Source organism: Aureimonas sp. AU12 (assembly GCF_001463705.1).
Lineage (GTDB): Bacteria > Pseudomonadota > Alphaproteobacteria > Rhizobiales > Rhizobiaceae > Aureimonas.
In genome coordinates, this window is record NZ_BBWH01000048.1 from 55,790 (window position 1) to 112,335 (window position 56,546).

The window sequence follows — 56,546 nt, forward strand, 5'->3', positions numbered from 1 at the left end:
GGCGAAGATCGCACGTCCGCCTTCCATGCGCACCGTGCCGTCGAGAACGAGGCGCAGCGCGTGCGGGTAGAGCCGATGCTCGGCGCGCAGCAGGCGGTCGGACAGGCGGTCCGGCGTGTCGCCGCGCTCCACGGCGATCGCGGCCTGCGCGATGATCGGCCCCTCGTCCATATCCTGGGTGACGAAATGCACCGTGCAGCCATGGATCCGCATGCCGGCGGCCAGCGCCCGTTCATGGGTGTGCAGGCCGGGAAAGAGCGGCAGCAGCGAAGGATGGATGTTGATCATCCGTCCCTTGTAGTGCTCGACGAAACGCGGCGTCAGCAGCCGCATGTAGCCGGCGAGGCACACGACGTCGGGGCGGAACTCGTCGAGGACGCGGATCAGCGCCGCTTCGTGCTCGTCGCGCGAGGCATGATCGCGATGGGGCACGGCCTTGGCCGCGATCCCGTAGCGGGCGGCGGTGGCGAGCCCGCCGGCATCGGCCTTGTTGGCGAGGACCGCGACGATCTCGCCGGGAAACGAGGGGTCCATCGCCGCGCCGATGAGCGCCGACATGTTGGAGCCGCGGCCCGAAATGAGCACCGCGACGCGCTTGCGGGGCGAGGTGGTCACAGCGCCAGCGTTCCGTTGAAGGTGACGGCGGCCTCGCCCTCGCGCGGCAGGATGCGGCCGAGCGGCACGACGCCTTCGCCCTCGCTCGTCAGCATCGCCGCGACGGAGGCGGCCTCCGCCTCCGAGACGACGACGACCATGCCGATGCCGCAGTTGAAGGTGCGCAGCATTTCCGATTCCACCACGCCGCCGGTCTTGGCCAGCCACTGGAACACAGGCGGCACGTGGATGGCGAAGAGGTCGATGTCGGCGCGCAGATGGTCGGGCAGCACCCGCGGGATGTTCTCGGGGAAGCCGCCGCCGGTGATGTGCGCCAGCGCCTTGATGCCGTCGTCCTGGCGCAGCGCCGAGAGCAGCGAGCGCACGTAGATCCGCGTCGGCGCGATCAGCGCCTCGGCCAGCGTCTTCGAGGCGTCGAACGGGGCGGGCGCGTCGTAGGCCGCGCCGCTCATCTCGACGATGCGGCGCACCAGCGAGTAGCCGTTGGAATGGACGCCGGACGAGGCGAGGCCGAGGATCACGTCGCCCGAATGGAGGTCGCCGGAGGGCAGGAGACGACCGCGCTCGGCGGCGCCCACCGCGAAGCCCGCGAGATCGTAGTCTTTCTCGGCGTAGAGGCCGGGCATCTCGGCGGTCTCACCGCCGATGAGCGCGCAGCCCGCTTGCCGGCAGCCCTCGGCGATCCCTGCGACGATCGCCTCGCCCTGCGCCGGGTCGAGCTTGCCGGTGGCGAAATAGTCGAGGAAGAAGAGCGGTTCGGCGCCCTGCACCACGAGGTCGTTGACGCACATGGCCACGAGATCGATGCCGATCGTGTCGTGGAGGCCGGTGTCGATGGCGACCTTCAGCTTGGTACCGACGCCGTCGTTGGCGGCCACGAGCACGGGATCGATGAAGCCGGCGGCCTTCAGGTCGAACAGGCCGCCGAACCCGCCGATCTCCCCGTCGGCGCCCGGGCGGCGCGTCGAGCGCACGAGCGGCTTGATGCGGCGGACGAACTCGTTGCCCGCGTCGATGTCGACGCCGGCGGCGGCGTAGGTCAAACCGTTGTGTGTCTCGGCGGTCATGATCGCGTCCTCGTTTCAGGCGAGTTGCCATGATCGAAACCGGCGGGCAAGCCCTTCGCGCGGTGTTTCGGGCGGGAAACCAACCCCCGGCGATCCGGCGCGCAGTCCGCACCCTTGACCCGGTTCGGGGCCGCTGCCTATCTGAACCCTTGCGCGCCCGCGGGATCCGACGTCGGACGCCGGGTCGCACGGGGTGTTGCATGATCCACGACCGAAGCCGGCTCCTCCAGCGTCAGATCCTGTTCTGGGGCCTCACCGCGCTCGTCGTCGTCCTCCTGCTCTGGATCTTCCGGGGCATCCTCCTGCCGTTCGTGCTCGGCATGGTGATGGCTTACTTCCTCGATCCGATCGCCGACTGGCTGGTGCGCCGGGGCCTGTCGCGGCTGGCGGCCAGCGTCCTCATCCTGGTGATGTTCCTGATCATCATCACGCTCGTGCTGCTCGTTCTCGTGCCGATCATCGGTGGGCAGGTGGCGGGCTTCGTCGAGCGCCTGCCGCAATATCTCGGACGGCTCCAGGCACTAGCGCAGGAGTTGCGCGCCGGGCCGCTTTCTCGCTTCGTCGAGGGCAACGACCAGACCCTGCAGCAGGATTTTCAGGCGATCGTGCGCCAGCTGTCGGGCTTCGTCACCTCGCTCGTCGCCTCGCTCTGGACCTCCAGCCTCGCGGTGGTCAACTTCCTGTCGCTCTTCGTGGTGACGCCGGTCGTGGCCTTCTATCTTCTCCTCGACTGGGACCGGATGATCGCCAAGATCGACGCCCTGGTGCCACGCCAGCATGTCGGCACGGTGCGCCGGCTGGCGCGCGAGATCGACCGGTCGGTGGCGGGCTTCGTGCGCGGGCAGGGCAGCGTCTGTCTGATCCTCGGCACCTACTATGCGGTCGGGCTGACGGCGGTGGGGCTGAACTTCGGCCTCCTCATCGGCTTCTTCGCCGGCATCATTTCCTTCGTGCCCTATGTCGGCTCGGCGATCGGCCTGGTGATCGCGATGGGCGTGGCGCTCGTTCAGTTCTCGCCCGACTGGGTCTGGGTCGCCGCCACGGCCGGCGTCTTCTTCACGGGCCAGTTCGTCGAGGGCAACATCCTGCAGCCCAAGCTCGTGGGCGCCTCGGTCGGGCTGCATCCGGTCTGGCTGATGTTCGCGCTCTTCGCCTTCGGTGCCATCTTCGGCTTCGTGGGCCTGCTGATGGCGGTGCCGGCCGCCGCCGTCGTCGGCGTGCTCGTGCGCTTCGTCACGCAGCTCTACCTCACGAGCGAGGTCTATTTCGGCCGCACGATCGACGCAGGCCCTGCCCAGATGGAAATCGAGAGCGGCGGCCTGACCCATGCTCTCCAGAACCAGTTCGATCCGCGCGCCGGGCAGCAGGGATCGGGCGCCGGATCGGGCGATTGACCATGCGTCGGACGGCGCAGATCCCCTTCGACCTGCCGGCGACGGCGTCGCTGGCGCGCGACGACCTCGTCTCGGGCGAGGCCAACGCGCTGGCGCTCGGCGCGATCGACGCCTGGCCGGACTGGCCGCATCCCGTCGTGATGGTGGTCGGCCCCCCCGGCGCCGGCAAGACGCACATCGCCGCCGCCTGGGCCGAGCGCGCCGGCGCCGCGATGTTCGATCCGGCCTCGGCGAACGCGGCGGGCGAGCGATCCGATGGCGGTTTCGCCGTGGTGGTCGAGGATATCGATCGCACTGGGTACGACGAGGGCGAGCTGTTCTCGCTCTTCAACGCCGCGCGGCTCGGCGGTGGCAGCGTCCTCGCCACCTCGCGCCTGATGCCCGCCGCGCTGCCGATCCGGTTGCCCGACCTCTTGTCGCGGCTGCGCGCGGCGACGATCGTCGAGTTGGCGGCGCCCGACGAGACGCTGCTCTTCGGCGTCTTGATGAAGCTCGCCGCCGACCGGCAGGTCGAGCTCGATCCGCGGCTCGCGACCTTCGCGCTGTCGCGCATGGAGCGCTCGTTCGAAGCGGCCGCCGACCTCATCGGCCGGCTGGACCGCGAGGCCCTCGCGCGCAAGGGCCCGATCACCCGAAGCTTGCTGCAGTCGGTTTTGCGTCAAATGGAGGTGGAATGCGACACCGCGTCATGAAACAGTCGCGGAAACGAAATAAGGGCTGAGGATCTATGGCGGCAGGCAGGGCAGGACGGCGATGAGCGAGACGATCTCCAAGGACAAGCCGCGATCGGACCGCCCCACGCCGCGCCGCCGCGCCCCTCGCCGGGCCACGACGAACGACGCTGGCGAGGCCGTGTCGGTCGACGAGATGGAGGCGGCCGAACTCGAGGCCATCGACGAGGAGCTCGAAGACAGCGAGCCGATGCCCGACCAGACGCTGATGGAGGCGGCGGGCATCGTGCGCCCGACGGTCCAGGCGCCGGTCGTGGTCGCTGAGACGCAGGAACTTCCGGCCGATCGCTTCATCAACCGCGAGATCTCCTGGCTCCAGTTCAACCGCCGCGTCCTCGAAGAATCCCAGAACCCCGCACATCCCCTGCTCGAGCGGGTCCGCTTCCTGTCGATCTCGGCCGGCAATCTCGACGAGTTCTTCATGGTCCGCGTCGCCGGCCTCGCCGGTCAGGTGCGTGAGAAGCTGACGGTGCGCAGCGACGACGGGCTCCTGCCGCAGGAGCAGCTCGATCGCGTGCTCGCCGAGATCGTCATCCTGCAGGAAGAGCAGCAGGCCTCGCTGGCGGTTCTGGTCAAGGAACTGAAGGCCGCCAACGTCCTGATCGTCGGCGCCGGCGACCTGAAGAAGGACGACCGGGCCTGGCTGGAAAGCCATTTCGCCGAGGCGATCTTCCCGGTGCTGACGCCGCTGTCGATCGATCCGGCGCACCCCTTCCCGTTCATTCCCAATCTCGGCTTCTCGATGGCGCTGTCGCTCGTGCGCGAGCGCGATTCGCAGCCGATGAACGCACTCCTGCGTCTGCCGGTGGCGCTGCAGCGCTTCATCGAGATGCCGCTGACCGAGAGCGGGCAGGCACGCTTCGTGCCGCTGGAAAGCGTCGTCGCCGCCTTCATCGTGCGCCTGTTCCCGGGCTACCGGGTGCGCGGCTCCGGCACGTTCCGCATCATCCGCGACAGCGACATCGAGGTCGAGGAGGAGGCCGAGGATCTCGTGCGCCTGTTCGAGACGGCGCTGAAGCGTCGCCGGCGCGGATCGGTGATCCGCATCGAGTTCGACAGCGCGATGCCCGAACCCCTGCGCAACTTCGTCGCCAGCGAGCTCGGCGTCGCCGAGAACCGCATCTCGGTGATGGACGGGTTGCTGGCGCTCGAATCGGTGTCGCAGATCGTCAAGCTGCCGCGCGACGACCTGAAGTTCGCGACCTACATCCCGCGCTTTCCCGAGCGCATCCGCGATCACAACGGCGACTGCTTCGCCGCGATCCGCGAGAAGGACATCGTCGTCCACCACCCCTACGAGAGCTTCGACGTGGTGGTGCAGTTCCTGCGCCAGGCGGCGCTGGATCCCAACGTCCTCGCCATCAAGCAGACGCTCTACCGCACCTCGAACGACTCGCCGATCGTGCGCGCGCTCATCGATGCGGCGGAGGCCGGCAAGTCGGTGACGGCGCTGGTGGAGCTGAAGGCGCGCTTCGACGAGGAGGCCAACATCCGCTGGGCGCGCGATCTGGAGCGCGCCGGCGTGCAGGTCGTGTTCGGCTTCATCGAGAAGAAGACGCATTCCAAGCTGTCGCTCGTGGTGCGCCGCGAGGAGGGCAAGATCACCTCCTTCGTCCATGTGGGGACGGGCAACTACCATCCGATCACCGCGAAGGTCTACACGGACCTCTCGTACTTCACGGCCGATGCCGACATCGCCCACGACGTGGCGCTGATCTTCAACTACATCACCGGCTATGCCGAGCCGACCGAACTGCGCAAGCTGGCGATCTCGCCGCTGACGCTGCGCAAGCGCATCCTCCAGCATATCGAGGAGGAGATCGGGCACCAGAAGGCGGGTCGTTCCGGCCAGATCTGGATGAAGATGAACTCGCTCGTCGACGCGCAGACGATCGACGCGCTCTACCGGGCGAGCCAGGCCGGCGTCGAGATCGACCTCATCGTGCGCGGCATCTGCTGCCTGCGGCCGCGCGTCCCCGGCCTCTCCGACAACATCCGCGTGAAGTCGATCGTCGGGCGCTTCCTCGAGCACAGCCGCATCTTCTGCTTCGGCAACGGGCACGGGCTTCCGTCGGAAAAGGCGATCGTCTACATGGGCTCGGCCGATCTGATGCCCAGAAACCTGGATCGCCGGGTCGAGGCGCTGATTCCGATCAAGACGCCCACCGTCCACAGCCAGGTTCTTTCGCAGATCATGCTCGCCAACATCCTGGACAATCAGCAGAGCTGGTCGGTGCTGTCGGACGGCACGTCGCGCCGGATCGAGCCGTCGACCGGCGAGCAGCCGTTCAACGCGCAACGCTACTTCATGACCAACCCGAGCCTCTCGGGACGCGGGAAAGCCCTGAAATCGAATGCTCCGAAGCTTATCGCCAGACAACGTGCCGAGCACTCCCGTTTCGACTGACCCCACCCCGCACGGACGCATACCCGGCCGCACGCCCGTGGCCGTGGTGGATATCGGCTCCAATTCGGTGCGCCTCGTCATCTACGAGGGCAACACGCGCGCCCCGACCGTGCTGTTCAACGAGAAGGTGCTGAGCGGTCTCGGGCGCGGCCTCGCGCAGACCAACCGGCTGGACGACAAGGCCGTGGCGAGCGCGCTCTCGGCGCTGTCGCGGTTTCGCGCCCTGTGCGACCAGTCGGGCGTCACGGAGATCCATCCGATCGCGACGGCGGCGGCCCGCGAGGCCACCAACGGGCCGGACTTCGTACGCGCCGCGGAAGCCGCGATCGGCTGCCCGATCACCATCCTGTCGGGCGCCGACGAGGCGCATTTCGCGGCCGAGGGCGTCGTCTCCGGGTTCCATGCGCCCGATGGCATCGCCGGCGATCTCGGCGGCGGCTCGCTGGAGATCGTCGACATCGCGCGAGGTCAGATCGGGAAGGGCGTCACCATGCCGCTCGGCGGCCTGCGCCTGCAGGACCTCTCGGGCAACGACGTGGGCAAGGCCCGCGCGATCGCGGAAAGCCATGTGATCGCCACGGGTTTCGCGGGGGTAGCGACGGGGCGGCCTTTCTTCGCCGTTGGCGGGACCTGGCGCAACCTCTTCAAGCTGCACATGGAGCAGACCGGCTATCCGCTACACGTGATGCATGGCTACTGCGTCAAGCCCGCGGGCATTGCCGACTTTCTCGCTTCGGTGATCAAGGCCGACCCGGACAAGCTGCCCGGCATCGCCGCGATCTCGCGCAGCCGTCGCGCGCTGCTGGCCTTCGGCGCCGTGACGCTGCAGGCCGTCATCACCCACCTGAAGCCGTCGGAGATCGTGCTCTCGGCCTACGGGGTGCGCGAGGGCTATCTCCACGGTCGGCTCGACGAGACCGAGAAGGCCAAGGATCCGCTGATGGAAGCGGCGCACGAACTTTCGTTCCTGCGCTCGCGCTCGCCGCTCCACAACGAGGAACTCGTGGAGTGGACCTCGCGCACCTTCGCCTCGCTCGGCATCGCCGAGACGCCGGGCGAGGAGCGGCTGCGCAAGGCCGCCTGCCTGCTGACGGACATTTCCTGGCGCGCCCATCCCGACTACCGGGGGCGCCAGAGCATGTCGATCATCGTCAACGCCAACTTTCCGGCGGTCGACCATGCCGGCCGGGCCTATCTCGGCCTCGCCAATTATTACCGCTACGAGGGCACGTTCGATCCCGACTCGATCGCCAACATGGGCCACGTCGTCGAAGCCCGCACGCTGACGCTGGCGCGCATTCTCGCCTCGCTCTTCCGCGTCACATACCTGCTGACGGCCGCAATGCCCGGTGTGCTCGAGCGCCTGCGCTGGGCGCAGGATCCGCGCGGCGGCTTCACCCTCGTCATCCCAAAGGATCTTTCCGGCCTCATGGGCGAGCGCCCCGAGGCCCGGCTTCAGTCCTTCGCCAAGATCATCGAGCGGACGCTGCGGATGGAAGTTCGCTGATACCGGCCGCGAATTCTAAAGTGAGGGCAGGGCGGCGCGGGGCCGCCCTGCTGATTTTCAGACGAAGGCGAAGTCGTCGGCCGTAAGGTTGGCGAGACGCTGGTTGGCCAGCGTCAACGTATCATCCTCGCCGAGAGCGATCACCACGTCGAGGCCGACCTGCCGGGCGTCCGCCATCACGGCGGCGTAGTCGGTGAAGATCTCGGACGAGAACTCGATCCGGTCGGACGTGGCGCCGGTGGCCGAGAAGTCCTTGATCACGTCGTCGCCCGACCCCGCCGCGAAGACGAACACATCGCGCCCCGCACCGCCGGCCAGGAGATCATTGCCGGCGCCGCCGACCAGCCGGTCGTTGCCGGTGCTGCCCGAGAGGACGTCGTCGCCGTCGCCGCCTTCGAGGCGATCGTCGCCGGCCGCGCCGTCGAGCGAGTCGGCCCCGCCGCCGCCGATCAGCGTGTCGTTGCCGGCGTCGCCGCGCAGGATGTCGTCGTCCGCGCCGCCATCGACGAGATCGTTGCCAACGCCGCCTTCCAGCTTGTCGCGCCCGGCGCCGCCTTCGATGCGATCGTCGTCGGCCCCGCCGAGGAGCACGTCGGCCCCCGCACCGCCGATGAGCGTGTCATTGCCGCTAAGGCCCGCCAGGATGTCGTCGCCCATGCCGCCGTCGAAGGCTTCGGCCGCCGCGGTCCCCGTGATCCGGTCGCGCCCGCTGCCGAAGACGAAGCCTTCGATGCCGCTGAAGGTCTGCAGCCCGATGCCGGTGCCGGACGCCATGCCGGCCGTGAGATCGAGCGTGATTGCGTCGGTCGCGGCCGACAGGTCCAGCGTGTCGAAGCCACCGCGCCCGAAGATCGTGTCCGCTCCGAGACCGGCATGGATCACGTCGTCGCCGAGCCCGGCGTCGAGACGGTCGCCGCCCGTGCTGCCGGTCAGGCTGTCGTTGCCGGCAAAGCCGTAGACGGAGTAGCCGACGATGCCGGCCTCAACTGCGCCGGCGATGAGAACCGAACCGGTGGTTTGGTCGTTGGAGCCGTCCACGAGCACGGCATGTCCATCGCCGGGCACGGGAATGAGCACGGCGGCGCTGGCGCGATCGGCGTCGGCCTGCAGGAAGCCGAGGCGGCCGTCGGCGGTCGCGCCGACGCCGTAGGTGTTGCCGGCGGCATCGACCATCAGTGCGTGATTGGGGCCGCTGACGATGTCGACGATGTCGATCCCGTCGAGCCCTTCGATGCGGCGGGGCGTGACGACCGTGTCCTCGAGCGTCGAGTCCAGCCAGCCCTGGTCACCCCAAGTCCAGACCTCGCCGTCCGCGGTCAGCGCGATCACCCAGCGCGAGCCGACATGGATCTCGACGATGCCGGCCGGCAGCCCTTCGATGAGGGTCGGCGTCGCCGAGTTCCCGCCGCTATAGTTCGTCAGCGTCCCATCGGCCTGCGCGGTGCCCTTGAGCAGCTGGCCGAAATCCGACTGGCCCCAACCATAGACGGCGCCGGTCGCGGTGATGGCGAAGGCGGTGTTGGTGCCGGCTTCGACCGAAACGACTTCGCCGGGAATGTCGACGAGAACCGGCGTATCGGCGCGCCGCAATCCGGCGGCGTTCGGGCCGATCTGCTGCTGGACGTTGCTGCCCATGGCGTAGACCTCGCCGCTATCGGTCAGCACCAGCGTGAAGGAGGTGCCGGTCGAGACGGACGCGACCTTGGCGCCGCCGAAGGCACTCGACGAAACGGCGATGGGCGCGCCCTGGTTGACGAGATTGCCGATGCCGAGCTGGCCGTTGGTGTTCTGACCCCAGCCGTAAAGGATGCCGTCGGCCGACACCGCGTAGCTCGCGCCGTTGCCCATCAGGATCGACGCGATGTCGATGCCGTCCAGCCCCGCGACCTTCGTCGGCACGAGGCTCTCGGTGTTGGCGGTGCTGCCATGGCCGAGCTTGCCGAGATTGTTGTCGCCCCAGGTGTAGACCTCGCCCTCCGCCGTGAGGAAGGCGCCGTGCAACTGCCCGGCCGAGAGGCCGACGATCGTTCCGGTAAACCCGTCCGGCAGGTTGATCGCCTCGAGCGTCGTCAACTCGGCCTCGGTGCCGTTTCCGCGAGCGAGCTGGCTGTTGGTGTTCTCGCCGACCGAGAAGATCGTTCCATTTTGAAGAAAGATGGAATAATGATTGCCCGTACCGATAGTCTCGACCATGTGATCCCTCTGAAAAGACGGCATCCACAGTCGTGCAGGCGCAGTTCTTCGACCCAACGACTGGAGATAGTCTGGAATAGTTCTAAGGCTTGCTTGCGCTGTGGTGCAAACGTGCTTTACGAAAGATGACTGATCGAGTCAACTTTAGATCCGAGCGCTGACGGGCTCGCGGTTCGCCGGGCGGGGCGCAACCGTGCGATCGGCACGCGGATCGGTTCGAAGAGTCGGGTTGGGAGATGCGGAGCGCGTGCCGGCAGAGGGGCGAACGCAACGACCGTTCGGTCCGGACGGATTGGCACGCCGGGCCGAAAGGGGAGGCGGCGTCAGTCGAGCGCGACGACCTCGACGCGGCGGTTGCGATAAACGAGGGCCGACTTGCCTTCGAGAAGTTCGAGCGCGCGCGTGCCGAACAGGTCGCGGCGCCAGCCCTTGAGGACCGCCACGTCGGCGCCTTCGCCATCGACCGCCAGCTTCTCCAGATCGTCGCCCGAGGCGATGAGGCGCCCGGCGACGCCGCGCTCCTCCACCACGATCTTGAGGAGAACGCGCAGGAACTCGACTGCCGACGCCGTGCCTTCCGGCAGGTTCGGGGCTTTTGGAACCGGCGGCAGCTCGTCCTTCGGGATGGCCGCGGCGCGGGCGACGGCGGCGAGGATCTCGCGGCCGGCGCTGGAGCGCTCGAACCCCTTCGACACCGTCCGCAGGCGGGCCAGTGCCGCTTCGTCGCGCGGCTGCTGCTGCGCGATCTCGTAGACCGCGTCGTCTTTCAGCACGCGCGAGCGCGGCTGGTCGCGCTGACGCGCCTCGCGCTCGCGCCAGGCCGCGACCTCCTTCAGCACCGCAAGCTCGATGGGCTTGCGGATGCGCAGCTTCAGCCGCCGCCAGGCGTCGTCGGGATGAATGTCGTAGGTCTTCGGGTCGGACAGCACGGCCATCTCGTCTTCGAGCCAGTCCTCGCGCTTCTCGATAGCCAGCGCCTTGCCGAGGAAGCGATAGGCGTCGCGCAGATAGGTCACGTCGGCGAGCGCATAGTCGAGCTGCTCGGTGGAGAGCGGCCGGCGGCGCCAGTCGGTGAACCGCGAGGTCTTGTCGATGCGCCCGTTCGAGGTGCGCGCTACCAGCTGGTCGTAGGCGATGGATTCGCCGAAGCCGCAGACCATGGCGGCGACCTGCGTGTCGAACAACGGCGCCGGGATCAGCCCGCCGAGCTTGTGGATGATTTCGATGTCCTGCCGCGCGGCATGGAACACCTTCAAGACCTTGGGGTCGGCCATGAGAGCGAAGAACGGCGCGAGGTCGATGCCCTCGGCGAGGGGATCGACCAGCACCGCCAGATCGTCCGACGCCATCTGGATCAGGCAGAGCTCCGGCCAGAAGGTCGTCTCGCGGATGAACTCGGTGTCGACCGTGACGAACTCGGCCTTTGCGAGGGTCTTGCAGGCGTCCGCAAGGGCGGTGGTCGTGGTGATCGGCTCCATGCTTTCCTTATAGACCGTCTTTTCCGCCGGTTGCACGCCGAGCCCCCGCCCGGTGCCGCAATCCCCCGGTTTTGCGCCCGAGGCAGAGCCGCCGTCGGAAGGCGAAGGGCGTCGATTCTTGACAGATCAGGGCCTCCATGCGCTTTTCCGCGCGAAAACGGGGCGAGGGTCGTCGCCGCGGCGCCCGATCGCACGCGGCGGCCCGCCCGCCCGCCAGCCGAAAGAAGACCGAATCATGCATCGCTACCGCAGCCACACCTGCGCCGACCTGCGCCCCGCCCATGTCGGCGAGACCGTCCGCCTGTCGGGCTGGGTGCATCGCGTTCGCGACCATGGCGGCCTGCTCTTCATCGACCTGCGCGACCATTACGGCCTCACCCAGATCGTCATCGACCCCGAATCCCCGGCCTTCAAGACGGCCGAGGCGGTGCGCAGCGAATGGGTGATCCGCGTCGACGGCACGGTGAAGGCGAGGACGCCGGAGACCATCAATGCCAAGCTGCCGACCGGCGAGGTCGAGATCTTCGCGCGAGAGATGGAAGTCCTGTCGCAATCGAAGGAACTGCCGCTCCCCGTTTTCGGCGAGCAGGAATATCCGGAGGACGTGCGCCTCAAGTACCGCTTCCTCGACCTGCGCCGCGACACGCTGCACAAGAACATCGTGCGCCGCACGCAGATCATCGCCTCGATGCGCCGGCGCATGACCGATACCGGTTTCACCGAATTCTCGACGCCGATCCTGACGGCCTCCTCGCCCGAGGGTGCGCGCGACTTCCTCGTGCCGAGCCGCATTCATCAGGGCAAGTTCTACGCGCTGCCCCAGGCGCCGCAGCAGTACAAGCAGCTGATCATGATGAGCGGCTTCGACCGCTACTTCCAGATCGCGCCCTGCTTCCGCGACGAGGACCCGCGGGCCGACCGCCTGCCGGGCGAATTCTACCAGCTCGACCTCGAGATGAGCTTCGTCGAGCAGGAGGATATCTTCCAGACGATGGAGCCGGTGATCCGCGGCATCTTCGAGGACTTCGCCGACGGAAAGCCGGTGTCGCAGACCTTCCGCCGCATCCCCTATGCCGACGCGATCCGCAAATACGGCTCCGACAAGCCGGACCTGCGCAACCCCATCGAGATGGAGGCCGTGACCGAGCACTTCGCCGGTTCGGGCTTCAAGGTCTTCGCCGGCATGATCGCCAAGGACCCGGCCGTCGAGATCTGGGCGATTCCGGCGAAGACCGGCGGCAGCCGCGCCTTCTGCGACCGGATGAACGCCTGGGCGCAGGGCGAGGGCCAGCCCGGCCTCGGCTACATCTTCTGGCGCGAGAGCGCCTCATTCACCATCGAAGACGAGGAAGGGAAGCCCGCTTTCGGAGGCGATAACATTTGTAGTTTTGAGGGCAGCGGTCCGCTCGCAAAAAACATTGGCCCACTTCGAACAGAAAAATTGAGACGCCAGCTCGGCCTCGCCGCGGGCGATGCCTGCTTCTTCGTGGCCGGCGTGCCGAAGACCTTCGCGGCCTTTGCGGGCGCGGCGCGCACCCGCGTCGGCGAGGAGCTGAACCTCGTCGATCGCGAGCGCTTCGAGCTTGCCTGGATCATCGACTTCCCGTTCTACGAATGGGACGAGGACAACAAGAAGGTCGACTTCGCGCACAATCCCTTCTCGATGCCGCAGGGCGGGATCGAGGCGCTGGAAAGCCAGGAGCCCCTGTCGCTCAAGGCCTATCAGTACGACATCGTCTGCAACGGCTTCGAAATCGCGTCGGGCGGCATCCGCAACCAGCTGCCGGAGACGATGGTCAAGGCGTTCGAGATCGCCGGCTATTCGCGGAGCGATGTGGAAGAGCGTTTCGGGGCGCTCTACCGCGCCTTCCAGTACGGCGCGCCGCCGCATGGCGGCATGGCGGCGGGTGTCGATCGCATCGTGATGCTGCTTTGCGGCGTGAAGAACCTGCGCGAAATCACCATGTTCCCGATGAACCAGCAGGCGTTCGACCTCCTGATGAACGCCCCGTCGGACGCCTCGAACCCCCAGCTGCGCGATCTCGGCATCCGCGTCGCGCCGCAGGCCCCCAAGGCCTGATCTACGTTTGGTCTGATGTTAGAGGATAAGGGCGCTTCGGCGCCCTTTTTCATGGGGCCGCGAAGTCGAACGCGCCCGCCGCGTCCCACGGGCCGCCGCGGTAGCGCCAGAGGAGGAGGCCGGTGCCATCAGCCTCGAAGGGCTGGAATCCGGTGTGCAACTGCGCGAACAGGGCCTTGGCCTCGGCGGCGGGCGCCTTGTTCTGGATCGTGACATGGGCGGAAAAGCGCTGCGCGTCCTGCGGCGTCAGCCAGTTCGCCCAACGCCGCGCCAGCTCCGCTCGCACCGCGTCGAGCGCCGGGGATCGCACGGTGTAGGCCGTGCCGTAGCCGAGGAAGCGGAGCCCCTTGATCGAAAGCGGCAGCGGCCCCGCGGCGGCGGCCGCGACCTCGGCGAGATCGCTGCGGATCTGGCGCTCGCCATCTGCGGGAAGCTTGTGGAACAGCGACAGATGGGCGGGGATCCTATTGCGCGCGGGCGGAAAGTGCCGGCGTCGCTCTGCGTCGAAGAGCGCGAAGCTCACCTCGTCGAAGCGCAGCGTCAGGATGAAGGGGTCGGCAACGTCGTCGTTCATCCCGCTTCAACGAAAACGCCGCCGACCCGTTGCCGGGCGGCGGCGCTTCGTCGCGACGGCGAGAGGCTCAGTTGCCCGAGCGCACGTCCACGTTCAGCACCTGCGGCAGGGTCTGCGGGGCGCCCATCGCGGCGCCGATGATCTGCGTCGCGGGCACCGGGGCCGGCGGCGCGATGGCGATGCGCAGCGACTGCGGGTTCTGCAGGAAGTTGGTCAGGGCGCCCGCGACCTTCGTCTGGAAGTCGGGGTTCTGCAGGTAGGTCAGCGCCATCGGCATCATGCCGGTCAGCGACGAGACGAGCTGGTCGCGGCTCTGGCCGTTCTGCTTGGCGAAATAGTCGAGCAGCCGGTTGGTCAGCGAGCGGTCCTCGAAGGAAAGCTCGGCCGACTTCAGGTAGAGCTGCGAGATCAGGCCGATGATCGCCATGCCCGACCCGTCGGCATTGCCGCCCGACGCCTGCATCTGCTGCGAGAGCTGTGCCAGCGACTGGATGAAGCTCGGAGTGTAGCCGGTGATCGTGTATGAGAAGGCGAGTTCGCCGGCATTGTCGACCTCGAGCTGCAGCGGGTCGAGCTGCAGCATGCCGGTCTGCGGATCCCAGGCAGCGGTGCCGCTGAGGTCGCCGCTGACCTGCGGATAGCCGAGTTCGGCCAGCATCGCCGAACCCTGCGCCTCGCCCGAAGCCGTGGTATCGACGTTGAACTTGCCGACGTCGAAGGTCGAGCGATAGCCGCCGCCCGAGGTCTGTGCGTTCTGCAGGCGGACGTTCTCGACGGCGACCACCGACTTGCCGGCCTTCTCGATGCCGACGCCATCGACGACGGCGCGATCGAAGAAGAGCGGCGCGAGCGTTGCGGTCGTGTCGTTCGTGCCCTTCATCTCCAGCCCGTCGACGCTCGCGCCCGTCAGGGTGACGCGGACGCCGTCCTCGCTCTGGTCGACGTCGTCGAGCGCCACGCGGCTGGCACGCCAGCCCTCCGGCGTCGATCCCGTCACGGTCTCGAAGCGCACGTCGCCGAGACCAACGGGATCGGCCGCCGGGGCCGGGCCGGGGCGGTTCGACGTCACCTTGGCGTCGCGCAACACCACGTCTTCGCCCTCTGTGGCGACGCTGGCGAAGGTGAGGTTCACCGACTGGCCGGCCATCACCGTCTTCAGACGGTCGGCGAAGGCCTGTCCGTCGACGGCGAGGGCCGAACTCGAACCGGCGAGAACGAGAGCCAGCCCCGCGAGGACGCTGCGTGTGGAAAAGACGGACATGCGGGACGCACCTTTCGGAAGGGGAAATCGGACGGACGGCGAGCGCCCGGACGGGCCGCATCGCGAATCCGCCGAGGAGAAGACGGCGAAGTCGCCCCTATTATGGCGGTTCGGGCGTCGAGGGGAAGCCATGGCCTCGCCTCACGAAAGGCTGTTCCCGCTGCATCGCCCGCGTGAGCCCTGTGCGGCTTTGTTCCGTTCTTGTTCCGACCTTGCGTTTCGGCTATCCAAAAGGGCATGGGCAAGCCTGTTGATCCCCCCGCCGGCGGCGGCGACATCGAACCGATCGACCTCAAGACGGCGCTGGAGGAGCGATACCTCGCCTATGCGCTGTCGACGATCATGGGCCGCGCGCTGCCGGACGTGCGCGACGGGCTGAAGCCGGTGCATCGGCGCATCGTCCATGCGATGCGGGTGCTGCGGCTCGACCCCGGCCAGGGCTACAAGAAGTGCGCGCGCATCGTCGGCGACGTGATGGGCAAGTTCCATCCTCACGGCGACGCCTCGATCTACGACGCGCTCGTGCGCCTCGCGCAGGATTTCGCGATCCGCTATCCGCTGATCGACGGACAGGGGAACTTCGGCAATATCGACGGCGATAGTGCCGCGGCCATGCGCTACACCGAAGCGCGGATGACCGAGGTCGCGACGCTGCTGCTGCGCGGGATCGACGAGAACGCCGTCGACTTCCGCCCGACCTACAACGAGGAGGACCAGGAGCCGATCGTGCTGCCGGGCGCCTTCCCCAACCTTCTCGCCAACGGCGCTTCCGGCATCGCGGTGGGCATGGCGACCTCGATCCCGCCGCACAATGCGGCCGAGATCTGCGATGCCGCGCTGAAGCTCATCGAGGATCCCGAGGCCGATCTCGACCAGCTTCTGAAATACGTCCAGGGGCCGGACTTCCCGACCGGCGGCGTCGTCATCGACGGGCGCGAGATCATCCGCGAAGCCTATGCCACCGGACGCGGCTCGTTCCGGGTGCGGGCGCGCTGGGAGCGCGAGGAGCAGGGCCGCGGCGGTTATGTCGTCGTCGTCACCGAGATCCCCTATCAGGTTCAGAAGTCGCGGTTGATCGAGAAGATCGCCGACCTCCTGATGGCCAAGCGCCTGCCGCTTCTGGCCGACATCCGCGACGAATCGGCCGAGGACGTGCGGATCGTGCTCGAGCCGAAGGCGAAGAACGTCGATCCAGAACTTCTGATGGAATCGCTCTTCCGCACGACCGACCTCGAGTCGCGCATTCCGCTCAACATGAACGTGCTCTCGGGCGGCAAGGTGCCGCGCGTCATGTCGCTGAAGGAGGTGCTTGTCGAGTGGCTGGCGCACCAGCGCGAGGTGCTGGTGCGGCGCTCGCAGTTCCGCCTCGACCAGATCGAGCGGCGGCTGGAGATCCTGGCGGGCTACCTCATCGCCTTCCTCAACCTCGACGAGGTGATCCGCATCATCCGCGAGGAGGACGAGCCCAAACAGGTGATGATCGCGACCTTCGGGCTCACCGACATCCAGGCCGAGGCGATCCTCAACATGCGCCTGCGCTCGCTGCGCAAGCTGGAGGAGTTCGAACTCAAGAAGGAGTTCGACCAACTTTCGGACGAGCGCGCCGACAAGGTGGCGCTGCTCGGCTCGCCGGAGCTTCAGTGGAGCCGCGTCTCGGCGGAGGTGCGCGAGGTGCGCGAGGCCTTCTCGAAGAAGACCAAGCTCGGCAAGCGCCGCACGCTCTTCGCCGATGCGCCGGAGCACTCGCTCGGCGACATCGCGGTGGCGCTGATCGAGAAGGAGCCGGTAACGGTCGTGCTGTCGCAGAAGGGCTTCCTGCGGGCGCTGAAGGGACACCTGAGCGACCTGTCGAACGTCACCTACAAGGACGGCGACAAGCTGAAGATCGCCTTCCCGGCGTTGACCACGGACAAGCTGATCTTCCTCTCTACCAATGGACGAGCCTTCACGCTCGGCGCCGACAAGCTGCCGGGCGGGCGCGGGCAGGGCGATCCGATCCGCCTCGCGATCGACCTGGAGGACGAGGCCGACATCGTGCTCGGCTTCGTCGCCGACGCGAGCGCCAAGCGGCTCGTCGTCTCCAGCGACGGTAACGGCTTCGTGGTGTCGGAGAGCGAGCTTCTATCGGGCACCCGCAAGGGCAAGCAGGTGCTGAACGTCACCGGCCCCGTGCAACTCGTGCGGGCCGAGCGCATCGCCGGCGGCGACACGGTGGCTGTCGTCGGCGAGAACCGCAAGATGGTGGTCTTCCCGCTGATGCAGGTGCCCGAGATGACGCGCGGCAAGGGCGTGCGCCTGCAGCGCTACAAGGATGGCGGCCTCGGCGACCTCAAGATCTTCAAGCTGGCGGATGGCCTTGTCTGGACCGATACGGCGGGCCGAGTCTTCAACCGCACCGAGGCCGATCTCATGGAATGGCGCGGCGACCGGGCGCAGGCCGGGCGCCTGGTGCCGAAGGGCTTCCCGAAAAGCGGCCGCTTCACCTGAGGCTATCGAGTTTTGAGCCTTGGCGATCAAGGGCTTGGCAAGCAGTCTGCCAAGCTTGGTCGAAACGCCTCACGCGATGGTCGAGCTGTCGCCTGCGATCGGTGCGACCTCCGCGCTGACCGCGGCAGGGGGCACCGCGTAGCGCTCCCAGCCGCGTGGGGTCAGGTGCTGCTGGGGCTGGTAGCGGATCTTGTAGTCCATCTTGCGCGAGCCCTCGACCCAGTAGCCGAGGTAGAGATAGGGCAGGCCGAGCTCGCGCGTGCGCTCGATGTGATCGAGGATCATGTGCGTGCCGAGGCTCCGGTCGGCCTCGTCCGGGTTGAAGAACGAGTAGACCATCGACATGCCGTCGCCCATCACGTCGCTGAGCGCCACCGCCATCAGGTCGCCGTCCGAGCGATGGGTGATGCGCGAATCCGGTCCCCTGCGGCGGTACTGGATGACGCGCGTGTCGACCTGGCTGTCCTCCACCATCATCGCGTAGTCGAGCACCGACATTTCCGACATGCCGCCGCGCGTGTGGCGTGCGTCGAGATAGCGGCGGAAGAGGGCGTATTGCTCGCTCGACGGCTCGGCCGCGGTGATCCGGCCGATGAGGTCGCCGTTGGTCTGGCTCACCCGCTTCATCGACTTCGTCGGCTTGAACTCGTCGACGAGGATGCGCACGGACACGCAGGCCCGGCACCGCTCACAGGCCGGGCGATAGGCAATGTTCTGCGACCGACGGAAGCCGCCCTGCGTCAACAGGTCGAGGAGATCCGGCGCGCGATGGCCGACGAGATGCGTGAACACCTTGCGTTCGAGCTGGCCGGGTAGGTAGGGGCATGCCGACGGCGAGGTGAGGAAGAACTGAGGCGTCTGTGGATGGGCCGTCATGGTCGTCTCGGCTGCCTCGCGTCGGAGATCCGGCCGCGATCGGCCGCTCGTCTCGCGTCATCAATCTGGCGTCAAAACGACGGCTTGGAAAGGGACGTGCGACCTTGCGCGCCGGTGAAATTCACCGGCGCGCCGGTTGGTCAGGACCGCCGGGTCACGACGGTGCCGAGAAGGAGATCCTGTACGAGCTGCTTGCGCGGCGTGAACAGGGCGACGAGCACGATGAAGCCGCTCGTCAGGACGTTGCCGGCCCAGAACAGGACGCTGTGAAGAACCGCGAAGGCGGGATCGACGCGGCCGCCGTCGAGGCGCTCCAGACGCAGGTCGAACATTCGCATGCCCGGGGTCGCCTGCGCGGAACCGCCGAGCGTGAAGGCGACATAGGGGATCGCGACGATCGGGAAGATCGCACCGTAGAGCAGCCAGCCGAGCCCGAGCGTAACGACGCCCAGCAGCGTCACGACGAAGAACACGGGCACGCAGAGAAGCAGCACCAGCGTGTAGTCGGCAAGGAACGAGAAGACGCGCCGGGTGCGCACCGAGCGATAGGCGCGGGGCTCGTCCACCCAGGTCGGTGCGGTCTGATGCAGGCTCGTCATGTCTCGGCTGGTCCTCGGTGCGCGGATTGGTGCTGGCCCTGAAATGGGAAGTCGCGCACCGCCCCGCAATATCCCCGTCTCAGCGGCGCTGGAGCGCCTCGGCGATACGAGGAGAGAAGTAGGAGAGAACGCCCGAAGCACCGGCGCGCTTGAAGGCGCGCATCGTCTCGAACATGGCGCGGTCCCCTTCGATCCAGCCATTCTGGGCGGCGGCCATGATGACGGCGTATTCGCCCGAGGTCTGGTAGGCGAAGGTCGGCATGCGGAATTCGTCGACGAGGCGGGCGAGGATGTCGAGATAGGGCAGGCCCGGCTTGACCATGATCATGTCGGCGCCCTCGGCGATGTCCTGCGCGGCCTCGCGCAGCGCCTCGTCGGCATTGCCCATGTCCATCTGGTAGGTCCGCTTGTCGCCCTTCAGCGCACCCGTCGAGCCGACGGCATCGCGGAACGGACCGTAGAAGGCCGAGGCGTATTTCGCGGCATAGGACATGATCATCGTGTCGCGCAGGCCGTCCGCGTCGAGCGCGGCGCGGATGCAGGCGACGCGGCCGTCCATCATGTCGGACGGCCCGATGATGTCGCAGCCGGCCTTGGCCTGGACGAGCGCCTGCCGGCAGAGGAGGTCGACGGTCTCGTCGTTGAGAATGCGCCCGTCCTTCACCAGCCCGTCATGGCCGTGGCTCGTATAGGGATCGAGCGCGACGTCGCAGAGGATGCCGATCTCGGGCACGGCATCCTTGATCGCCCGCGTGGCGCGGCAGACGAGATTGTCGGGGTTCAGCGCTTCCGAGCCCGTCTCGTCGCGAAGGCTCGCATCGGTGAACGGGAACAGCGCGATCACGGGGATGTCCAGATCGGCGGCGCGACGCGCGGCCTCGACGCAGCCGGCCACCGAATGGCGGAAGACGCCGGGCATCGACGCCACGGGCTCGGGCGCGCCATCGCCCTCGCGCACGAAGATCGGCCAGATCAGGTCGTTCGCCGTGATGTCGCTCTCGCGCACGAGGCGCCGCACCCAATCGGTCTGACGCAGGCGACGCAGGCGCGTTCCGCCGGTGACGCCGTCGATCGTCCTCGAAAACGCGCCGTGATCGCCGTGACTCATGACCCTGTCGTCTTTCATGCCTTTGAATTCGACGGCGAACCTAATGGCTGCACGGCCGGGAGAGAACCGCCAGGGCGGAAAATTCCCCAGTCCGGCGCCCGGATCGACGCAGCACAGGGCGCGGATTGACGGTGAGGGGCGCTGTCCCTAGCCTGAACCGGGCGACCCGGCGGCGGCATCGACGCCGCTGCGTCGCCTGGCATTCAGGAACCGGCATGACCCACGACATTGCGTCCGGCGAAGCGTCTCGTCGCCGGATCGGCGCTGAGACCCGATGACGATCGAAATCTTCGCCCGGGACAAGGACGAGACGCTCAACCGCGCCCTGACCGTCTGGCTGTGCCGGCTGTCGGGGCTCGCCCTGTTCGGCATGGGGCTTCTCTACTGGACGCGGCTGATCGGCATCTACGACGGCGATCTCTGGCGGTTCGATCTGATGCCGGTCTGGTGGCGCGTGGCCGCGCCAGCCTTGGCCGTGATGTACCCCGTGGCGGGCATCGGCCTCTGGATGACGACCTCCTGGGGCACGGTGATCTGGGTGCTCATCGCGGCGATCGAGGGTGTCATGCGGATGGGCTTCCCGCATCTCTTCGGCGCCGAACCGGCGATCGTCGGCCTGCATATCTTCGGGCTCGTTCTGCTCGCGGTCCTGCGGATCGTCTCGGCCTTCGAGAGCCGACGGCGCACCTCGCCGCGCCGCGTCTGAAAGGTTAATTCGAGAGGAAAAGAACACCCGCTGTTAAGCAAGTCAAAGCGTATCCAATTCGATACTCCTTGTTAAGCCAGACGTTTAAGTCGAATTTTAGAGGCGCCGCCTAATGTCGGTATCAAGAGCGGGGTCGATGTAGACCTCCACCGAGTAATCGCGGAGCCATCATGATGATCACGACGCCGAACAAGCGCGAAGTTGCTGTCCAGGTCGAGGAGAAGGTCGAGCTGAAGTCGCTTTACCTCGAGACGCTGCAGCTGGTCGAGCGCCTCCACCGCCGCCTGCTCGACGTGATCAAGGACGAATTCGATCGTGCCGGCCGCACCGACATCAACGCCGTGCAGGCGCTGCTCCTCTTCAACATCGGCAATTCGGTGCTGACGGCGGGCGAGCTGCGCACCCGGGGTTTCTACCTCGGCTCCAACGTCTCCTACAATCTCAAGAAGCTGGTCGAGCTCGGCTTCATCGACCACCAGAAGTCGCGGGTCGATCGGCGCGCGGTCCGCGTCTCGCTGACGAAGGCCGGCCTGCAGGTCGCCGAGATCGTCGCCGTTCTCTACGACCGTCACATCGGTTCGATCGACAAGGTGGGCGGCCTCGACGAGGGCGAATTCCAGAAAATGAACAAATCTCTCCAGCGCCTCGATCGGTTCTGGAACGATTCGATCATGTATCGCCTTTAAGGCTCAAGACACGGACGGCCGCGTCCTCCAGTCCGCAGCCTCCACTTCGCCCCACGACCGTCGTCCCGGTCGTGGGGCTTTTTGCAACAGCCGGGCGAAAAGCCCCTCACGCCAATGTGTTAGCCCTCCGATCCACGGTTTTGCCGTATTCGAATGGCCTTTCGGTCGCAAGTTTCCGGCAGCACGTCATGCGCCGGTCCATCCGGCGTTCGTTACCGTTTGATTCACGATGCGGATCTATGGTGCGGCGCAAGCGACCAGACACACTGGCAAGGGGGTAACATGTCGAACGGCAATTCCGATCGGGCGTCACACCGGATCTCGCGTCGCGGCTTCGTCGCGGGCGCGGCGTCTTTCGTGGGTGCCGCTGCCTTCGGCGGCGCCGCTCGCGCGCAGTCGGCGCTCGATGGCGTTCTCGCCGCGCCCAACCGCGGCGGCTGGAACGACCAGTTCGACACCCGCGCGGCCAGCGTCCGCAACGTCGCCTCCTATCAGCCGGTCTTCTCGCCGCAGACGCTCAATTCCATGCAGTCGGCGCTCGGCCAGTACAGCCAGATCGCCATGTCCGGCGGCTGGCCGACCGTGCCCGACTCGGCCAAACTGCAGCTCGGCTCGCAAAGCAGCGCCGTGCCGCTCCTGCGCCAGCGCCTCGCCATCTCCGGCGATCTCGACCGCTCGGCCGGCAACGGCGCGCAGTTCGACACCTATGTCGACGCCGCGGTGAAGCGCTTCCAGGCCCGCCACGGCCTGCCGGCGGACGGCGCGATCGGCGAGTACACGTTCAAGGCCCTGAACGTGCCGGCGGACGTGCGCGTCGGTCAGCTCCAGACCAACATCCAGCGGCTGTCGGCGATTCAGATCGATCCCGGCCGTTTCGTCATGGTCAACATTCCCGCCGCCTCGCTCGAGGCGGTCGAGGGCGGGCGCGTCGTGCAGCGCCACACGGCCGTGGTCGGCAAGATCGATCGGCAGACGCCGATCCTCGACTCGAAGATCACCAACCTCAACCTCAATCCCTACTGGCATGCGCCGGCCTCAATCGTCCGCAAGGACATCATCCCGCTCATGCAGAAGGACCCGACCTACCTGACGCGCAACGACATCATCATCTTCGCGGCGGACGGCAGCGTCATCCCGCCGGAGACGATCAACTGGCAGTCGGACGAGGCGGTGAAGTACCTGTTCCGCCAGAACCCCGGTCGCATGAACGCGATGTCGTCGGTGAAGATCAACTTCTCCAACCCCTACGCCGTCTACATGCACGACACGCCGCAGCAGAGCGTGTTCTCGCAGCTCATGCGCTTCGAATCGTCGGGCTGCGTGCGCGTCCAGAACGTGCGCGACCTCATCGTTTGGCTGGCGCGCGGCACTTCGGGCTGGGACCGCGAGGCGATCGAGAAGACGATCGCGGCGCGCACCCGGCAGGACGTCAATCTCGCCGATCCCGTGCCGCTGCACTTCACCTACCTGACGGCCTGGGCGAGCGACCCGACCGTGGTGCAGTTCCGCGACGACATCTACCGCCGCGACGGTGCTGAGCAGCTCGCCATGAGTTCCGCCCTGCCTACCGCCTATGCGGCCGGCGAGGAGGCTTCGGCCGACCTGCCGTACTGATCGGCCAGCCGGTCATCGGATCTGGAAAAAGGCCGGGCGCTCGTCGCCCGGCCTTTTTCGTGCGTCCTTTGTGGCGGTTGGCAGCGTGCGAGCGAACGTGGTAAGGCGCGCCATGACCGGTGACCTTGCGCGGTCCCCGCGTGAGCCGAGGAGATCCCCTATGTCGCAAGCCATCGCCATGGACGCCGCCTCGCGGCACGACGCGTTCTTTTCCGACGGTATCGCGGCGGGCGATCCCGACCTCTTCGCTGCCATGCGCAACGAGCTGCATCGCCAGCAGCACGAGATCGAGCTGATCGCCTCCGAGAACATCGTCTCGCGCGCGGTGCTCGAGGCTCAAGGGTCGGTGCTGACGAACAAGTATGCCGAGGGCTATCCGGGCCGCCGCTATTACGGCGGGTGCGAGTTCGTCGACGTCGTCGAGGAGCTGGCGATCGAGCGGGCCAAGGCCCTGTTCGGCTGCGGCTTCGCCAACGTGCAGCCCAACTCCGGCAGCCAGGCGAACCAGGCGGTGTTGCTGGCGCTGACCAAGCCCGGCGCGACCCTCCTCGGCATGAGCCTCGACGCCGGCGGTCACCTGACGCACGGCGCCAAGCCCAACATGTCCGGCCGCTGGTTCGACGCGGTGCAGTACGGGCTCGACACCGCGACCGGCCTCATCGACTACGACGAGGTGGAGCGGCTGGCGCACGAAACGAAGCCGGAGATCATCATCGCCGGCGGCTCGGCCTATTCGCGCATCATCGACTTCGCACGCTTCCGCGCGATTGCCGATGCGGTGGGCGCCTTCCTCTGGGTCGACATGGCGCATTTCGCCGGTCTCGTGGCGGGCGGCCAGCACCCGAGCCCGTTCCCGCACGCCCATGTCGCGACCTCGACGACGCACAAGACACTGCGCGGTCCCCGTGGCGGCTTGATCGTGACGAACGACGAGGCGATCGCCAAGAAGATCAACTCGGCGATCTTCCCGGGTCTCCAGGGCGGCCCGCTCATGCATGTCATCGCCGGCAAGGCCGTGGCCTTCGGCGAGGCGCTGCAGCCGGGCTACCGCACCTACATCAAGGCCGTGGTGGACAACGCCAAGGCGTTGGCCGAGGTGCTGCGCGAGGGCGGGCTCGACATCGTCTCGGACGGCACCGACACGCATCTGATGCTGGTGGACCTGCGCCCGAAGATGCTGACCGGCAAGAACACCGAGGTGGCCCTCGGTCGCGCCGGCATCACCTGCAACAAGAACGGCGTGCCGAACGATCCGGAGAAGCCGACGATCACCTCGGGCATCCGCGTCGGTACGCCGGCGGCGACCACCCGCGGCTTCGGCGTCGCGGAATTCCGCGAGGTCGGCCGGATGATCGTCGAGGTGCTCGACGGCCTGAAGGCGGCCAATTCCGACGAGGGCAATGCCAGCGTCGAGGCGAAGATCAAGTCGCAGGTTCTCGAACTGACCGCGCGCTTCCCGATCTACCCCGCTCTCGGCTGATCGGGGCCGATGCGCTGCCCCTTCTGCGGGTCGCAGGATAGCCAGGTGAAGGACTCGCGCCCCGCCGAAGACGGCGGCGCGATCCGTCGTCGGCGCGTCTGCCCGGACTGCAACGGCCGCTTCACGACCTTCGAGCGCGTGCAGCTGCGCGAGTTGGTGGTGGTCAAGAAGTCGGGGCGGCGGGTGCCCTTCGAGCGCGACAAGCTGGCCCGTTCGGTACAGACGGCGCTGCGCAAGCGCTCGGTCGAGCCCGAACGGATCGAGCGCATGATCTCCGGTATCGTGCGACAGCTCGAGTCCACCGGCGAGAGCGACGTGCCGTCCGAAATGGTCGGACGCCTCGTGATGGAGGCGCTGCGCGGGGTGGACGACGTCGCCTATGTGCGCTTCGCCTCCGTCTATCGCGATTTCCGCGAGGCGCGCGACTTCGAGGCGGTGATCGGCGAACTCAAGGCCGATCCGTTGCCCCCCGTTCCCGACGACGAGGACCGGGCCTGACGGCCCAAGACGACAGGACGATCCGCCATGGCCGCCGAGGATGACGAACGGTATCTGGCGGCGGCCGTGCGGCTGTCGCGCCGTCACGTCGGGCAGACCGCCGAAAATCCTTGCGTCGGCACGTTGATCGTCGCGGATACCGGCGGCTCGCGCCACATCGTCGGTCGCGGCGTCACGGCCGATGGCGGGCGTCCGCATTCCGAGCGCGTCGCGCTGTCGGATGCGGGCGATGCGGCGCAGGGCGCTGTCGCCTACGTGACGCTGGAGCCCTGCGCCCATCACGGCCGCACCGGGCCCTGTGCGACCGCGTTGGCCGAGGCCGGCATCGGGCGCGTCGTCATCGGCGCCGACGATCCCGACAGTCGGGTCGACGGGCGAGGGCGCCGGATGCTGCGCGAGGCCGGCGTCGCGGCCGAGGACCGCCGCGACGGGCGCTGGACGGTTCGGCCCTTCGAGGGCTTCCTGTCGCGGATCCGGCTCGGGCGGCCCTTCGTGACGTTGAAGATGGCGGTGTCCGCCGATGGTTGCGTCGGACGGATCGGCGAGGGACAGGTCGCGATCAGCGGCCCGATCTCCAACCGCCAGACGCATCTCGTGCGCGCTGAGAGCGACGCGATCCTCGTCGCCATCGGAACGGCGCTCGCCGACGACCCGATGCTGACCTGTCGCCTGCCAGGGCTGGCGGACCGCTCGCCGGTGCGCATCATCGTCGACCGTCATCTGCGCCTGCCGCTGGGCAGCCGGCTGGTTCAGACGGCGCGCGAGGTCCCGGTGGTGATCGCCACCGCTGTGGATCCGCACTCCCTGCAAGCCGCGCCCTATCTCGCCGCCGGTTGCCGCCTGCTGCCGTTCGGCGTCCGGAAGACGGATCTTGGTGATCTTCTCCGGCAGCTTCTCGGCCTCGGCATCTCGACGGTTCTGGTCGAGGGCGGGCCGACCTTCGCGGCCTCGCTTCTGGCGGCCGGGTTCGTCGATCGGGCGATCGTGGTGCGCGGAACAACGACGATCGGAGGCGCCGGTGTGGCGGCACCGGCCGGGCTGCTCCATCTCGAGGACTTCGCGCGCACACGCCAGGACCGGTTCGGACCGGATGTCTGGAGCGAGTATGAAAGGATCTGAGGCCATGTTCACCGGAATCATCTCCGATGTCGGGCGCGTCGCCCATGTCGAGCCGTTGGCCGAGGGCCGGCGGTTCCGCATCGAGACGGTCTACGACCCGGTCTCGATCGCGATCGGCGCCTCGATCGCCTGTTCCGGCGTCTGCCTCACCGTGACGCGGCTGCCCGAGACGGGATCGAACGAGCGATGGTTCGAGGTCGAGGCTTGGGAGGAGGCGCTGCGGCTGACCACGGCATCCGGCTGGGCAGCGGGTTCGCGGATCAACCTGGAGCGAGCGCTGAAGGTCGGCGACGAACTCGGCGGGCATCTCGTCTCCGGCCATGTCGACGGGCAGGCGCGCATCGCCTCGCGCGAGGAGGAGGGTGAAGCCGTCCGCTTCCGCCTCGACGCGCCAGCCGAGCTCTCGCGTTTCGTCGCGCGGAAGGGCTCGGTCTGCCTCGACGGGACCTCGCTCACCGTCAATGGCGTCGAGGGTCACCGCTTCGACGTGCTCCTCATCCGGCACTCGCTGGACGTGACCACCTGGGGTGAAAAACGCGCGGGCGATTCGGTGAACCTTGAGGTGGATCAGATTGCAAGGTATGCGGAACGCCTGTTCGGCTCCGTGACGCCCGCCTGACGGCGGCGGACGGGGCTTCGAGTATCGGGGGGTCGGCAACCGACTTGCCGCCCGCCGCCGCATCGCTTCGCATCCACTGCGTGGACACCTGGCATCGTTGCGTTGCCGGGTGTCGTCGCCCGTCCTGTCGTCGTTTCGAAGGTTCCGCCCATGTCCGCACCCCATCTGCTCATCGTCGAGGCGCGGTTCTACGACCATATCGCCGATCACCTCCTCGCCGGCGCCAAGGCGCATCTGGAGAGCGTCGGCGCGACCTACGACGTGGTGACGGTGCCCGGCGCGCTGGAGATCCCCGCCGCCATCGGCTTCGCCCTGGCGAGCGCCGACGAGGGTGGGCGCGACTTCGACGGCTTCGTGGCGCTCGGCTGCGTCATTCGCGGCGAGACCTATCATTTCGAGGTCGTCTCGAACGAGTCGAGCCGTGCGCTGATGGACCTGTCGTTTCAGGAGGGGCTGGCGATCGGCAACGGCATCCTGACGGTCGAGAACGAAGAGCAGGCGCTGGAGCGCGCCATGCCCGATCGAAAGAACAAGGGCGGCGGCGCCGCCGAGACGGCGATGACGATGATCGCGCTCCGCGAACGCCTGGGAGGCTGAGTCGATGACCGAACCCGCCGAGCGAAGCTTTCGTCCCGCCAACAAGCGCGGCGCCGCGCGCCTCGCCGCCGTCCAGGCTCTCTACCAGATGGATGTCGGGGGCACAGGTCTGCTCGAGACCGTCGCCGAGTACGAAACGTTCCGCCTCGGTCAGGAACTCGACGGCGCAACCTACCTCGAGGCCGATCCCGCGTGGTTTCGCGATATCGTCTCGGGCGTCGTTCGCGGCCAGACATTCATCGACCCGCTCATTCACTCGTCGCTGACGCCCGATTGGCCGCTGGCGCGGCTCGACACGACACTGCGGGCGATCCTTCGCGCCGGCACCTACGAGGTGACGGCGCGCAAGGACGTGCCGGTGGCCGTGATCGTCAGCGAATATGTCGATATCGCCAAGGCCTTCTACGGCGACGACGAGCCGCGCCTCGTCAACGCCGTGCTCGACCGCGTCAGCCGCCGTTCGCGCGGCGAAGGCCGGGGGCAGGAGATCCGCGCCAAGGATTGAGCGTCCGCGAGCGCCGCTGCATCGATCGAGCCGCGGAACGAAAAACGGGACCGGCATTGCCGATCCCGTTGAAGACGCCGCTGGGGCTTCGTGTCGCCGGTCAGCGCCCCGGCGAGATGCCGCGGGAACCGCCGCCCAGCTTGTCGAGGATGCTGCCGCTCGCCGGACCTTCGTCCGACAGGATCGAGCCGAGGAACGACGAGTCGCGCCCGCCGGTCGGCGTGGTGCGCGAGATGAAGTCGAAGACCCGGCCTTCCTGCAGCCCGTAATTGGCGATGCGGGTGACCGTGTTGTCGGCGCCGAAATAGACTGCGAGCACGCGCTGGTCGACGAGGCGTGGCTGCATGAAGGCCACCGGCCGCACCCGCTTCTGCGAGATGTAATAGAACACCTCGTTGTCGAAGGTCGCCGTGGTGGAAGGCGAGCCGAGCGCGAGCATGACCTGTTCTCGGCTGGAGCCGACCGGCACCTGCGCCACCGCCTGTTCGTCAATGATGTAGCCCTGATTGTAGACCTGCGAGGTCTGGCAGCCACCGAGCGCCACGAGGGCGCCGAGGCCGGCCGCGAGGAGCAGGGGACGAAGGGGGCGGGTGGTTTCGATCACGCGGCTAAGACTCCTGCGGAGAACACGTCATCGGTGCTCGTAGCGGCCGACTGGGTCGGAAATGGGGGCGGTGGCACCACCCGGAAGGTTGCGACTTGGTAAACGACCTTGGGAAACGTTGCAATCGCGCGCGACCCGTGCGAACCCCGCCGCAAATGATGGGAGAAGTTGGATCGGGATGTTCGAGGGCTTCCGCAGGAAACGCCGGAACCGGGCGATCGTCGATGCGCTCTGGGACGAGTTGGTGGAACGCGCTCGCACGCCCGATCGCTTCCTCGACGGGGGCCTGCCGGACACGGTCCTCGGGCGCTTCGAATCGCTGGGCATCGAGGTCTTTCTCTTCGTGCGCCGCTGCGGCCGCGATCCCGCTCTCGCGGCGCTCTCGCAGGACGTGATCGATCGGTTCATGACCGATCTCGACCATTCGATGCGCGAACTCGGCGTCGGCTACCTCGCGGTGCCCAAGCGCATGCGCAAGCTGGCGGGTCGCTTCTATGCCCGCGTCGCGGCCTTCGAGGCGCCCGTCGCCAACCGCGACCTCGCCGCACTCGCGGAGGCGCTGCGCCGCACGGTGCATGTCGACGCGCCCGGCGGCCGGCCGGATGCGGCCGAGGCGCTGGCTCACCATATCTTGGCTGCAGCGGAATTCTACGATCGCTGCGATGCCACCGACATTCTCGCCGGGCGGCTGGCCGGAGCAGACAGGAAGACCGCACCATGACCGACGAAGCCCGCGCGGACGCCCCGCCCATCTCGATCGAAATTTCCGTGGCGCATCTGCCGCAGGCCGGCATGCCCGTGACGTTCGAGGCGGCGGACGACGAGTGCGAAGCGCTTGCCGCCCATCTCGGCGTGCTGGCGGTCGACGCGATGAGCGCCAAGCTCGTCGCCCGCCGCTGGAAGCGCGACGGAATCGTGGTGGAGGGGCGGATGCGCGCCACGCTGGCGCAGGCCTGCGTGGTGACGCTCGATCCGGTGCGCGAGGAAATCGACGATCCCATCGACCTCATCTTCGTGCCCGAGACCTCGAAGCTCGCCCGCATCCAGCCCGTCAGCGACGGCGAGCTGCATCTCGACCCCGAGGGCGCCGACATTCCCGAGACGTTCCGCGGCGAGCGCCTCGATCTCGGCCCCTTCCTCGTCGAACTCCTGGCGCTGGCGCTCGACCCCTATCCCCGGTCGGCCGGTGTCGAGTTCGCGGAACTCGATACCGACCCCGATCCCGAAGGCGGCAAGGTTTCGCCCTTCGCGTCCCTGAAGCAACTGAAAGATCCGAATCGGTCCTGAGGATCCGGCGTCGGGTGGGCTCTGCCGGGCGCCTCCCGTATGGTTCTCCCGAAGCCAACGCGGCATGGTTCTCCGGCCGAGCGTTTTGAAAGCGAGCCCATCTTGGAATCGAAAACCTCCATCACCATCGCGCTCGACGCCATGGGCGGAGATCATGGACCGCAGGTGATCCTGCCGGGCGCGCTCATCGCGCTCGAGCGTCATCCCGACGTGCGCTTCCTCCTGTTCGGCCAGGAGGCGGCGGTCCTGCCGGTGCTCGACCAGATGCCGAAGCTGAAGGCGCGCTCGACCTTCCGGCACTGCGAGGTGTCGATCCGCATGGACGACAAGCCCTCGCAGGCCCTGCGCCAAGGCCGCTACAAATCCTCCATGTGGCAGGCGATCGAGGCTGTGAAGACGGGCGACGCCGACGTCGCGGTCTCGGCCGGCAACACCGGCGCGCTGATGGCGATGGCCAAGTTCTGCCTGCGCACCATGGCCAATATCGAGCGCCCGGCGATCGCCGCGATCTGGCCGACCGAGCGCGGCGAGAGCGTGGTGCTCGACGTCGGCGCCACGATCGGCGCCGACAGCCAGCAGCTCATCGACTTCTCGGTGATGGGTGCGGCCATGGCGCGCGCCCTGTTCGGCATCGAGCGGCCGACCGTCGGCCTGCTCAACATCGGCACCGAGGAGGTGAAGGGCCAGGACGACGTGAAGGAGGCCGGTCGCCTCCTGAAGGAGACCGCGATCAACGGCCTCGAATATCGCGGCTTCGTCGAGGGCACGGATCTCGGCAAGGGCACGGTGGACGTCGTCGTCACCGAGGGCTTCACCGGCAACATCGCGCTCAAGACCGCCGAGGGCACCGCGCGTCAGATCGCCAGCTACCTGCGCGCCGCGATGACCCGCACCTGGATGGCCAAGCTCGGCTACTTCTTCGCCAAGAGCGCCTTCGACCGTCTGCGCGACAAGATGGACCCCCGCAAGGTCAATGGCGGCGTGTTCCTCGGCCTGAACGGCGTCGTCATCAAGAGCCACGGCAGCTCCGATGCCGAAGGCACGGCGGCCGCGATCGACGTCGCCTACGCAATGGCCGCGAACGGACTGCTCGCCAAGATCGAGGCCGATCTCGGCGACGTCTACGCCCATATCGTGTCGACGCCGCCGGCCGGTGAGACCACCGAGGGCACCGTGGAGGGCGCGCTATGAGCGCGCTTCGATCCGTCGTCGTCGGCACCGGCTCGGCCCTGCCACGCCAACTCGTCACCAATCGCGATCTCGAGGCGCGAGTCGAGACGAACGACGAATGGATCCAGCAGCGCACCGGCATTCGCCAGCGCTACATCGCAGGCGAGGGCGAGACCACCGTCTCGCTCGGCGAAGCCGCGGCGCGCCGGGCGCTCGATGCCGCCGGTCTCGTGCCGGCCGATATCGACCTCATCATTCTCGCCACCGCGACACCCGACAACACGTTTCCCGCCTCTGCCGTGCAGGTCCAGCGCCAACTCGGCATCGCCCATGGCTTCGCCTTCGACATTCAGGCCGTGTGCAGTGGCTTCGTCTATGCGCTGACAACCGCCGATCTCTATCTCAAGAACGGCATGGCGCGGCGTGCGCTGGTGATCGGGGCGGAAACCTTCAGCCGGATCCTCGACTGGAGCGACCGGACGACCTGCGTGCTTTTCGGTGACGGCGCCGGGGCCGTCATTCTCGAAGCGCAGGAGGTCGTGGGCCAGGGCAGTGCCGGGGACCGCGGCATCCTCGTCTCGAAACTGCGGGCCGACGGCAGTCATTGCGAGAAGCTCTACGTCGACGGCGGCCCGTCCTCCACGGGAACGGTGGGCCATCTGCGGATGGAGGGCCGGGAGGTGTTCAAGCACGCGGTCGGCATGATCACCGACGTGGTCGAGGATTCGTTCGCCGCGCTCTCGATCGGCGCCGAGGACATCGACTGGTTCGTGCCGCATCAGGCCAATCGGCGGATCATCGACGCCTCGGCCAAGAAGCTCGGCATTGCGCCGGAGAAGGTCGTCATTACCGTGGGCGACCATGGAAACACCTCGGCCGCCTCCATTCCGCTGGCGCTCGACACCGCCGTGCGCGACGGTCGGATCTTGCGGGGCGATCTCGTCCTGCTCGAGGCCATGGGTGGGGGGTTCACCTGGGGTGCCGTCGTGGTGCGCTGGTAGCGAGCCGCTTGATTCAACTTTCGTTTTCGGTATTTTCTGGCGAGGAACCGGCCTGCGGCTTGCGGGAAGACCAGGGTTCCGAGCCGGTCGCAGCAGGGGAAGCGCATGGGTGACAGAACGGTGACGCGGGCCGATCTTGCCGAGGCGGTGTTCCGCAAGATCGGACTGTCCCGCACCGAGTCGGCCTATCTCGTCGAGTCGATTCTCGAGGAGATCTGCTCGACGATCGCCCGCGGCGAGGCCGTGAAGGTGTCGTCCTTCGGGTCCTTCCTCGTGCGGGACAAGAACGAACGGGTCGGGCGCAATCCCAAGACCGGCGAAGAGGTTCCGATCTCGCCGCGCCGTGTCGCCGTGTTCAAGCCCTCGAATGTCATGAAGGAGCGAATCCTTGAGGCGCATGAGGTGCGCGTCGGATCGTCGGGCAGCGTTTTGAAGGCCGCCGAATAGGATGGCTGACGCCTGCATGCCAGCGATGCCCGCATGAGCGACAAGAGCGCCGACGCCTTTCGCACGATCAGCGAGGTCGCCGAGGATCTCGACCTGCCTCAGCACGTCCTGCGCTTCTGGGAGACGCGGTTTCCGCAGATCAAACCTATGAAGCGCGGCGGCGGCAGGCGCTATTACCGGCCGGACGACGTCGAACTCCTCAAGGGGATCCGCTATCTCCTCTATGTGCGCGGCTTCACCATCAAGGGCGTGCAGCGCATCCTGAAGGAAAGCGGCAACCGCGCGGTGATGTCGATCGGCTCCGGCGACCTTTCGGGTCTCGACAGCCTGCAGGCCGGCCGCACGGCCGCCGCGGCGGCGGACGATAGGCTCGACGCCGGACTGTCGGATTTTGACGTGGAAGACGGCGAGGAGCCGTCACCGATGATGATGGATCGTCCGCGCGGCGGGCTCTCCAACCTCCTTCGCCGCGACCGCGACGCGGGTTCGGCTCCCATGCGTGGCGCCGCCCTTGGGGCCGACGCGACGACCCAGCTCAACGCGGTGATTCTCGAACTTCTCGAGTTGAAGCGCCTGCTCGATCAGGTCCGCTAAGCTCGTTTGCGGAAATGCTGGGGCGCGGCGCTCACCGCCGTTTCCCACGCATTCTCGACGGGAAACCCGCGCAAAACCCTTGCGTCGCCCGATCAACTTCTCTAGGGATGGCGCATCGGAGCGTAGCGCAGTCTGGTAGCGCACTTGGATGGGGTCCAAGGGGTCGGAGGTTCGAATCCTCTCGCTCCGACCATTTGGCTGAGAAGCTAAGTTACGAAATTCCCCAACAACTGAACTCTCTTGTTTTACGGCATAGTTGGCGTGAAATAATAGCGCTTGGCGTCCATGCCATTGGGATGCTGGCCGAACCGCGGCTTACGATTGCAAAAGCCGCTTCGGACCGTTCTATTCGATCACGCAAGAGAGTGTCGACTGGCTGGGGCGCCTGGATTCGAACCAGGGGATGGCGGTACCAAAAACCGCTGCCTTACCACTTGGCTACGCCCCAATGGCCACTCTGTCGGCGTGACCGTCTATAGTCGCGGCCGTCGCCGGACGCAACCGTTGCCGGTGGATGAGAGGGAAGACGATGCCCTTGCAGGGGATCGTGTCGTTCTCACGAAAACCGGTTGCGAAGACCCGGCGGTGCGGCTATACGCAAACCCGGTCGCGGAGTGTAGCGCAGCCTGGTAGCGCACCTCGTTCGGGACGAGGGGGTCGCAGGTTCAAATCCTGCCACTCCGACCAACCAGCCCACGAAAATCATGATCTTTCCCTGCGGGGACCCGCCGTATTTGGCGCGGGGCAATGCTCTGCGCGGGCCTATGCGTTGCGTCGGCCAACGGTGTAGCGTCGCGGCGACCTCGCGAATCGGCGATACCGGAGACTGCCAGCATGTCCGACGAAAAACCCTTGGCGGACGCGCCGCGCATCGATGTGATGGAGCGCCTGTTCCCGATCGATCCCGACAGCTGGAGCTCGCGTCTGCTCGGCCTGCCCAAGCGCAATGTCGAACGAATGCGGACCGGGATGGCGCGCATGCCGCCGACGATCGTCAACAAGCTCAAGCAGCAGGTCATGATCCGTGATCGGCTGCTGGCCGACATCGAGGCGGCAATCGCCAAGGCGGAAGCCGCTGGGGGGCATTCTCTCGTCCTGCGCTACGCGGTGGCCAGCGTCTCGAAGGGAAACCGGTTCGAGAAGGACGACGATCCCCTGTGACGGCAGCACGTCACGCTTGGAGAGGCGCAGGTCTGTTCAAGGCGTGGCACGGGGCCTGTTCAGCGCTTGTTCGAGGCGATGGGACCCGTGGCGAATCCGCTGATTCTTGACAGACAGCTGCACCACATGGAATGGTTTTTGCCAGCAATGATCATTTTGGCAGGTTCCCGCTCATGTCCGTCCTCGACGAAGTCTCGCCGATCATCCTTTTGAACGCGAAGGACAACGTGGCCGTGGCGCGGCGGACGGTGCGGGCTGGGGAGCGGCTGGAAGGCGGCGTCGTCGCCGCAACCGAGGTGCCGAGCGGTCACAAGATCGCGCTGCGGGCCGTGCCGCTCGGCGACAGCGTCGTCAAATACGGGCAGGTGATCGGCTTCGCCACCGTTCCGATCGCGCCGGGCGACCAGGTGCATCTCCACAACATGGCGATGCACGAGAGCGAGGTGCAGCACGAGTTCGCGGCCGACGCGCGGGCCACACCGCTGCTGCCGGAGGCCGAGCGCCGGACCTTCCAGGGCTACCTGCGGCCCGACGGGCAGGTGGGCACGCGCAACTATATCGGCATCGTCTCGTCGGTGAACTGCTCGGCCACGGTGTCGCGCGCCATCGCCGACGCGTTCAACAACAAGGGGGGCCTCGAAGGCTTCCCGAATGTCGATGGCGTCGTGGCGTTGACGCATGGCATGGGCTGCGCCCTGTCGCTCAAGACCGAAGGCTACACCTATCTGGCGCGCACGCTGAGCGGCTACGCGCGCAATCCGAACTTCGCGGCGATCCTGATGATCGGGCTCGGCTGCGAGAGCAACCAGATCTCCTTCATCACCGAGAAATACGGGCTGGAGGAAGGCCCGATGCTGCGCACGATGACGATCCAGCAGCTCGGGGGCACCCGCAAGACCGTGGAGCAGGCCTCGGCGATCATCCGCGAGATGCTGCCGGCGGTGAACGCCGCCGAGCGCACGACGCAGCCGCTGTCCGGCCTCAAGCTCGCTCTGGAATGTGGCGGGTCCGACGGGTATTCCGGCATTTCCGCCAATCCCGCGCTGGGCTTCGCCTCCGATCTCCTCGTCCAGAACGGCGGCACCGCGGTGCTGGCCGAGACGCCCGAGATCTATGGTGCCGAGCATCTGCTGACGCGCCGCGCGGTGAGCCCGGCGGTGGCGCAGAAGCTGATGGACCGTATCGTCTGGTGGCGCGACTACACCGAGCGCCACGGCATGGAACTGAACAACAATCCCTCGCACGGCAACAAGGCGGGCGGGCTGACCACGATTCTGGAAAAGTCGCTCGGCGCGGTGGCGAAGGGCGGCTCGATGCCGCTCGAGGCGGTCTACGAATATGCGGAGATCATCGACAAGACCGGCTTCGTCTTCATGGACACGCCGGGCTACGATCCGGTGGCGGTGACCGGCCAGATCGCCGGTGGCTGCAACATGCTGATCTTCACCACCGGGCGCGGCTCCGTGTCCGGCTGGAAGCCGGTGCCGACGATCAAGGTGGCGACGAACACCGAGATGTACGAGCACATGGACGAGGACATGGACCTCAACTGCGGGGGCATCGTCACCGGCGACGACACGATCGAGGCGGCGGGCCGGCGCATGTTCGAGAAGCTGCTTGCGGTGGCTTCCGGCGAGCGCACTCTCAGCGAGATCTACGACTACGGCGACAACGAGTTCGTGCCCTGGCAGCTCGGCGCGGTGACCTGAGCCCCGGCACCGAGTGCCGCAGATGGATACTCTTGCGATCGACAGGAGGCCGCATCGACCGGGCGAGAAGCGACCCGCCTACGCGCGGATCTGCGACACGCTGCGCGCCAGCATCGAAGCGGGAACGCTGCCGCCGGGTGCCGTGCTTCTCGAAGGGCCGCTGGCCCACCTCTTCGGCTCCAGCCGCTCGCCGGTGAAGCAGGCTCTGGCGCAGCTGGAGAGCGAAGGGTTGGCGCGGCGCTTCGAGGGGCGTGGACTGCTGGCGGGGGCGGTGGGAGCGCCCTTGCGTCTCGATCTCGGCCGCCAACATCTGACGCCGGACGGTGCGGACGAGGGCCGCGAACCGGACGCCGCGACGGCGCTCTACTACGTGATCGAGCAGGAGATCCTCCTGCGCTCGCTGTTCGGGCGGTTCCGGATCAACGAACTGGCGCTGGCGCGTCATCACGGCGTCGGGCGAACGGTGGCGCGCGATCTCCTGCAGAAAGCCCAGCAGGCCGGCATCGTCGTGAAGGAGGACGCGCACTGGTGGACCGTGCCGCTCGACGAAGGACGCCTGCGCGATCTCTACCGGCTGCGCGAACTCCTGGAACCTGCAGCGCTCGTCGAGGCAGCGGGCCACTTGCCAAACGATGTTCTCGGCACGGTGGCCGCGCGTCTGACGGCGGCGATCGGACGTTTTCCGCGTCTGTCGATCGGTGAACTGAACGAACTCGAACAGGACATCCACGCCACCTGCCTCGGCTTCTGCCCCAATCGCGCCATCCTCGAAGCCCTCTACCGCTCACGAGCCTCGCTGATCTCCGGCAAGCACATGCAGAGCATCCTGATGGGGCCGGAGGGCACCGATCCGTTCCTCGAAGAGCATGCGTCCATCGTCTCGGCCCTGCAGGCGGGCCGGGTGGAAGCGGCGGCGGCGGCGCTGCTCGCCCATCTCTCGGCGTCGCGCGAGAAAGGCGTCGAGCGACTGGCCGCCTATCACCGTCGGTTCAGCGCGCCGGCCATCGCCTACATCATGGACTGATCGTCCGCGCTCAGAGGCCGAACGCGGACAGGTCCGGCCCGAGCGGCACGATGCCGTTCGGGTTCAGGGCGCGGATCGAATAGTAGCCGCGCTTGATGTGGTCGATGGAGACGGTCTCGCGGATACCGGGCAGGGCCAGCATCGCGTGAAGATGGCCGGTCAGCCGCCGATAGTCGGCGATGCGCCGCCGGTTGCATTTGAACAGGCCGTAATAGGCGGCATCGAACCGGATAAGCGTGACGAAGAGCCGGATGTCGGTCTCGGTCGGCCGGTCGCCGAAGAGGAAGCGCCTGCCGTCGGCAAGGCGCTCTTCCAGCAACTCCAGCGCCTCGAACACGTCGGCGAAGGCCCCGTCATAGGCGACCTGCGTCGTCGCGAAGCCCGCTCGGTAGACGCCGTTGTTCAGCCGCGGATACATCCAGTTGTTCAGCGCGTCGATCTCAGTGCGAAGCGCCTGCGGGTAGAGGTCGAACGCGTCGGACGCCAGGGCGCCGAAGCCATGGTCGAAGATGCGCAGGATGTCGGCGGACTCGTTGTTGACGATCGATCCGGTCTTGCGATCCCACAGGACCGGCACCGTGGCGCGGCCGCAGACATGCGGATCGGCCCGCGTGTAGAGTTCGTGAACGAAAGTGGCGCCGTTGATTGCGTCGGCAGTCGAGCCGCCGCCTTCGCCGAAGCGCCAGCCTTCAGCGGTCAGTTCCGGCTGCACCACCGAGACGCCGACGACGTCCTCCAGCCCCTTCAGCTTGCGCGCGGCGAGCGTGCGTGAGGCCCAGGGGCAGATGAGCGCGACATAGAGATGGTAGCGTCCTGCTTCGGCTGGAAAGCCGCCGTCGCCGGTCGGGCCGGGGGCGCCGTCCGGGGTGACGAAGTGCCGGAAGCTCGACCTCTGGCGCACGAAGCCGCCCTCGGCGTCGGTCGCCTGCACGGGCTGCCAGTTCTCGGTCCACCGTCCGTCGACGAGCATGGCTCAACCTCGCTTCAGAAGAATGCCGACGCCGGCAGGGTCCGTCAGGCGCAGCGCATCGCCGTGCCGCGCTGCGGTTGCGCCTGAGCGGAGGATACGGGCCTCCGCAGCCTCGAAGGCTGTGTCGTCGCGCGCCAGCAATTCGTAGGAGAGGAGGCCGGTCAGGCCGGGCGCGCGGGGCGCGGCGCCTCGGCTGTTCCAGATGTTGGCCGCGACGTGATGATGGTATCCGCCGGTCGACAGGAACGTCGCGCTCGGCATGCGCACGATCGGATCGAGGCCGAGGACGCCTTGATAGAAGGCGTCGGCCGCCTCGACGGAGCCGACCTGCAGGTGGATATGGCCGACTCCTGTTCCGGCGGGTGCCCGCTCGAAGGACCCGCCGCCGCCGGCCTGCATCAGGTCCTCGACGTCGAGCGGATCGCTGGCCATCTGCAACTGGTCGCCGATACGGGGCCAGCCGGTCGCCGGGCGATCGGCATAGATCTCGACGCCGTTGCCCTCGGGGTCGGCAAGATAGATCGCCTCGCTGACGAGGTGGTCGGAGGCGCCCTGCACAGCGATGCGGTTGCGCGCGACATGGCCGACCCAGCGTCCGAGATCGGCGCGCGTCGGCAGCAGGAACGCGGTGTGAAACAGGCCGGCGCCGCGCGCGGACGCCTGCGTCGCGCCGGGCTGGTGGTGGAGCTCGAGGAAGGCGCGACCGCCCGCGCCCAGATGCAGGGTCGCGCCGTCGCGCCCGATCTCCTCGAGCCCGATCACATCGCGGTAGAAGTCCGCCACCTTGTCGAGATCGCGGACGGCGAGCGAGACCGCGCCGATATGCAGGGGCGCATCGGAACTGACGGGGTTGTCGAGGCTCATCGCGAAGTCCTTTCCCGAATGGTGAAGGCACAGAACACCGGCGGGTCCGGTGGAGGCGGCCGGTCGGCCGGCCGTTTCACGATGGCCGACGGCTTCAGTCGTCGACGAGAATGGTACCGGACACGGTGATGCCGAAGCCGGTGAGGCCGACATAGTCGCGCTCGTGCGTCGCCATCACCGCGATCGAGCGGACGTCGAGATCGCGAAGGATCTGCGCGCCGATGCCGACCTCGCGCCAGCGTTGCGTGCGCAGCTTGGCGCTCCCATGGCGCTCGCCGTCGGCGACGCCGGCCGCGTTCGGCTCGATCGCGCCGTGGCTGTCGGTCTCGAAGTCGTCGACCTCGGCGGTGCGCAGCAGCATGAGGATGCCGTGCCCATTCTGCTTGATGCGGTCGACCGCGATCTCGATCCAGGTCTTGGCGTCGCGCGTGCGGCCGAAGAGATCGGTCACGGGCTGCTCGCGGTGAATGCGGGTCGGAACATTCTCTGCGGCGCGCACGTCCCCGAACACCGCGACAACGTGCTGGATGGCGTCGAACGGCGTCTGATAGATGCGCACGCGCCCGTTCATGCCGCCGATCGCCATTTCCTCTTCGCGCACGCAGCGCACGAAGCTCTCGCGGCCGATGCGGTAGGAGATCAGGTCTTCGATCGAGATGATCTTGAGCTTGTGCTCCCCTGCGAACGCGACGAGCTCGGGCAGGCGCTTCACCGTGCCGTCGTCGTTGACGACTTCGGCCAGCACGCCGGCGGGTTCCAGCCCGGCGAGCCGCGCCAGATCGACGCCGGCTTCCGTGTGGCCCGAGCGGGTGAGGACGCCGCCCTCGCGCGCGATCAGCGGAAACATGTGGCCGGGGCGGATGAAGTCGCGCCCCACGGCGTTGCCGTTGGCGAGCGCGCGCGCCGTGTTGGCGCGCTCGTCCGACGCGATGCCCGTGGTCATCCCGACGCGGTAGTCCACCGAGACGGTGAAGGCGGTGCGCATCGGGTCGAGATTGTTGGCGACCATCGGCGGCAGGTTCAGCTGGTCGGCGCGCTCGGCGGTCATGGGAACGCAGAGGATGCCGCTCGTATGGCGGATCATGAAGGCCATGGTCTCTGGCGTCGCCTTCGACGCCGCCATGATGAGGTCGCCCTCGTTCTCGCGGTCGGTGTCGTCCACCACCACCACGAGCTCGCCGGCCGCGATGGCCTTGATGGCGTCTTCGATCCTGTCGAGCTGCATGTCCGTCCCCTTGACCCAGACTTCGGGGTTTAGATCGGGATGCGCCGCCGTTCAACGGCGACGCACCGTTTCGTCAGCCGCGCCCGCGATAGGTCGGCACCCCCTGTTCGGGCAGGAACACGCCCTCGGGCGGGGCGCCTGTCTGCCAGAACACGTCGATCGGAATACCGCCACGCGGGTACCAGTAGCCGCCGATACGTAGCCAGAGCGGCCGCGTCGCCTCCACCACGCGGCGCGCGATCTCTACCGTGCAATCCTCGTGGAAGGCGCCGTGATTGCGAAAGCTCGTGAGGAAGAGCTTCAGCGACTTGGACTCCACCAGCCGCTCGTCCGGTGCATAGTCGATGACGATATGCGCAAAGTCGGGCTGGCCGGTGACCGGGCAGAGCGAGGTGAACTCGGGCGCCGTGAAGCGAACGATGGCCGGGGGCCCCTCGCGCCGCGTGTAGGGCACAGTCTCTAGCACCGCCTCGTCCGGCGAGGCGGCGGGACGGGCGTCCTGGCCGAGCTGGCTCAGCGATGTCGTCATTGCGCGGGAACGGCCACGGCGGCGGCGGGATCGATCGTCGCGAGCGGCTGCGAGCAATAGTCGGCGAGGATGCCGACATGGCAGGCGACGTCGTCGAAGCCGTGCCAGATCATGCGCACCGCGACGAAGAGGATGACGAGCAGGCCGATCCAGGCGATGAACGGGAACTTGTGGAGGACGTTGGCAATCAGCGTCGCGGCCGCGCCCATCAGCACCACCGAGATCAGCAGGCCGAGAACGAGCACCACCGTGTGCTCGCCCGCCGCGCCGGCCACCGCGAGAACGTTGTCCAGCGACATCGAGACATCGGCGATGATGATCTGGATCATCGCCTGCCAGAAGGTCTTCTTCTGGGCGCCGGCCGCCGCAAGCTTCTGGGCTTCGGTCTGCTCGCCGCCGCTTTCGCGGATCTCGCGGAACATCTTCCAGCAGACCCAAAGGAGCAGGATGCCGCCGGCGAGCGTCAGGCCGACGATCGCGAGGAGCTGCACCGCGACGAGCGCGAAGAGAATGCGCAGCACGACGGCGCCGCCGATGCCCCAGAAGATGACCTTCTTGCGAATGGCGGGATCGACGCCCGCCGCCGCCATGCCGACGACCACGGCATTGTCGCCAGCCAGCACGACATCGATGAAGAGGACTTGCAGGAGGGCGGAAAACTCCGCCGAGAAGAATTCGGACAAGGCAAGGGTTCCCATGACGGAGACGGTGAAGAGCGTGACCGGTCTCATTCCCGCTTTTCACGAAATTGTCGACCACAAACATGGTGATCGACACGATCTTGCGAGTTCCGCGTGATCGCGATCGGGTTATGACCATGCACTTTATGCGCGTGCTCGTCGCTCCCGCCGCAAAGTCGGCGGATTCGCAGCCGGAAGCTCCGCGATCATGCTCGACAAGCTCGAATACCTCCTCGCCCTCGCCACCGAACGCCACTTTGGCCGCGCCGCCCAGCGGATCGGCGTGACCCAGCCGACGCTCTCGGCGGGTATCCGCCAACTCGAGGAGCGCCTCGGGGTGACGCTCGTCCACCGCGGCGCGCGCTTCAAGAGCCTGACGCCGGAGGGCGAGCAGGTCCTGGGATGGGCGCGGCGCATTCTCGACGACGTGCGCAACCTCGAAAGCGACCTCGAACGCGCGCGGTCACGAACCGGCGGCCGGCTTCGGATCGCGGCGATCCCGACCGTTCTCGCTTGGCTGCCGACTCTGACGGTTCCCTTCCTCGCCGCGCACGAGGGCGTCAGCTTCGAGATCGTCAGTCATACGGCAGGCGAGGTCCTGGAGGCCGTCCGCAACTTCGATGCCGATATCGGCGTCACCTACCTGACGAACGAGGCGGTGGTCGGCTTCGCCCATCGCAGGCTTTTCGACGAGCGCTACTGCCTGCTGACGGGCGCCGTCAGCGGCCCGCTGTGCCAACACCGCAGCGTGACTTGGGAGGAGATCGCGGCGGTGCCGCTCTGCCTTCTCGACCCGTCCATGCAGAACCGGCAGATCCTCGACGAAACCTTCGCGGCGGCCGGCACGACGATCCGTCCGGTGCTCGAATCAAATTCGATGATCGCATTGCTGACCCATGTGCGCAGCGGCGCCATGGCCACCGTGCTGCCGGCGGGCATGCTGGAGGCGCTAGGGCTCGGCGAGGTCTTCCGCACCATCGAGATCGCAGGCCAGACTTCTGAGCGGACGGTGGGGCTCGTCGCCGGGCCGCGCGAGCCGCGACCGCTTCTGGCAGCCGCCTTCTTCGACTTCGCGATAGCGCAGGCCGTGCGCTGATAGAAGATCTCTATCGCAACACCCGAAACCGCGATTGATCGCTTGCGACCTTGCGGCCTACTCTCCTTGGAATGGTTCGAGAGTGGGGGAGACGCGAATGGCGACCGCTGTGAGGTTCGATCCCGACGATGCGCGTGCTCTCATCGAGGAGCACCGGCATCTGGAAGGGCCGCTGCTGCCGATTCTCCATGCGCTGCAGGCGCGGTTCGGCGCCGTGGGCGAGGATGCGGTGCGCCTCGTATCGGCGGCGCTGAACCTCTCTCGCGCCGAGGTTCATGGCGTCGTCTCCTTCTACCACGACTTCCGCGCCGAGCCGGACGGGCGCCGCCACCTCAAGGTCTGCCGCGCCGAGGCCTGCCAAGCCAATGGCAGCGATGGAGTGGCCGCCAGTTTCGAGAAGGCGCTCGGCGTGTCCTTCGGTGAGACCACCGATGACGGGCAGGTGACGCTGGAAGCCTGCTACTGCCTCGGCCTCTGCGCCATCGGGCCCGCCGCGATGCTGGACGGACGCATCGTGGCGCGGCTCGACGAAGGCCGTGCACAGGCGCTCGTAGCGGAGGCTCGCCTGTGATCCGCGTCTTCATCCCTCTCGATTCCTTCGCAGTTGCGTGCGGCGCCGACGAAATCGCCAAGGAACTCGCCTTGCTGGCGGCCCATCGCGGTCACGATATCGAGATCGTCCGCAACGGCTCGCGCGGCATGGCGTGGCTGGAGCCGATGCTGGAGGTCGAGGTTCTCGGCCAGCGCATCGCCTACGGGCCGATCGCGCCGGGAGAGGTCGCCGCGCTGCTCGATGCAGGCTTCTTGCACGGCGAAAATCATCCGAGCCGCATCGGTGATCCCGAGGATCATCCGTTCCTCGCCGGCCAGACCCGCGTCACCTTCCGCCGCTGCGGGCTGACCGACCCGCTGTCGCTGGACGACTATCGTCGGCACGGCGGCCTCGAGGGGCTGCAGAAGGCGTTGGCGATGGAGCCCGGCGGGATCGTTGCCGAGGTCTCGGCGTCGGGCCTTCGCGGGCGCGGCGGCGCCGGCTTCCCGACCGGCATCAAATGGAAGACCGTGGCCGAAGCGACGGCCGACCGGAAGTACATCGTCGCCAATGCCGACGAGGGCGACAGCGGCACCTTCGCCGACCGGATGATCATGGAGGGTGATCCGTTCTGCCTGATCGAAGGCATGACGATCGCGGGCCTCGCCACGGGCGCCGCGAAGGGCTTCATCTACTTGCGCTCGGAATATCCGGTGGCGATCCGGGTGATGGGCGAGGCGATCCGGGTCGCGCAAGCGGGCGGGGTGCTCGGCGCCTCGGTGCTGGGCTCGGAGCGCGCCTTCGACATCGAGTTGCGCGTCGGTGCCGGCGCCTATGTCTGCGGCGAGGAGACCTCGCTGCTCGAAAGCCTCGAAGGTCGGCGGGGTCAGGTGCGCGCCAAGCCGCCGCTGCCAGCGCACAAGGGTCTGTTCGGACGGCCGACCGTCATCAACAACGTCGTGACGCTGGCGAGCGTGCCGGAAATCCTGCGCGCCGGGGCGCCGGCCTATCAGGCGCTCGGCACCGGCCGCTCGCGCGGCACGATCCCGATCCAGATCGCCGGCAACGTGAAGCATGGCGGTCTGTTCGAGACGCCTTTCGGCCTGACGCTCGGCGAGATCGTCGAGCGGATCGGCGGCGGCACTCGCACCGGGCGGCCGGTGAGGGCGGTGCAGGTCGGCGGACCGCTCGGCGCCTACTTCCCGCGCGATCTCTTCGACACCGTCTTCGACTACGAAGCCTTCGCGGCGCGCGACGGGCTGATCGGCCATGCCGGCATCGTCGTCTTCGACGACAGCGTCGACATGGCGGCGCAGGCCCGCTTCGCCTTCGAATTCTGCGCCGTCGAGAGCTGCGGCAAGTGTACGCCTTGCCGTATCGGGGCGGTTCGCGGGCTGGAGACGATGGACAAGGTGATCGCGGGCGAGCGCGTTGGCGAGAACCTCGAACTCGTCGAGGACCTGTGCAACACGATGAAGTTCGGTTCGCTCTGCGCCCTCGGTGGCTTCACGCCCTATCCCGTGATGTCGGCGCTGACGCACTTCCCCGAGGATTTCCGGGCGGCACCCATGCGGGAGGCGGCGGAATGACCGACGATCCGAAGGTCCGGGGACCCGCCTCGTATTTCCCATCGATCGAGAAGACCTATGGCCAGCCGATCGAGCATTGGAAGCGCCTGATCCGCGAGCGCGCCGGCTCCAGGCACATGGAGATCGTCCAGTGGCTGAAGACCGAGCACGGCCTCGGCCATGGTCACGCCAATGCGCTGGTGGCGCATACCCTGTCCGAAAAGCCGGCCGAGTAAGGACCGCATCATGTCGCTGATCCACGAAACCGACTACGGCACGCCGCGATCGAAGGCCGAGAAGCTGGTCACGATCACCGTCGACGGGCGCGCCGTCACCGTGCCGGAGGGCACCTCGCTGATGCGGGCCGCGATGGACGCGGGCATCGGCGTGCCCAAGCTCTGCGCCACCGACTCGCTCGAAGCCTTCGGTTCCTGCCGTCTCTGCGTCGTCGAAGTCGAGGGCATGCGCGGCACGCCTGCCTCCTGCACGACGCTCGCGGCCGAAGGCATGAAGGTCTCGACGCAGACCGACCGGCTGAAGCGCATCCGCAAGGGCGTGATGGAGCTCTATATCTCCGATCACCCGCTGGACTGCCTGACCTGCGCGGCCAACGGCGACTGCGAGTTGCAGACCCAGGCCGGCGCGGTGGGCCTTCGCGACGTGCGCTACGGATATGAAGGCGAGAACCATCTCGGCCAAGCCAAGGACGTCTCCAACCCCTACTTCCAGTTCGACGCCTCGAAATGCATCGTCTGCTCGCGCTGCGTGCGGGCCTGCGAAGAGGTTCAGGGCACCTTTGCCCTCACGATCTCCGGCCGCGGCTTCGATTCGAAGGTCTCGGCGGGTCTCGGCTCCGACGACTTCTTCTCTTCCGAATGCGTCTCCTGCGGCGCCTGCGTGCAGGCCTGCCCGACCGCGACGCTGGAGGAAAAGTCCGTGGTCGAGATCGGCCTGCCCGAGCATTCGGTGGTGACGACCTGCGCCTATTGCGGCGTCGGCTGCTCGTTCAAGGCGGAGATGCGGGGTGAGGAGCTGATCCGCATGGTGCCCTACAAGGACGGGAAGGCCAATCGCGGCCATTCCTGCGTCAAGGGTCGCTTCGCGCTCGGCTATGCCACGCACAAGGAGCGCATCCTCAAGCCGATGATCCGCGACCACTACCTCCAGCCCTGGCAGGAAGTGTCGTGGGACGAGGCGATCGGCTTTGCCGCCAGGAAGTTGCGCGAGATCCAGGCGAAGTACGGCCGCGGCTCGATCGGCGGCATCTCCTCGTCGCGCTGCACCAACGAGGAGGTCTACCTCGTCCAGAAAATGGTGCGCGCGGGCTTCGGCAACAACAACATCGACACCTGCGCCCGCGTCTGCCATTCGCCCACCGGCTACGGCCTTTCGACCACCTACGGCACCTCGGCCGGGACGCAGGATTTCGACAGTGTCGAGGAGGCCGACGTCATTCTCGTGATCGGCGCCAACCCGACGGACGGGCATCCCGTCTTCGCCTCGCGCATGAAGAAGCGGCTGCGCGAGGGCGCGCGCCTCATCGTCATCGACCCGCGCCGCATCGATCTCGTGCGAACGCCCCATGTCGAGGCCGACTACCATCTGCCGCTTCGCCCCGGCACCAATGTCGCGATGCTCACCGCCATCGCGCATGTCGTCGTCACCGAAGGCCTCATGGACGAGGCCTTCGTGCGCGAACGCTGCGACTGGGCCGAGTTCCAGGATTGGGCGACCTTCGTTTCCGACGAGAGCCGCTCGCCCGAAGCGGTGGAGAGCGTCACCGGCGTTCCCACAGCCGACGTGCGCGCCGCGGCGCGGCTCTACGCCACCGGCGGCAATGGCGCGATCTACTACGGTCTCGGCGTCACCGAACACAGCCAGGGTTCGACCAGCGTGATGGCGATCGCTAATCTCGCCATGGCGACCGGCAATGTCGGTCGGCGCGGCGTCGGCGTGAACCCGCTGCGCGGCCAGAACAACGTGCAGGGCTCCTGCGACATGGGCTCCTTCCCGCACGAACTGCCGGGCTACCGGCACATCTCGCGCGACGAGGTGCGCGAGACCTTCGAGAGCCTGTGGGGCGTCAAGCTCGACAACGAGCCGGGTCTGCGCATTCCCAACATGTTCGACGCCGCGGTGGAGGGCACGTTCAAGGGGCTCTACGTGCAGGGCGAGGACATTCTCCAGTCCGATCCCGACACCAAGCACGTCTCGGCCGGCCTCGCCGCGCTCGAATGCCTCATCGTGCAGGATCTCTTCCTCAACGAGACCGCGAACTACGCCACCGTCTTCCTGCCCGGCTCGACCTTCCTCGAGAAGGACGGCACCTTCACCAATGCCGAGCGGCGCATCAACCGGGTGCGCCGGGTCATGAGCCCCAAGAACGGTTATGCCGACTGGGAGGTGACGCAGCTTCTGGCCCGGGCGCTGGGCATGGACATGAACTACGGCCACCCTTCAGAGATCATGGCGGAAGTCGCGGCGACGACGCCGTCTTTCGCGGGTGTGAGCTACCAGCTTCTGGAGGAGAAGGGCTCGGTGCAGTGGCCCTGCAACGAGCAGCATCCGGAGGGCACGCCGATCATGCATATCGGCGAGTTCATGCGCGGCAAGGGCAAGTTCGTCATCACCGAATATGTCGCGACCGACGAGCGCACCGGGCCGCGCTTCCCGCTGCTCCTCACCACCGGTCGCATCCTCTCGCAGTACAATGTCGGCGCGCAGACCCGGCGAACGGCCAACATTCTCTGGCACGAGGAGGATCTGCTGGAGATCCACCCGCATGACGCGGAGATGCGGGGTATTCGCGAGCGCGACTGGGTGAAGCTCGACAGCCGCGCCGGTTCGACCTCGCTGCGCGCGAAGATCACGGACCGCGTGTCCCCGGGGGTCGTCTACACGACCTTCCACCACCCGATGACGCAGGCCAACGTCATCACCACCGACTTCTCGGACTGGGCGACCAACTGCCCGGAATACAAGGTGACGGCGGTTCAGATCTCGCCCTCCAACGGCCCGACCGAATGGCAGGAGGACTATCGGGAACTCAGCGAGGACAGCCGGCATATCGCCCCGGCGCTCGACGCGGCGGAGTAGGGGCATGGCAAGGCCCATCTCGGCGGGAGCGCCGAGCCTCGTCTATCGCGGCGGCCGGTTCTCGGTCGGCGAACGACGCGTGCCGGCCGAGGTCGCCGTGGCGATCTCGGTGAACGGCTCGACCCATGCGGTGATGATGGCGACGCCGGATCATCTGGAGGAACTGGCGCTCGGGCTCGCCCTGAACGAGCGGATCGTCGAAACCACGAGCGAGATCGAGCGCATCGAACTCGCCGAGGCCGATCTGGGCATCGACTGCCGGATCTGGCTGACGAGCGAGCGTGCCGCGACCTATGTCGCGCGGCGCCGGCAGATGACGGGCCCCGTCGGCTGCGGGCTCTGCGGCGTCGAGAGCCTGGAACTCGCGGCGCGAGCACTGCCGATGGTGCGGGCGAGCGTGCGGCTCGAGCCGGCTGCCATCGTCGCGGGGCTGGAGGCGATGGCGCTGCGCCAAAGCCTCGGGCGCGAGACGCGGGCCGTGCATGCGGCAGGGTTCGTTCAGGCCGGCGGTGCTCTCATTGTGGTGCGCGAGGATGTCGGTCGCCACAATGCACTCGATAAGGTCGCCGGGCATCTCGCCGCCGCCGGCATCGATCCCGCATCGGGCTTCGTCGCCATCACCAGCCGCGTTTCGGTGGAACTGATCCAGAAGGCGGCGGGCATGGGCTGCGGCCTGATCGCCGCCGTTTCAGCGCCGACGCAATTGGCGATTGAAGCCGCCGAGGGGGCCGGGGTCACGCTCGTCGCGGTGGTGCGCGGCGATGAGTTCGAGATCTTTACCCACCCGCAGCGGGTGGTCGGTGCTGTGGTCGAAACCGCTTCCAGCCTCTTCGAGTGCAAGGCCAAGTCCGATGCAGCCTGACAAGTTGATCCGCATGGCGAATTCGATTGCCACCTTCTGTCGCTCGAACCCCGACGGGGCGCGGCATACGGCGGATGTCGCCGACCACATCAACAACTATTGGGAGCCGCGCATGCGCACGCAGCTCTTCGCCGCCTACGAGTCCGGCGACACCGGGTCGTTCCATCCGCTCGTACTGGAAGCGATGACGAAGATACGCCGCCCGGCCGTGCCGCTAGAACAGAGGACTACGACGGCGACGGATCAGGCCGCCGGGCCCGCAGGTTCGGCCTGATCGCAGACAAGCGGTCCGCATCATCCGGGCAGCCCTCACGGCTTTGGCGTTGGGCGACGCGTTTGAGCCGTGATACCCGCGCGGCCTCCATCAGGCGCTGAGGCGCTCGAACCCGCCGTCGCCGAGATCCAGGGCGAAGCCGTCGTCGGCGGGGGCTGGGGCCTTGGATCCGCGACCCATGATCCGAGCCGGCGAACCCTTGGCGGCGCGCGCCCGTTGGAGCGTCGCGATGGTCGGCGCCAGGACCGCCGCTGCCGATGCCGCCGGCTCGATCGCGGTGCCGGTCTGAAAGAAGCCGGTGCGGTCTTCGAGGCGGCTCGCCTCGGCCGAGAGCTGTTCCGACGTCGCCGACATCTCGTTCGCCGCGCCGGCATTGGCCTGCGTCACCTGATCGAGTTGCTGGATCGCCTGGTTGATCTGCTCGACGCCCACCGTCTGCTCGCGGCAGGCCGCCGAGATCTCGGAGACGAGCTCGGCCGTGCGCTCGATGTCGGGCACAAGGCTCTCGAACAGGCGGCCGGCCTCTTCCGACACGCTCAGCGTCTCCGCCGAGAGGGTGCCGATCTCCTGCGCCGCGAGCTGCGAGCGCTCGGCGAGCTTGCGCACCTCGGACGCCACCACCGCGAAGCCCTTGCCATGTTGTCCAGCGCGCGCCGCCTCGATCGCGGCGTTCAGCGCCAGAAGATCGGTCTGGCGGGCGATCTCCTGGATGACGCGGACCTTCTCGTTGATCGAGCGCATGGCGGTGAGCGAGCCCGCCACGGCCGTGTGGCTCTTGCGGGCAGAGACGGCGGCCTGCCCGGCGGTTTTCTCGGTCTGCGCGGCGTTGTCGGCGTTCTGGCGAATGTTGGCGGTCATCTCCTCCATCGCGGCCGAGGCCTGCTCGGAAGCGGCTGCCTGTTCGGTCGAGCCCGAGGACAGGCTGTCGGCGGTGGCGGCGGACTGCAGCGAGCCGGAGGCCACCTGCGCCGCCGAGGTGCGCACGTCCGTCACGATGTCAGCGAGCTTCGTGCGCATCTCCGTCAGTCCGGTCAGCAGCGTCCCGATCTCGTCGCGGCGCTTCAGATGCGCCCGCGGTGCGACGTCGCCATCGGCGATGCGCCGCACGTCGGCGAGCGCCAGGCCCATGCCCTTGTCGAGCGAGCGGATGATCCAGCCGGCGGCAACGGCGGCGAGCGCGAGCGCCGCGCCGAACAGCACGAGCAAACCGGTTCGCGCCGTCTCGTATTCGCTCACGAGCGCCGCCTGGAAGGCGTTTGAGCGGCCGATCTCGAACTCGGAGGCCACCTTCAGTTCGTCGACCATTTCCGACATGGTCGGGGCCATTCGGGATCTCGCGATTTCGGCGGCCTGCTCGCCGGCCGCGGAGCTGCCTTCGCCTTGCAGACGTTCGGTTTTGAGAAGCTCGACGACGCTGGCGGCCGACGCCGCATAGGCCTTGGCGTCCGCCGCCAGGGCGTCGATCGAGGCCTGGCGGTCTGCCGGAAGGGCGGCGCGATAATCGCCGATGAGGCCTTCCGCCAACGCGGCCCGTTCGAGCGAGGTCGCCGAGAGATCGGCAAAGACCGCGTCGTCCTTGAGCACGTCGAGCGTGTTCACGAGGCGTCCGACGTCGGAAATGTAGGCGCGGATGGTTCCGAGACGTTTGGTCTGCACGAAGGAATTTGCGATGAACCCTTCGCCCGACTGGCGGGCCTGCGACAGCGCGGAGAGGGATTGGTATCCCGACAGGCCCATCAGGCCGATCACCAGTCCGAGACTGGCTGCGATCTTTGTCTTCAGCTTCATGGTCGTTCCCCCCGGCGCGTTGCAGGTATGAAACGCCCAGTGGGCCTTACATAAGATGAACGCGGTGAAGGGCGGCGAGCAAAGCCCTAGACGAGCCGCTCGGACCGGATGGCGCAGGGCGCGGTCTTACTTGGACGTCGCCGACTTCACGGGAGCATCCAGCAAGCTGCCGAGCGACCTCAGCAATTGCGCCAGTTCCGGTTCCTGCACGGCAGCAGCAGCTTCTTCTGCGGAAAACCACTCGCGTCGGCGCTCGGTCGCCTCCGGCCAGGTTCCCATCAGGCGATCGACCTTCATCGGGAACACCTTGACGCGGCATGCGACCACGTCGCCGTTCCGCAGGGTCTTGGGATAGTGGTAGGAGCCCGTCGCCTTCTTGCCGATGCGCCCTTCGACACCGGCTTCCTCGAAAGCTTCCTGCGCCGCGGCCTGATGGGGCCGGCGCGCCTTCATCGGCCAACCCTTGGGGATAACCCAGCGTCCTGTCTCGCGCGACGTCACCAGCAGGATTCGCAGTCCGGACGATGTGTCGTCCTGATACGCGATGGCTCCTACCTGTTTGCGCTGCTTCAACGGGATCGCCTTCTCATGGTGCAGTGTGGTCTATACCAAAATCGCGCTTATTCGCCGGATGACAAGTGCGAATTGAAAGCGTGGCCAATTATAAAGCCATCTGTGACACTCTCACACGTGAGCCGCGTGAGCCTGACGTGGCGGCCACGCCGAACCACTTGTGAGCAACGCGGTATACAGGACCGCGGATGACGTCGCTGCCCCCTGCGTCATCATGAACAATTCGATAATGCCGGACCATTCCAGGTTGCAGGATCGAAATATGCAACCTAGTGTTGAGCCTCACCCGTGAGTTTGTGAGGTTCGATGCGCCCTGTGCCGGAAGACAAATGCCGATCGGAGGCAATCATCGTGTGGTTTGCGGGTGCCCTTCTCTTCTGGGGCGCCATCGGCGTCTGGGCTTTGACATGAGCGGGATCGTGGATCGCCGCGGAGGTGGACGGACCGACCAGCTTGAACTTGGCCCGCTGCCGACCCAAGGCGTCACAGCGGACACCGGATTGACGGTCGACGAGCGTAGCGCCCTCTGCCTGCTAGCGTTGGCGCGAGACCTGCTGTCGCGCGATCACCACGCCGTCGCGATGATGATCGACTATGCAATGATCGACGTGGCCCGCCGCTCCGCCGACTGAACGCTAACGTCGACCTGTTCACCAATACGCCCACGGCAGGACATTCCGCCGTGGGCGTTTTGCGTTTGAGAGGGCTCGACGCGCGTCCTCGCGGCGATGGGATCAAAGTGGCGACATGCGAAAGCGCCCGCAACTCGGTCGAGCTGCGGGTGCTTTCACGTCGAATTTTGTCCATCGTCGGCGACCTCCTGAGAGGTCGCCGACCCGCGACATCAGATGATGTCGGACTGGGTGAGGTCGGTGACGCCGGCCAGCATGATCGCCAAATCCGCGGTGCCGTTGGCATCCGCATCGACGAAGAGGTAGCCGGTGCTCTCGTTGACCGTCTGGAAGCTGTAGAGCGTCGGGCCGGTCGCGGACGAGAAGGCGAGGTTGGCGGCGGTCAGCGCCGCTTCGTAGGTAGCGACGTCCGATCCGATGGCGAAGGTCGTCGCGGAACCGGCCGCGAGACCGAAGTCCAGAACATCGTCGCCCGAAACGAAGTCGGTGACGACATCCATCGTTCCGGCCGCCAGGCCGCTCGATCCCGTGCCGAAGACGAACGTGTTGTCGCCCTCGCCGCCGGTCAGGCTGTCCGCACCGGCACCGCCGATCAGGATGTCGTCGCCGGCACCGCCGTCGATGATGTCGTTGCCCCCGTTGCCGTAGATCAGGTCGTTGCCCGAACCGCCGGTGATCGTGTCGGCTCCATCGCTCGGGTCGAAGGCCCCGGTGCCGCCGTAGATCGTGGCATTACCGGAGAAGCCGTTGAGATCGATCGTGTCGCGATCCTCGCCACCGTAGATCAGGACGCTGCGCTCGCCATCGAAGGTCGAGACGTCGATGGAGTCGTTGCCGACACCGCCGTAGATCGTGGAAACGCCCAAGCCATCGCCGAACAGGTCGACGGTGATGTCGTCGTCGCCGCCATTGCCGAAGACAAGGACGTCGCCGGTTGCCTCGACGAAGATCGTGTCGGCCATGTCCTGCGGATCGACGCCGTCATTGCCGCCATAGACGGTGGCATCGCCATCCGTGGAGACGAAGATGTCGTCGCGCCCGTCACCGCCGACGACGAGCGTCGAGGACGCCTCGTCGCCACCCACGACCTGCACGACATCGTCTCCGACGCCGGCATAGATCGTGTTGCTCCCCGTGCCGGAGACGGTGACGAGATCGTCGCCACCGTTCGAGTAGACGAGGTTGTTGCCGTCTCCGAAAACCGCGATGATGTCGCCGCCATCGGTCGGATCCACCGTCCCGCTGCCGCCGTAGATCGTGTTGTCGCCGTCGCTGCCGACCGCGATCACGTCGACGCCGCCGGTGAGATCGGGACGATCCGAGAGTTCAGCGAAGAAATCGAAACCGAAATCCTCGAAGCCGAGCGGGGTGTTGGCATTTGCGCCGTCCGGCAGGGCGCTGAGGTAGCTGCCCGACTGGTTGGCGCCGCCGACGATCAGGTTGGACCCGTTGTTGACGCCGTCGCCGAGCGTTCCCGCCAGGAGAATGTCACCGCCGAGGCCACCATAGATGCTGTTGTCGCCGGTGCCGAGGACCGCCACGAGATCGCTTCCGCCATTGCCGAAGATCTCGTTGTTGCCGTTGCCCTCGACGAGAATGACGTCGCTACCGTCCTCGGGATCGGACGGCCCGGTGCCGCCGTAGATCGTGTTGGCGCCGTTGCTCTCCACGAGGATGACGTCTCGCTCCGCGAGGTCTTCGTTGAAGCGGGCGAAGGCGACATCGTCCGAGAGACGAGCTTCGTTTTGGAAGCCACCCGACAGCAGGCCGAAGGCTGCCGTGACGGCACCGAGCGACAGGGACTTTGTGTCGTTCTCGCCGCCGTAGATCAGGTTGCTGCCCGCAGCATCTTCTCCGCCGACGGCGATATAGTCGTCGCCTGCGCCGCCATAAACGGTGTTGGAACCGGTGCCGTCGATGAAGACATCATCGTCGCCACCATTGGCGTAGACCGTGTTGTCGCCGTCGCCGTCGATCTCGATGAAATCGTTGCCGTCCGTCGGATCGTCGTTGCCGGTGCCGCCGTAGACGACGTTGTCGCCGTCGGCATTGATCGTAACGTCGTCGCTGCCTTCACCACCGTAGATGGTGTTGTTGCCTTCGCCGCCGTAGAGATCGTCGTTGCCCTGGCCACCGTAGATCAGGTCGTCGCCATCGCCGCCGCGGATCGTGTCGTCGCCCTGGTTGCCGAGCAGCGTGTCGTTGCCGTCCCCGCCACGGATGTTGTCGTTGCCCTGGCCGCCGTAGACGAGGTCGTCGCCCGCGCCGGCGCGAATGGTGTCGCTGCCCTGATTGCCCTCGATCGTGTCGTTGCCGGCGCCGCCGCGGATGCTGTCGCCGTCCTGACCGCCGTAGATCAGATCGTCGCCTTCGCCGCCACGGATCGTGTCGTCACCCTGGTTGCCGAAAAGCGTGTCGTTGCCTTCGCCGCCGATGATCGTGTCTTCGCCCGTGCCGCCGGTGATCGAATCGTCGCCGTCGCCGCCATCGAGGCTGTCGTCACCGGCACCGCCGTTGATGACGTCGTTGCCGCCCGCGCCGAGGATCGTATCGTCGCCCGCGCCGCCGTTCAGCGTGTCGTTGCCGTCGGTGCCCGGGATGAAGTTGTCGCCGCCATCACCCTCGGCGAGCCCGTTCTCGGGGAAGATGACAAGGCTACCGTTGAGCTGCAGCGCACCCGACAGGGCACTGATCGCGACGCCGACGAGCAGGATCTCGGTCCCGTTGCTCAGCGTCAGCCGAACGTTGCCTTCGACCTCGACGATGTCGAGGATGCTGACGTTGGGGAGGTTGATGTTGAGAATATCCCCCGGCTGAGCACTGCCGGCCGGAATGGTGATGATGTCGGTGATCGTTTCGACGACACCTCCAATGAGATTATAAACAGCCATAAAGCCCTCATGATGCCCTGCGCCGCGTCAAGGACGACCATGGCGCGCGTTGATACTCAGAACCTACCTCAGGTTGCATCAACAGGTAGAGCGAGGTTGCAGGCGTTTGCAACCCAAAAGTGCAATATCAATACCTATCTTGGGTTGCATAGGGCTGGTGTGATGCCGGAAGGTGACGCTCGAGCCCGCGGCGATGGGTTTGCTCCTCTGCGGTCGCCCAGAGGACAGTTCCGTTCAAGCTGTGAGGCTGAGCCCGCGACCATGCTCTTGGCCGATTCGACCCGGCAAATCGTGCGGACGGGCGTCGGGCGTGTTCCGGGCTTTCCCTCGTCGCGCCCGAGACCGTCGCCCGGCGGAACGGATGCGCGACGCCGTCGTTTTTGCCAGACGATGCCCAGCGCGGCGTCGGCAGGCCATGCACACGGAGGAACCGATGTCCGACATTCACTACGAGATCGTCCAGCATGACGGCGGCTGGGCCTACAAGGTCGGCGACGTCTTCTCCGAAACCTTCCGCTCCCATGACGATGCGCTGGCCGCGGCCAAGGACGCATCGGCGCGTCAAGAGCTGGCCGGCGAGACGCAGGGCATCGTCTATCAGGACGGAAGCGGCGCCTGGCACGAGGAGGTTTCGAAGGGCGACGATCGTCCGCATGCCGACGTGGTGGATAAGGGCTGAAGCTCGCCTGATCCCGGCCGTCCCTCGGCGGCCGGGCGAACCCGTTCAGGTCGGCGCCACCTCGCGGTGCGGCGTCTTCTCCCACATGTGCGGTTTGCTGACGAGTTGGCCGATGGCACGGAGCCCGGCATAGCTGACGAGCAGCCAGTAGAACCAGAGCGTGGGCAGGCGCCGCATCAGCGGGCGCTCCTGCGGTGCCAGCACCCGGTCCGCCAGAAGCGAGAAGGCGAGGTAGGCGAGGAGGATGTTCAAGGCATCCACCGACGCCAGGAGTCCGAGCGTCATGCTGGCCGATCCCCAACCGAAGAAGGCCGCGCCCGCCGCCGCCAGATGCATGGCGAAGACGACATGCATCAGGCTCGCCGCGATCATGCCGCCGAAGATCACCTGGAACATTAGGAAGCTCCGCCAGCCGAGCTGGCGGATCGTCAGGCGGGGATCGCGCATGTGGACCAGCCAGGTCTGCAGCCAGCCCTTGATCCAGCGGGTGCGCTGGTTGCGCCAGTCCGGCCAGTCGGCGACGGCGCTCTCTGAGGTCGGCGCGCGGATCGTTCCGACATGGAAGCCGAGGCGGGCAAGGCGAATGCCGAGATCGGCGTCCTCGGCCACGTTGTGGCTGTCCCATCCGCCGGCCTCCACCAGCGTCGCCCGCCGGAAATGGTTGGACGTGCCGCCGAGCGGCAGCGGCAGCGCGCGTTTGGCCAGCCACGGCAGGATCGCGCGAAACAGCACCGCGTATTCCATCGCGAACAGCGCCTGGAACCAGCCGGCGGAGGCGTTGCGGATCGTCAGCGGCGCCTGCAGGCAGGCCAGCGTCGGCGGCCCCGCCCGGAACGCCTCGTAGGCTTCGCGCAGCTGGCTGGGATCGGGCCGGTCCTCGGCGTCGTAGAGCACGAGGAACTCGCCGCGTGCCAAGGGCAGCGCATAGTTCAGGGCTTTGGGCTTGGTGGTGGGCGCGGTGCGGGGCGTGGCGATCACCGAGAAGTTCGTTTCGCCCACGATGGCGCGCTCGACGGCCGCGATCGTGTCGGGATCGTTGGCCTCGCAGACGAAGAAGACCTCCAGCCGCGAGCGCGGCCAGTCCAGCGC

52 protein-coding genes and 3 tRNA genes (2 of these 55 running past the window's edge) are annotated in these 56,546 nt (G+C 67.1%); 35 read left to right on the forward strand and 20 right to left on the reverse strand.

The genetic code is table 11. The features are described from left to right. A protein-coding gene (purN, locus tag AUL33_RS19245; RefSeq protein ID WP_082652745.1) for a phosphoribosylglycinamide formyltransferase crosses the window boundary here: on the reverse strand, positions 1-615 show its 5' portion. The gene continues 93 nt to the left of window position 1, outside the view; the window shows 615 of its 708 coding nt (coding positions 1-615); it begins with the start codon at positions 613-615; its stop codon lies off the left edge, out of view. After that, positions 612-1,682, reverse strand: coding sequence for a phosphoribosylformylglycinamidine cyclo-ligase (gene purM / locus AUL33_RS19250; RefSeq protein WP_062212227.1), 1,071 nt, complete (start codon positions 1,680-1,682; stop codon positions 612-614). The genes purN and purM overlap by 4 nt, the downstream gene beginning before the upstream one ends. 200 nt (positions 1,683-1,882) lie before the next feature. On the opposite strand from purM, the gene AUL33_RS19255 reads away from it, so the two are divergent. The 4 genes from AUL33_RS19255 to AUL33_RS19270 all read left to right on the forward strand — a co-directional run bounded on the left by AUL33_RS19255 (position 1,883) and on the right by AUL33_RS19270 (position 7,721). Then, a complete protein-coding gene (locus AUL33_RS19255; RefSeq protein WP_062212230.1) occupies positions 1,883-3,076 on the forward strand; it encodes an AI-2E family transporter in 1,194 nt (397 codons plus the stop codon). A 2-nt stretch (positions 3,077-3,078) separates the two neighbouring features. Then, positions 3,079-3,768, forward strand: a complete 690-nt coding sequence (locus tag AUL33_RS19260; RefSeq protein ID WP_082652746.1) for a hypothetical protein — start codon at positions 3,079-3,081, stop codon at positions 3,766-3,768. A 229-nt stretch (positions 3,769-3,997) separates the two neighbouring features. Continuing rightward, positions 3,998-6,214 (forward strand): RNA degradosome polyphosphate kinase, encoded by a 2,217-nt coding sequence (locus AUL33_RS19265; protein WP_082652758.1) that lies wholly within the window; start codon positions 3,998-4,000, stop codon positions 6,212-6,214. A gap of 37 nt (positions 6,215-6,251) precedes the next feature. After that, the gene (locus tag AUL33_RS19270) at positions 6,252-7,721 is read left to right on the forward strand and encodes a Ppx/GppA family phosphatase (protein WP_156419501.1); all 1,470 of its coding nucleotides are present in this window, start codon (positions 6,252-6,254) and stop codon (positions 7,719-7,721) included. Between the two features lie 57 nt (positions 7,722-7,778). Here the strand turns inward: AUL33_RS19270 and AUL33_RS19275 are convergent, their stop codons facing one another. Together AUL33_RS19275 and rnd are read right to left on the reverse strand one after the other, a co-directional pair. Beyond that, the gene (locus AUL33_RS19275) at positions 7,779-9,914 is read right to left on the reverse strand and encodes a hypothetical protein (protein ID WP_062212238.1); all 2,136 of its coding nucleotides are present in this window, start codon (positions 9,912-9,914) and stop codon (positions 7,779-7,781) included. Positions 9,915-10,237: 323 nt separating this feature from the next. Beyond that, positions 10,238-11,392, reverse strand: a complete 1,155-nt coding sequence (gene rnd, locus AUL33_RS19280; protein WP_062212241.1) for a ribonuclease D — start codon at positions 11,390-11,392, stop codon at positions 10,238-10,240. 235 nt (positions 11,393-11,627) lie between these two features. Between rnd and aspS the strand changes: the two genes are divergently transcribed. Beyond that, positions 11,628-13,472, forward strand: a complete 1,845-nt coding sequence (gene aspS, locus AUL33_RS19285; protein ID WP_062212244.1) for an aspartate--tRNA ligase — start codon at positions 11,628-11,630, stop codon at positions 13,470-13,472. A 49-nt stretch (positions 13,473-13,521) separates the two neighbouring features. On the opposite strand, the gene AUL33_RS19290 is transcribed toward aspS, so the two are convergent. After that, positions 13,522-14,046 (reverse strand): 2'-5' RNA ligase family protein, encoded by a 525-nt coding sequence (locus AUL33_RS19290; protein WP_062212245.1) that lies wholly within the window; start codon positions 14,044-14,046, stop codon positions 13,522-13,524. A gap of 67 nt (positions 14,047-14,113) precedes the next feature. Continuing rightward, positions 14,114-15,307 (reverse strand): hypothetical protein, encoded by a 1,194-nt coding sequence (locus AUL33_RS19295; protein WP_062212248.1) that lies wholly within the window; start codon positions 15,305-15,307, stop codon positions 14,114-14,116. Positions 15,308-15,544: 237 nt separating this feature from the next. Between AUL33_RS19295 and parC the strand changes: the two genes are divergently transcribed. Next, on the forward strand, positions 15,545-17,794 hold the full coding sequence (gene parC / locus AUL33_RS19300) for a DNA topoisomerase IV subunit A (RefSeq protein WP_062212251.1): 2,250 nt from the start codon (positions 15,545-15,547) through the stop codon (positions 17,792-17,794). 69 nt (positions 17,795-17,863) lie between these two features. Here parC and AUL33_RS19305 read toward each other — a convergent pair whose 3' ends face one another. The 3 genes from AUL33_RS19305 to hemB form a co-directional block, all read right to left on the reverse strand. Beyond that, a complete protein-coding gene (locus AUL33_RS19305) occupies positions 17,864-18,670 on the reverse strand; it encodes an arginyltransferase (RefSeq protein ID WP_082652749.1) in 807 nt (268 codons plus the stop codon). A 140-nt stretch (positions 18,671-18,810) separates the two neighbouring features. Then, positions 18,811-19,269, reverse strand: coding sequence for an RDD family protein (locus AUL33_RS19310; RefSeq protein ID WP_062212254.1), 459 nt, complete (start codon positions 19,267-19,269; stop codon positions 18,811-18,813). A 79-nt stretch (positions 19,270-19,348) separates the two neighbouring features. After that, on the reverse strand, positions 19,349-20,377 hold the full coding sequence (gene hemB, locus AUL33_RS19315; protein WP_062212257.1) for a porphobilinogen synthase: 1,029 nt from the start codon (positions 20,375-20,377) through the stop codon (positions 19,349-19,351). A gap of 274 nt (positions 20,378-20,651) precedes the next feature. On the opposite strand from hemB, the gene AUL33_RS19320 reads away from it, so the two are divergent. The 9 genes from AUL33_RS19320 (at position 20,652) to nusB (ending at position 28,201) form a co-directional block, all read left to right on the forward strand. After that, positions 20,652-21,083 (forward strand): DUF6163 family protein, encoded by a 432-nt coding sequence (locus tag AUL33_RS19320; RefSeq protein WP_062212260.1) that lies wholly within the window; start codon positions 20,652-20,654, stop codon positions 21,081-21,083. 173 nt (positions 21,084-21,256) lie between these two features. Continuing rightward, positions 21,257-21,769, forward strand: a complete 513-nt coding sequence (ldtR, locus tag AUL33_RS19325; RefSeq protein WP_192843228.1) for a transcriptional regulator LdtR — start codon at positions 21,257-21,259, stop codon at positions 21,767-21,769. Between the two features lie 282 nt (positions 21,770-22,051). Then, positions 22,052-23,383 carry a murein L,D-transpeptidase gene (locus tag AUL33_RS19330; protein WP_062212264.1) on the forward strand — a complete coding sequence of 444 codons (1,332 nt, stop codon included), beginning with the start codon at positions 22,052-22,054 and terminating at the stop codon, positions 23,381-23,383. A 160-nt stretch (positions 23,384-23,543) separates the two neighbouring features. After that, positions 23,544-24,863 (forward strand): serine hydroxymethyltransferase, encoded by a 1,320-nt coding sequence (gene glyA, locus AUL33_RS19335; RefSeq protein WP_062212266.1) that lies wholly within the window; start codon positions 23,544-23,546, stop codon positions 24,861-24,863. Between the two features lie 9 nt (positions 24,864-24,872). Further along, positions 24,873-25,361, forward strand: coding sequence for a transcriptional regulator NrdR (gene nrdR / locus AUL33_RS19340; RefSeq protein ID WP_062212268.1), 489 nt, complete (start codon positions 24,873-24,875; stop codon positions 25,359-25,361). A gap of 27 nt (positions 25,362-25,388) precedes the next feature. After that, positions 25,389-26,480, forward strand: coding sequence for a bifunctional diaminohydroxyphosphoribosylaminopyrimidine deaminase/5-amino-6-(5-phosphoribosylamino)uracil reductase RibD (gene ribD, locus AUL33_RS19345; protein WP_062212272.1), 1,092 nt, complete (start codon positions 25,389-25,391; stop codon positions 26,478-26,480). 4 nt (positions 26,481-26,484) lie between these two features. Further along, positions 26,485-27,099, forward strand: coding sequence for a riboflavin synthase (locus AUL33_RS19350; RefSeq protein ID WP_062212274.1), 615 nt, complete (start codon positions 26,485-26,487; stop codon positions 27,097-27,099). 150 nt (positions 27,100-27,249) lie between these two features. Further along, positions 27,250-27,696: a 6,7-dimethyl-8-ribityllumazine synthase gene (locus tag AUL33_RS19355; RefSeq protein ID WP_062212276.1), complete on the forward strand. Its 447-nt coding sequence runs from the start codon at positions 27,250-27,252 to the stop codon at positions 27,694-27,696. Between the two features lie 4 nt (positions 27,697-27,700). After that, positions 27,701-28,201, forward strand: a complete 501-nt coding sequence (gene nusB, locus AUL33_RS19360) for a transcription antitermination factor NusB (protein ID WP_062212278.1) — start codon at positions 27,701-27,703, stop codon at positions 28,199-28,201. Positions 28,202-28,301: 100 nt separating this feature from the next. Here the strand turns inward: nusB and AUL33_RS19365 are convergent, their stop codons facing one another. Further along, the gene (locus tag AUL33_RS19365) at positions 28,302-28,805 is read right to left on the reverse strand and encodes an outer membrane protein assembly factor BamE (RefSeq protein ID WP_062212280.1); all 504 of its coding nucleotides are present in this window, start codon (positions 28,803-28,805) and stop codon (positions 28,302-28,304) included. A 178-nt stretch (positions 28,806-28,983) separates the two neighbouring features. Between AUL33_RS19365 and AUL33_RS19370 the strand changes: the two genes are divergently transcribed. The 7 genes from AUL33_RS19370 to AUL33_RS19400 all read left to right on the forward strand — a co-directional run bounded on the left by AUL33_RS19370 (position 28,984) and on the right by AUL33_RS19400 (position 33,497). Beyond that, a complete protein-coding gene (locus AUL33_RS19370; RefSeq protein ID WP_062212282.1) occupies positions 28,984-29,526 on the forward strand; it encodes a ubiquinol-cytochrome C chaperone family protein in 543 nt (180 codons plus the stop codon). Further along, the gene (locus tag AUL33_RS19375) at positions 29,523-30,092 is read left to right on the forward strand and encodes a DUF177 domain-containing protein (RefSeq protein ID WP_062212284.1); all 570 of its coding nucleotides are present in this window, start codon (positions 29,523-29,525) and stop codon (positions 30,090-30,092) included. Before AUL33_RS19370 ends, AUL33_RS19375 begins: the two co-directional genes overlap by 4 nt. A gap of 102 nt (positions 30,093-30,194) precedes the next feature. Continuing rightward, entirely contained in the window at positions 30,195-31,283 is a 1,089-nt protein-coding gene (plsX, locus tag AUL33_RS19380) for a phosphate acyltransferase PlsX (protein WP_280137836.1), read from the forward strand. Further along, on the forward strand, positions 31,280-32,263 hold the full coding sequence (locus tag AUL33_RS19385; protein ID WP_062212285.1) for a beta-ketoacyl-ACP synthase III: 984 nt from the start codon (positions 31,280-31,282) through the stop codon (positions 32,261-32,263). The genes plsX and AUL33_RS19385 overlap by 4 nt, the downstream gene beginning before the upstream one ends. A 105-nt stretch (positions 32,264-32,368) precedes the next feature. Next, positions 32,369-32,710 (forward strand): integration host factor subunit alpha, encoded by a 342-nt coding sequence (locus AUL33_RS19390; protein WP_062212287.1) that lies wholly within the window; start codon positions 32,369-32,371, stop codon positions 32,708-32,710. Positions 32,711-32,743: 33 nt separating this feature from the next. Further along, positions 32,744-33,304, forward strand: a complete 561-nt coding sequence (locus AUL33_RS19395; protein WP_062212290.1) for a MerR family transcriptional regulator — start codon at positions 32,744-32,746, stop codon at positions 33,302-33,304. Between the two features lie 116 nt (positions 33,305-33,420). Continuing rightward, a tRNA-Pro gene (locus AUL33_RS19400) sits at positions 33,421-33,497 on the forward strand. 180 nt (positions 33,498-33,677) lie between these two features. Here AUL33_RS19400 and AUL33_RS19405 read toward each other — a convergent pair. Then, positions 33,678-33,752, reverse strand: a tRNA-Gln gene (locus AUL33_RS19405). Positions 33,753-33,914: 162 nt separating this feature from the next. Here AUL33_RS19405 and AUL33_RS19410 point away from each other — a divergent pair. The 4 genes from AUL33_RS19410 to AUL33_RS19425 all read left to right on the forward strand — a co-directional run bounded on the left by AUL33_RS19410 (position 33,915) and on the right by AUL33_RS19425 (position 37,198). Then, positions 33,915-33,991, forward strand: a tRNA-Pro gene (locus tag AUL33_RS19410). Positions 33,992-34,138: 147 nt separating this feature from the next. Then, on the forward strand, positions 34,139-34,465 hold the full coding sequence (locus AUL33_RS19415; RefSeq protein WP_156419503.1) for a hypothetical protein: 327 nt from the start codon (positions 34,139-34,141) through the stop codon (positions 34,463-34,465). Between the two features lie 173 nt (positions 34,466-34,638). Beyond that, a complete protein-coding gene (locus AUL33_RS19420) occupies positions 34,639-36,174 on the forward strand; it encodes a UxaA family hydrolase (RefSeq protein ID WP_062212295.1) in 1,536 nt (511 codons plus the stop codon). 22 nt (positions 36,175-36,196) lie between these two features. After that, positions 36,197-37,198 carry a GntR family transcriptional regulator gene (locus AUL33_RS19425; RefSeq protein ID WP_062212297.1) on the forward strand — a complete coding sequence of 334 codons (1,002 nt, stop codon included), beginning with the start codon at positions 36,197-36,199 and terminating at the stop codon, positions 37,196-37,198. A 10-nt stretch (positions 37,199-37,208) separates the two neighbouring features. Here AUL33_RS19425 and AUL33_RS19430 read toward each other — a convergent pair whose 3' ends face one another. From AUL33_RS19430 to AUL33_RS19450, 5 genes are all read right to left on the reverse strand, one after another. Next, positions 37,209-38,168 (reverse strand): glutathione S-transferase family protein, encoded by a 960-nt coding sequence (locus AUL33_RS19430; RefSeq protein ID WP_062212299.1) that lies wholly within the window; start codon positions 38,166-38,168, stop codon positions 37,209-37,211. A 3-nt stretch (positions 38,169-38,171) separates the two neighbouring features. Further along, positions 38,172-39,032 carry a VOC family protein gene (locus tag AUL33_RS19435; RefSeq protein ID WP_062212301.1) on the reverse strand — a complete coding sequence of 287 codons (861 nt, stop codon included), beginning with the start codon at positions 39,030-39,032 and terminating at the stop codon, positions 38,172-38,174. A 94-nt stretch (positions 39,033-39,126) separates the two neighbouring features. After that, a complete protein-coding gene (gene ribB / locus AUL33_RS19440) occupies positions 39,127-40,257 on the reverse strand; it encodes a 3,4-dihydroxy-2-butanone-4-phosphate synthase (RefSeq protein ID WP_062212303.1) in 1,131 nt (376 codons plus the stop codon). Between the two features lie 73 nt (positions 40,258-40,330). Continuing rightward, a complete protein-coding gene (queF, locus tag AUL33_RS19445) occupies positions 40,331-40,786 on the reverse strand; it encodes a preQ(1) synthase (protein ID WP_062212305.1) in 456 nt (151 codons plus the stop codon). Continuing rightward, positions 40,783-41,517, reverse strand: coding sequence for a TerC family protein (locus tag AUL33_RS19450; protein ID WP_374754451.1), 735 nt, complete (start codon positions 41,515-41,517; stop codon positions 40,783-40,785). The genes queF and AUL33_RS19450 overlap by 4 nt, the downstream gene beginning before the upstream one ends. A gap of 157 nt (positions 41,518-41,674) precedes the next feature. On the opposite strand from AUL33_RS19450, the gene AUL33_RS19455 reads away from it, so the two are divergent. The 7 genes from AUL33_RS19455 (at position 41,675) to AUL33_RS19485 (ending at position 48,894) form a co-directional block, all read left to right on the forward strand. Beyond that, positions 41,675-42,562: a LysR family transcriptional regulator gene (locus AUL33_RS19455; RefSeq protein ID WP_062212307.1), complete on the forward strand. Its 888-nt coding sequence runs from the start codon at positions 41,675-41,677 to the stop codon at positions 42,560-42,562. Between the two features lie 97 nt (positions 42,563-42,659). Further along, positions 42,660-43,133, forward strand: coding sequence for a formate dehydrogenase subunit gamma (locus AUL33_RS19460; RefSeq protein ID WP_062212312.1), 474 nt, complete (start codon positions 42,660-42,662; stop codon positions 43,131-43,133). After that, positions 43,130-44,683 carry an NADH-quinone oxidoreductase subunit NuoF gene (locus AUL33_RS19465; RefSeq protein WP_062212314.1) on the forward strand — a complete coding sequence of 518 codons (1,554 nt, stop codon included), beginning with the start codon at positions 43,130-43,132 and terminating at the stop codon, positions 44,681-44,683. The genes AUL33_RS19460 and AUL33_RS19465 overlap by 4 nt, the downstream gene beginning before the upstream one ends. Then, positions 44,680-44,898: a DUF4287 domain-containing protein gene (locus AUL33_RS19470; RefSeq protein WP_062212317.1), complete on the forward strand. Its 219-nt coding sequence runs from the start codon at positions 44,680-44,682 to the stop codon at positions 44,896-44,898. Before AUL33_RS19465 ends, AUL33_RS19470 begins: the two co-directional genes overlap by 4 nt. Positions 44,899-44,908: 10 nt before the next feature. After that, positions 44,909-47,758 (forward strand): formate dehydrogenase subunit alpha, encoded by a 2,850-nt coding sequence (fdhF, locus tag AUL33_RS19475; RefSeq protein ID WP_062212319.1) that lies wholly within the window; start codon positions 44,909-44,911, stop codon positions 47,756-47,758. 4 nt (positions 47,759-47,762) lie between these two features. After that, positions 47,763-48,620, forward strand: a complete 858-nt coding sequence (fdhD, locus tag AUL33_RS19480; protein WP_062212322.1) for a formate dehydrogenase accessory sulfurtransferase FdhD — start codon at positions 47,763-47,765, stop codon at positions 48,618-48,620. Between the two features lie 13 nt (positions 48,621-48,633). Next, positions 48,634-48,894, forward strand: coding sequence for a formate dehydrogenase subunit delta (locus tag AUL33_RS19485; RefSeq protein ID WP_244492354.1), 261 nt, complete (start codon positions 48,634-48,636; stop codon positions 48,892-48,894). Positions 48,895-48,984: 90 nt separating this feature from the next. On the opposite strand, the gene AUL33_RS19490 is transcribed toward AUL33_RS19485, so the two are convergent. Together AUL33_RS19490 and AUL33_RS19495 are read right to left on the reverse strand one after the other, a co-directional pair. Continuing rightward, positions 48,985-50,682: a methyl-accepting chemotaxis protein gene (locus tag AUL33_RS19490; RefSeq protein ID WP_062212328.1), complete on the reverse strand. Its 1,698-nt coding sequence runs from the start codon at positions 50,680-50,682 to the stop codon at positions 48,985-48,987. A gap of 126 nt (positions 50,683-50,808) precedes the next feature. Further along, complete coding sequence (locus tag AUL33_RS19495; protein WP_082652752.1) at positions 50,809-51,255, reverse strand: NUDIX hydrolase; 447 nt, start codon at positions 51,253-51,255, stop codon at positions 50,809-50,811. Between the two features lie 407 nt (positions 51,256-51,662). On the opposite strand from AUL33_RS19495, the gene AUL33_RS22325 reads away from it, so the two are divergent. Next, positions 51,663-51,887 carry a hypothetical protein gene (locus tag AUL33_RS22325; protein ID WP_156419504.1) on the forward strand — a complete coding sequence of 75 codons (225 nt, stop codon included), beginning with the start codon at positions 51,663-51,665 and terminating at the stop codon, positions 51,885-51,887. A 212-nt stretch (positions 51,888-52,099) separates the two neighbouring features. On the opposite strand, the gene AUL33_RS19500 is transcribed toward AUL33_RS22325, so the two are convergent. Beyond that, on the reverse strand, positions 52,100-54,778 hold the full coding sequence (locus AUL33_RS19500; protein ID WP_062212335.1) for a calcium-binding protein: 2,679 nt from the start codon (positions 54,776-54,778) through the stop codon (positions 52,100-52,102). 433 nt (positions 54,779-55,211) lie between these two features. Here AUL33_RS19500 and AUL33_RS19505 point away from each other — a divergent pair, with 433 nt between their 5' ends. Next, positions 55,212-55,457: a DUF2188 domain-containing protein gene (locus AUL33_RS19505; protein WP_062212378.1), complete on the forward strand. Its 246-nt coding sequence runs from the start codon at positions 55,212-55,214 to the stop codon at positions 55,455-55,457. A 45-nt stretch (positions 55,458-55,502) separates the two neighbouring features. On the opposite strand, the gene AUL33_RS19510 is transcribed toward AUL33_RS19505, so the two are convergent. Beyond that, a protein-coding gene (locus tag AUL33_RS19510; protein ID WP_062212338.1) for a glycosyltransferase family 2 protein crosses the window boundary here: on the reverse strand, positions 55,503-56,546 show its 3' portion. The gene runs 897 nt beyond the window's last position; 1,044 of the gene's 1,941 nt are visible here — the last part of the coding sequence; the start codon falls outside the window, past its right edge; it ends in the stop codon at positions 55,503-55,505.

Coding starts and splice junctions, on each gene's coding strand:
- purM (WP_062212227.1), bottom strand. CDS start 1,682: ATGACCGCCGAGACACACAACGGTTTGACCTACGCCGCCGCCGGCGTC.
- AUL33_RS19255 (WP_062212230.1), top strand. CDS start 1,883: ATGATCCACGACCGAAGCCGGCTCCTCCAGCGTCAGATCCTGTTCTGG.
- AUL33_RS19260 (WP_082652746.1), top strand. CDS start 3,079: ATGCGTCGGACGGCGCAGATCCCCTTCGACCTGCCGGCGACGGCGTCG.
- AUL33_RS19265 (WP_082652758.1), top strand. CDS start 3,998: ATGCCCGACCAGACGCTGATGGAGGCGGCGGGCATCGTGCGCCCGACG.
- AUL33_RS19275 (WP_062212238.1), bottom strand. CDS start 9,914: ATGGTCGAGACTATCGGTACGGGCAATCATTATTCCATCTTTCTTCAA.
- rnd (WP_062212241.1), bottom strand. CDS start 11,392: ATGGAGCCGATCACCACGACCACCGCCCTTGCGGACGCCTGCAAGACC.
- aspS (WP_062212244.1), top strand. CDS start 11,628: ATGCATCGCTACCGCAGCCACACCTGCGCCGACCTGCGCCCCGCCCAT.
- AUL33_RS19290 (WP_062212245.1), bottom strand. CDS start 14,046: ATGAACGACGACGTTGCCGACCCCTTCATCCTGACGCTGCGCTTCGAC.
- AUL33_RS19295 (WP_062212248.1), bottom strand. CDS start 15,307: ATGTCCGTCTTTTCCACACGCAGCGTCCTCGCGGGGCTGGCTCTCGTT.
- parC (WP_062212251.1), top strand. CDS start 15,545: ATGGGCAAGCCTGTTGATCCCCCCGCCGGCGGCGGCGACATCGAACCG.
- AUL33_RS19305 (WP_082652749.1), bottom strand. CDS start 18,670: ATGACGGCCCATCCACAGACGCCTCAGTTCTTCCTCACCTCGCCGTCG.
- AUL33_RS19310 (WP_062212254.1), bottom strand. CDS start 19,269: ATGACGAGCCTGCATCAGACCGCACCGACCTGGGTGGACGAGCCCCGC.
- hemB (WP_062212257.1), bottom strand. CDS start 20,377: ATGAGTCACGGCGATCACGGCGCGTTTTCGAGGACGATCGACGGCGTC.
- AUL33_RS19320 (WP_062212260.1), top strand. CDS start 20,652: ATGACGATCGAAATCTTCGCCCGGGACAAGGACGAGACGCTCAACCGC.
- ldtR (WP_192843228.1), top strand. CDS start 21,257: ATGATCACGACGCCGAACAAGCGCGAAGTTGCTGTCCAGGTCGAGGAG.
- AUL33_RS19330 (WP_062212264.1), top strand. CDS start 22,052: ATGTCGAACGGCAATTCCGATCGGGCGTCACACCGGATCTCGCGTCGC.
- glyA (WP_062212266.1), top strand. CDS start 23,544: ATGTCGCAAGCCATCGCCATGGACGCCGCCTCGCGGCACGACGCGTTC.
- nrdR (WP_062212268.1), top strand. CDS start 24,873: ATGCGCTGCCCCTTCTGCGGGTCGCAGGATAGCCAGGTGAAGGACTCG.
- ribD (WP_062212272.1), top strand. CDS start 25,389: ATGGCCGCCGAGGATGACGAACGGTATCTGGCGGCGGCCGTGCGGCTG.
- AUL33_RS19350 (WP_062212274.1), top strand. CDS start 26,485: ATGTTCACCGGAATCATCTCCGATGTCGGGCGCGTCGCCCATGTCGAG.
- AUL33_RS19355 (WP_062212276.1), top strand. CDS start 27,250: ATGTCCGCACCCCATCTGCTCATCGTCGAGGCGCGGTTCTACGACCAT.
- nusB (WP_062212278.1), top strand. CDS start 27,701: ATGACCGAACCCGCCGAGCGAAGCTTTCGTCCCGCCAACAAGCGCGGC.
- AUL33_RS19370 (WP_062212282.1), top strand. CDS start 28,984: ATGTTCGAGGGCTTCCGCAGGAAACGCCGGAACCGGGCGATCGTCGAT.
- AUL33_RS19375 (WP_062212284.1), top strand. CDS start 29,523: ATGACCGACGAAGCCCGCGCGGACGCCCCGCCCATCTCGATCGAAATT.
- AUL33_RS19385 (WP_062212285.1), top strand. CDS start 31,280: ATGAGCGCGCTTCGATCCGTCGTCGTCGGCACCGGCTCGGCCCTGCCA.
- AUL33_RS19390 (WP_062212287.1), top strand. CDS start 32,369: ATGGGTGACAGAACGGTGACGCGGGCCGATCTTGCCGAGGCGGTGTTC.
- AUL33_RS19395 (WP_062212290.1), top strand. CDS start 32,744: ATGAGCGACAAGAGCGCCGACGCCTTTCGCACGATCAGCGAGGTCGCC.
- AUL33_RS19415 (WP_156419503.1), top strand. CDS start 34,139: ATGTCCGACGAAAAACCCTTGGCGGACGCGCCGCGCATCGATGTGATG.
- AUL33_RS19420 (WP_062212295.1), top strand. CDS start 34,639: ATGTCCGTCCTCGACGAAGTCTCGCCGATCATCCTTTTGAACGCGAAG.
- AUL33_RS19425 (WP_062212297.1), top strand. CDS start 36,197: ATGGATACTCTTGCGATCGACAGGAGGCCGCATCGACCGGGCGAGAAG.
- AUL33_RS19430 (WP_062212299.1), bottom strand. CDS start 38,168: ATGCTCGTCGACGGACGGTGGACCGAGAACTGGCAGCCCGTGCAGGCG.
- AUL33_RS19435 (WP_062212301.1), bottom strand. CDS start 39,032: ATGAGCCTCGACAACCCCGTCAGTTCCGATGCGCCCCTGCATATCGGC.
- ribB (WP_062212303.1), bottom strand. CDS start 40,257: ATGCAGCTCGACAGGATCGAAGACGCCATCAAGGCCATCGCGGCCGGC.
- queF (WP_062212305.1), bottom strand. CDS start 40,786: ATGACGACATCGCTGAGCCAGCTCGGCCAGGACGCCCGTCCCGCCGCC.
- AUL33_RS19450 (WP_374754451.1), bottom strand. CDS start 41,517: ATGAGACCGGTCACGCTCTTCACCGTCTCCGTCATGGGAACCCTTGCC.
- AUL33_RS19455 (WP_062212307.1), top strand. CDS start 41,675: ATGCTCGACAAGCTCGAATACCTCCTCGCCCTCGCCACCGAACGCCAC.
- AUL33_RS19460 (WP_062212312.1), top strand. CDS start 42,660: ATGGCGACCGCTGTGAGGTTCGATCCCGACGATGCGCGTGCTCTCATC.
- AUL33_RS19470 (WP_062212317.1), top strand. CDS start 44,680: ATGACCGACGATCCGAAGGTCCGGGGACCCGCCTCGTATTTCCCATCG.
- fdhF (WP_062212319.1), top strand. CDS start 44,909: ATGTCGCTGATCCACGAAACCGACTACGGCACGCCGCGATCGAAGGCC.
- fdhD (WP_062212322.1), top strand. CDS start 47,763: ATGGCAAGGCCCATCTCGGCGGGAGCGCCGAGCCTCGTCTATCGCGGC.
- AUL33_RS19485 (WP_244492354.1), top strand. CDS start 48,634: ATGGCGAATTCGATTGCCACCTTCTGTCGCTCGAACCCCGACGGGGCG.
- AUL33_RS19490 (WP_062212328.1), bottom strand. CDS start 50,682: ATGAAGCTGAAGACAAAGATCGCAGCCAGTCTCGGACTGGTGATCGGC.
- AUL33_RS22325 (WP_156419504.1), top strand. CDS start 51,663: ATGAGCGGGATCGTGGATCGCCGCGGAGGTGGACGGACCGACCAGCTT.
- AUL33_RS19500 (WP_062212335.1), bottom strand. CDS start 54,778: ATGGCTGTTTATAATCTCATTGGAGGTGTCGTCGAAACGATCACCGAC.
- AUL33_RS19505 (WP_062212378.1), top strand. CDS start 55,212: ATGTCCGACATTCACTACGAGATCGTCCAGCATGACGGCGGCTGGGCC.